This window comes from Terriglobus sp. ADX1 (assembly GCF_036877645.1).
GTDB lineage: Bacteria > Acidobacteriota > Terriglobia > Terriglobales > Acidobacteriaceae > Terriglobus.
The window spans coordinates 173015-215527 of record NZ_JAEDXV010000004.1; the positions used below are offsets into that span (position 1 = coordinate 173015).

A 42513-nucleotide genomic window follows, 5' to 3' on the forward strand; every position below is an offset into this window, starting at 1 on the left:
ATCCACGCAACCCAATGCAGCCATCACGCGTGTACGTTCATTCTGGCCAACGATAGGACGCGTGGGCCCCTTCAACTCGCTCACGGAACGATCCGTGTTCATGGCGACCACGAGCTTCGAACCATAACGGCGGCAATCTTCAAGCAGGGTGACGTGACCGATGTGCAGAAGGTCAAAGCAGCCGTTGGTGAATACAACCGTCTCGCCCGATTCCTGCCATTCAGCAATGCGTGCTGCGGCGCGCTCCATATCCAGCACTTTTTCAGCGGAGGTAACTCCGCCGGAAACGGTCAACTCTGCGACGATCTCGTGCGCCGTTACAGGCACCGTTCCCAGCTTGGCAACGACGATGCCTGCCGCGATGTTCGCCAAGTCTACTGCCGTACCGACCTGCAGACCACCGGCCAGGCCCGCCGCAAGCGTTGCGATGACGGTATCGCCCGCACCCGACACGTCGAATACTTCGCGTGCACGCGCTGGAGAATGAATCTCTTCTCCCTTGCCATCCGCATGGAGCACGCGAATGCCTTTCTCACTCATGGTGACGGTGAGGTAATCCATGTGTAAGGAGCGCAGCAGATCACGTCCTGCCTGCAACAGAGCATCTGTCTGATGCGCAGGAACACCGGTAGCCATGCTAAGTTCATTCAGGTTGGGGCTGATCGTGGTGGCGCCGCTATACTTCGACAGATCGCGCGTTTTGGGATCCACCAGAACAGGTACACCCTTCGAACGTGCTGCGTCGATCACGGCATGGCAAAGCGCATCCGTCAATGCACCTTTCGCGTAATCCGAAAGGATGACTGCCTGCACAGACGCAACTGCCTTTGTGGCGAAATCGCAAAGTGCCTGACAATCGGTGTCATCGTGATTGTCGCGGCTTTCCACGTCAATGCGCATCAACTGCTGCGTGCGGCTAACGACACGCGTCTTTGCGATGGTGGGAAGTCCGCAGTCAACCAATCCTGAAGCGTCTACACCGGAGTCTGCCAGCAGCGCACGTAGTTCCCTTCCGGCAGTGTCATCTCCTACAAATCCTGTAAGTGTTGCCTTCAGGCCCAATCCAGCAAGGTTCATCGCAACGTTTGCTGCGCCACCCGGGCGGGAATATTCACGAACCTGCCGCAGTACAGGAACAGGGGCTTCCGGCGAGATGCGTTCCACATCGCCCACAATGTAGCGGTCAATCATGACATCGCCAACTACCAACACACTGAGTCGGCCGAAGCCATCCTCCAGCAGGTCAAGTACCTTGTGCAACTCGGGAAGCATGCCTCTCCTTCAAGACGTCTTTGTGACGGACATCTTCATGGTAGCGGTAAGCGCAGCCAATACTTCATCAACAGTGATAGAAAGCAGACATTTGCGCTTTTGTTCAATGCAGGTCTCTAAAGCGCATCCCCAACAGTCAACATGGTGGTAAATCACGCGATGATGTTTTCCGAATGGAAACCACATCCGCGGTTTGTTACGCGCTGCAAAGATAGCAACGCAGGGCGTTTGCACTGATGCGGCAAGATGCATGGGGCCACTGTCATGGCCCAGAAACACACGGCACCTGCTGAAGGCAACCGCACTCTCACGCGGCGATAGTTTGCCGCAAAGATTGACAACAGGACCGGCCCCCTCAACGGAACGCCAGCCATCTGCTGCGAACTCGCTCGCCTCTGATTCTTCAGGAGCACCTGCAAGCACCAGGCCGTGGTTTGGGTACAGTTCTGCAACGCGCGATAGCAGTGCACGCCAGTTATCGCGCCCCCAATCTTTCGCCTGCACCTTGGTTCCTACGCTGACCGCGATGCATGGCAGATGTGCCACGGGTTCCAACAAACGATCGGCTGCGACAGTCTCATCTTCGGTGAGTCGCATGTCCCAGCTTGCGGGCTCGTTCAGGTAAGCCTCGCCCAGAGCGCCGATGTTGCGAGCTAATCGTGATGCCTCAGGCTCCAACATACCTTCCGCGTCCACGCGGCAGCGCTGCATGTCCTCAGTAACCGGAATGCCGACGACGTTACGTATGCCGCAGATCGTGCGGAAGAAACGCAGATCACGCTGCGCAGTGACAGTGCCGCGTGCGGCCATTAGATACACCAGGGTGTTTGGCCGGAAGCGGCGAATGCGGAACGCGAGTTTTAACAACTCCCAGGGGCTGCGCGTGCCCACCGTGTAGCGCTCGTAGCCGTGGATGAGGCCGGACTCGCCGAGGACGGCCGCTGCTGCTGGAGCCTTGCCGGAAACGGGAAAATTTGTCAGCAGTTTGCGCTCTGCCATAGGGAACGCGCGTTCCACCAAATGAAGCGATGGAAGTGCTATCAAAGTGTCGCCCAAACTACCCAGGCGATAGACTAATACCCTACGTGCTTTGCGGCTGATAGCGGCGCTCCTTACTGTACCCGTTACACTCATTCTCACCTGCATGCTACACGCCGACACCGCTTTCGACCCCACGCCAGAACTGACACATCTGCTTGATGCGCAGGCTGAAGCGCAACGTTTTGCGGAATATACCGCGAGTTGGCATGTTTCCAACTCTGACCCATATGAGAATGATTTATTGCAGCGTTTACACCGCAGCAACTTTGATTTGTGGCATCTGGAAGATCGCGCGCGCGACACCGACGCTACCGATGCGGTGATCGCGGAAGTAAAGCGCGCCATTGATCAAACCAACCAACGGCGCAATGACCTGGTAGAGCAGGTAGATAACACGTTGATGTCAGCCCTGACGGCGGCGGGACTCCCCAATCCCAACTCGCCGTTGCATTCGGAGACACCGGGCATGATCCTGGATCGTCTTTCAATCCTCTGCTTGAAGATCTTTCATACAGAAGAAGAAATGCAGCGACAGGACGCATCCGAGGAACATCGGGAACGCAACCGCCAGCGACTCACTATCTTGCGCGAACAGAGCTCTGCCTTGACCGGCTGCCTGGCGGATTTATGGCAACAGGTAGTGCGTGGCGAGCGGCGTTTTCAGCTCTACCGACAGATGAAGATGTATAACGATCCCACCCTCAACCCGGTGCTGTACGCTGCTGCGGAACGCAACCGGATGTCTCGCCCTTGACCGCGTCGCGACACTCCCGTATAACGCATAGCGAACACCCGTTGCCAACTTCATCCGTCCCCCAAAGCAAATAAGGCATACGGAAAACCTTCAGGACACTCATGCCAGCCGCAAAATCTGCAACTTCCAAGACCTCTGCAAAGCCCGGCAAGACCGCTACTGCCGGAAAGCCCTCACGCACCATCGCAGGCACCGTGGCACCTCCGCAGGACGAGCTACGGCAGGAGATTCTGCGGCAGTACGAAGAAGCCGTGCGCGCCATGCAGCAGGGCAACTATGCCGCAGCACATCCGTCGCTGGAAAAGCTGCTGGCAATTGCTCCGTCAGAATTCATTGATCGCATTCGTATGTACCTTGCCGCTTGCGTTGCCCAGGCAAATCGCAAGACGACGAGCTTCTCTTCCGCCGAAGAGAAGTATGACTACGCGATCTCTCTGCTGAACGATGGACAGTTTGAAGACGCGCGCGACCATCTGAACGAGATTCTGGATGGCAACTCCGAAGCTGACTATGCATTCTACGGCCTGGCGGTGCTTGCCTCCGTCACCGGCGACTCGCACAACTGCCTGGAGAAGCTGACAGAGGCGATCCGCCTGAATAGCCAGAACCGCATCCTGGCCCGCTCCGACTCTGACTTTCAGGACATGGCAGACGATCCCCGCTTCACCGAACTGCTGTACCCGGAAGCGTAGGAAACCAAACGAATCATCGAACCGCAGGCTGGCATCTTGTCGGCCTGCGGTTTTTCGTGCGATTCGGCAACGGCTAACATGGAATCCATGAAGCCTATCCTTGCCGTGGCACGCCACTTCACACCTGAAGTGGATGCACGCATTAACCATGATTTTGAGCCTCGCTGGAACCCCAACGAACAGCCGTGGACGCAGGACGAACTGCTGCAGGCCGCCGATGGCGCCGATGCCATCCTCGTCTCGCCCGTGAACAAGCTGGATGCGCGCTTCTTCTCGCTGCTTTCAAAGTCCGTAAAAGTGATCGCCACGTTTTCCGTGGGATACGACCATGTGGATCTGGCCGCGGCGCGCGAGAGAGGCATTCCCGTCTCGCACACGCCGGGCGTACTGACGGACGCGACCGCGGATGTGGCCATGCTGCTACTGCTGGGTGCCTCGCGCCGCGCCTACGAGGCTCAGCAGCGGCTTCGCAGCGGCCTGTGGGTGTCTTCCAAGGGCGATCTGCTGGGAAGGTCGCCTCAGGGCAAGATATTAGGCATCTACGGCATGGGGCGCATCGGTCAGGCGCTGGCGCATCGTGCGCGTGCTTTTGGCATGCACGTGCACTACAGCAATCGTCGTCGGCTATCGCCAGAAGAGGAACAAGGTGCCGTCTTCCATGAAAATGCGGCTTCGCTGCTGCGTGTGAGCCAATTCCTTTCCATCAATGCACCTGCGTCAGACGAGACGCGACACTTCCTTCGCAAAGAAAACATCGACCTGCTTCCTGCTGGCGCAATCGTCATCAACACAGCACGCGGCGCACTGGTAAAGGACGACGACCTGATTGCCGCGCTGAAGTCTGGACGAATTGCCGCAGCTGGCCTAGATGTTTTCGAAGGCGAACCGAATCTGAACCCTGGCTATCTCGATCTACCCAACACGTTTCTGTTGCCACACATTGGCAGCGCTACGGTGGAGACACGTACGGCCATGGGCATGCTGGCATTGGACAACATTGAGGCTGTGCTGAACGGAACGCCCGCGCCCACGCTGCTGCGGAATTGAAACGTAATCTACGCAACTTCGTGCAAAAGGAACGGGTACACTCCAAGGATGTCAGCTTCGGCAAAGCAACTGCGCGTAGTAGCCATTGGTGGGGGTACAGGCCTCTCCACGCTCCTGCGCGGCCTGAAGCGTTATGTGGATCCCGCGGATGCAGGCGGCAACGAAGCCGACGCGTGTCTCAACCTGCCCTGTCGGATTCGCAAACTTTCGGCACTGGTCACCGTGACAGACGACGGTGGTTCCTCTGGACGCCTGCGCGAAGACCTGCAAATTTTGCCGCCGGGCGATGTGCGCAACTGTGTCGCAGCCCTCAGCGAAGATGAGCGACTACTGACCAAGCTGTTTCAATACCGCTTTCCTGAAAACGGGACAACGCATGCGCTCTCCGGTCATTCGTTTGGCAATCTTTTTCTTGCCGCACTGACGGCCATTCACGGAGGCGATTTCGCCAAGGCTGTGCAGGCCTCGTCGCACATTCTGGCAGCGCGCGGCAACATCTATCCGGCTACGAACTCTCCCGTAACGCTCTCCGCCATCATGGATGACGGTTCCGTCGTTCACGGCGAAACGAACATCACCGCGTCGCAACAGCGCATTGTCGAACTGCGCATGCACCCCTCCGATGCGCCTCCCATGCAGGAAGCGCTGGAAGCCATTGGTGAAGCCGACCTGATCACCATCGGACCGGGATCACTCTTCACTTCCCTCATCACCAACCTTCTGGTGAAGGGCATTCCGGAAGCGATTGCGGCGTCAAAGGCAAAGCGCGTGTACATCGGCAACCTGATGACGCAGGCAAACGAATCGATAGGCCTGACTGCGTCGGAACACATGGAACAGATTCAGTCACACACCGGAGGGCAGCGGTTATTCGACTTCGCATTGCTGAATACCGCGCCAATCTCGCCAGCGCTGTTGCAACACTATGCCAGCAGCGGACAACAGCCGATTGAAAATGACCTTGATCGTATTCGCGACATAGGTGTAACGCCTGTCACAGGCAGCTTCGTTTATGAAGGCATCGTGCTGCGCCACGACTACGACCGCGTGGCCGATGCACTGATGGATCTGGCGGAACGCGAGCCGTCGCGATGAACCACACGCCGCTTCTTGAAGGCTACGGCGTTCGCCTGGAACCGCTATCCACCGAACATATTTCTGCACTAACGCAGATTGCGCTGGATGAATCCATCTGGCGCTACATGAGTGTGCGTCCGACTACGCCCGATGACGTGAAGAAACACGTGGAAGATTCTCTTCTTCAGGCTGAACAGGGGCTGGTGGAAGCATGGGTGACCTTTGTTGGCAATGAAGCAGTGGGCGCAACCCGCTTTCTTGATATCCAAAGAGCGCATCGTGGTGCCGAGATTGGCTTTACGTGGCTGGCAAAACCGTGGCGTTCCAGCGGTGTGAATCCTCGCGTAAAGCTGCTGCAGATGACCTACGGTTTTGAAACGCTTGCTCTGCGCCGCATCGCATTGAAAACACACCACGAAAATCTGCACTCGCAGAACGCCATGCTAAAGCTGGGCGCGCAGTACGAGGGCACCTTCCGCAATCACATGATCATGCCTGACGGATCGACGCGACACACCAAGTGGTACAGCATCACCGCAGAAGACTGGCCTGGCGTGAAAGCGCAACTCTTGGAGCGCATTGCAGGCGAACCGATACATCGTCAGGCCTAGCCTCCGGCGTATCGCTACAATGGAAGGATGGTCGAAACCACTCCCTTTGCGGAGAATGCCGCAGCCGCCACCGCCTCCAACGAACGCAACATCCGCCGCACCACACTGCCGAACGGCATGCTGGTGCTGACCGAACGCATGCCTCATGTGCGCTCCGTCAGTCTGGGCGTCTGGATCGGTACCGGTTCGCGTGATGAACAGGCGGAAGAAAACGGCCTGTCGCACTTTGTAGAACACATGGTGTTCAAGGGCACCACGACGCGCTCCGCACGCGATATTGCCCGCGAGACAGACGCCATCGGTGGCAACCTGGATGCGTTCACGGGTAAGGAAACCGTCTGCTTCAACATCAAAGTACTGGATTCGAATGTCCCCACCGCGATGAACATTCTCGCGGACCTAGTCCTGAATCCGACGTTCACACCGGACGACATCGCGCGCGAACAGTCTGTGGTGCTTGAAGAAATCAAGATGGACGAGGACAATCCCGACTACCTCATCCACGAGATTCATACGGCTAACTTCTGGAAGAACGATCCGCTGGCACGCTCCATCCTGGGCACGGCAAAGACCGTCTCCAGCTTTGATGAAGCAGCAGTGCGCCGTTTTCATTCCGAACGTTTCGTTCCTTCCAACATGGTCTTCTCTGCTGCGGGACATCTCGAACACGAGGAGATGATCGCGGAAGTCACACGCTACTTTGGTGCCTTGGCCGCAACATCTGACACACGGACGCGCTTTCCCGAACCTGCCCCGACGCCGCACATCACACTGCGCAACAAGAAGTCGCTGGAGCAGGTACAGATCTGCCTCGGCGTCCCCGCTCCGCGCGTGGATCATCCCGATCGTTACGCGCTGTACCTTCTCAGCAGCATCCTTGGCGGCGGCATGAGTTCGCGGCTGTTCCAGTCTGTACGTGAAGAAGCTGGATTGGCATATTCAATTTACTCAGAGCTGTCGCCCTTCCGCGATACCGGCGCGCTGAGTATCTATGCGGGAACTTCGATTGAGAAGACGCAGGAGATGCTGCGTCTCATCCTGGAAGAGTTCCGCCGTATTAAGGCGGAGTCCGTCAGCGAAGATGAACTCGAACGCGCGAAGAATCAGAGCAAAGGCAACATCGTGCTCGGACTGGAAAGCTCTTCATCGCGCATGAGCAATCTTGCTCGTCAGCAGATGTACTATGGCCGCTTCAACACAGTGGATGACATCATCGCCGATGTGGATCGCGTCACCGCCGCAGACGTGCAGAGGCTTGCCGTGGAACTGTTGCAGCCGGGAAAAATTTCATTGACGCTGCTAGGGAATCTTGGCGATTTGAAAGTTACTCGCGCTGATTTGTCGTGCTAACCTTCTCGCACATTCTTCCCACGGGTAAGCAAAATGGCTGAGATGGAGAGCGCATCGCTCGTTCGCATTGGCGCGCTGGAATTGAACTTCCTGGTAGACGAGCCACAGGGACGCGACATGGTGGTGTTTGAGTTTCTCGTGCCACCCAACGCAGGTGTCCCCGAACCTCACTTCCATCGTGAGGTGGATGAATTCATCTACGGACTCGAAGGGGTACTCACTTCTACTGTAGATGGCGGTCTGCAGGAAGTGCGTTCCGGCGACTCTCTCTTCATTGAGCGAGGAAAGGTGCATCACCACACCAACCTCGGCGACACTCCTGCAAAGGTTCTGGTCACGTTGCAACCAGCTTCAATTGGCAAGCGCTACTTTGAAGAGATTGGCGAGATTGTGAACGGGCCGGGCAAGCCCGACGCGGAAAAGGTAAAAGCCCTCATGGAACGTTACGGGCTTATTCCTGCCTAAGCATTACGGTACCCAGATGCGATAGAGCAGCAGGCACACTGCGGTTGCAATCGCGGCCAGCAAAAGCCCGCTGGTGCGCCGTTTGTAGATGAAGAAGATCAGCACAAGCCCTGTAAGCGAAACCAGCGTCAGCAGGATTGCCGAGCCGTCAATCACCCACGACCACACCTTGCCGCTGTCGCGTCCTTTGTGGAGGTCGTTGATGACAGCAACGAAACCTGCCTTTGTCTCCACCACCTGATACTTTCCTGTGGCTCTATCCACTGTCGTATCTGCGCTGTAACCAGGCCCACGAAAACTGAAGGTGATCTGGTCGTCATCCACGCGCAGATCTTCCGTGTTCACCGCACCATGCACGTGGTCCGTGTTGCGGATGTGCTCCACAATGGCCAGCGTGTCCGGGTGATCCTTCGGTCCCATCTCCTTCGCAGAAAGCGAACCGTTAAGGTTCTTAACGACCTCTCCATGCGAGAAATATTCCGCATGGTTCAGTGTGAGTCCAGTCACCGCAAAGAAAAGCACCACGGCGAACGACGCCATGGAGAGATAGATATGCAGCCAGCGGGAAATAATCGCAGTCTGCTTACGCAGACGCACCCGGAGAGGCTGTTTCGCCTTTCCGGGTGTGCTGTGATGGCTCTCGGGCTTAGTGGAACTACTGCTTGCGGTAGTCAAGCTGCACCGCTCCCAGTTCTTCGCTTGCCGGCAACGTCTTCGCTGTAGGCGTGCCGTTGAAATTGATCTCCTGGCGCAGCAGCGAGTGTCCGCCGTGCTCACGCGCAGCTTCAATCACCACGGTATATGTGCCAGCCTTCACCAGCTTGCCATTGTTGTCCTTGCCGTCCCACTTCAGCGTGTACGAACCGGGAACGCGTGTCGCACTGGAAACTGTTCCAGAGATATCCGTGCCCTCGCTCAGGTTGCGCAACTGGTCATCGCGATACCACTGCTTCAACTCGTTCAGCCAACGTGGATTCTTGAACCACAGTGCAATGGTGCGAACCGGATATTTATCCTTGTCCTCAATCCACACGGCGACATACGGACGACGGTAGCGCGGGTTGTCCATGCGCGGCAGTTCCAGCTTGATCTGCAGTTCCATGGACTGATTCCAGTTGCTGCCAGCCTGCGGCGCAGCAGCACCCGCCTTCACGATGTACGCTGCACGTTCCAGCTTGGGCTCGGCGTAGTTCGTCCACCCGTTGCTCCGAATCTCCTCACCCGACGCAGTCACAATGAGGTACTGCGCATCCGGGTGACGCTGCATCAGCGCCTGCGATTCGCGCGGCGACAGAATCGACAACGCAGTGGCCAATGCACCTGCTGTAGTTGCATCCTGAGCGATAACACTGGAGGACAGCACCTGCGCTGCAGGCGTAGCCGTACGCGGGTCGATGATGTGCGACATGCGCTCACCTGCCACATCGAAGCCACGGCGATAGCTGCCGCTGGTGGCAATCGCACGATCACGCAACACGACCGTGTCGATCGCTGCATCGTTCTCAGCATGCGTCTGCGGATTGGCAACATCCACACGTTGCGTAAGTGCACCGCGCGTGACGATGTCGCCTCCCACATTCAGCATGACGCCCGTTGCGCCCGCGTGCAGAGCGGCCTCCGCAGCCTTCTCCGTGATCCAGCTCTTGGTGAAGCTAGCCAGTACAAGCGGTGCACTACCCAGACGCGTCGCTGTGCCATGCACACGATCCAGCGACCAGTGCGGCTGCTTCATCGCCTGCACCGCAGCGGCAAGCTGTTCCGTGGATGGCGCTACGCCCTTTGCTGCCGCGCTACGCCATACCTTTGCCGCGGTCTCACTGGAAGCGTTCAGAACGCCACCTGTCTCACCCTGCCATGCATCGAAGTGCGCCAGCACTTCCATCAGTTCCGGCGATACCTTCACCGCCACGCCACGAGTCTTCTGCCAACGCGAAAATTCGCTGTCAGCATTCCACGCGCTGAGCTTCGCTGACAGACGATCAAACTCAGCAAGAGCCGCCTTCTCCGCTACTCGCGCATCGCGCTGCGAGGGCGCACTGATGGCCGCATCCAACGATGTTCCCAGCACATTCTCATGTGAGAAACCCCACGTGCCCGCAGCATCCTTTGCCGGAGTCACCGTGAGTTCCGCAGCATTTGCGGCCACAAAACCGGGCAGCAGACCTAACGCAACCGCAGCCAGAGAGGTAACACTACCCCTCGCAATCGAAACAGTCTTCTTCATAAAACACATCTCCCGGAATGAAATCCGTATAAGGGGAAAACCTTGCTGCTGATTGATATCGACGTTGCGACGCCGGAATTTGTTGCGACCTACTGACGAGGTTGGCCTTCACCCTGAGGACGCTGACCGCCTCCGGGACCACCGGGGCCACGTCCCTGCGGCATCTTCTCCATGTAGGCAGTCGCCTCATCCATGTCGACCTTGCCGTCGTGGTTCGTATCAATCACTTCAAACTGCGCCTGCATGCGATCCGGCATCTCTTCCTTGGTCAGAGCGCCGTCCTTGTTGGTGTCCCACTCGTCGAAGAGGTGCTCAGCGCGCTGACGCGGTGTTTGCTGACGCATGCGAAGTTCCGCTGCTGACAACGTGCCATCGCCATCCTTGTCCAGCGTCTTCAACGCAGCAGAAGCATTCGCAATTTCCGTTGCGGAGAGGATGCCGTCCTTGTCGACATCCAGCGCAATCATGACAGGATCCACGCTGCTGAAGTTGCCACGCCCAACGGGGCGTCCCTGCGGATCAGCCTGCTTGCCTGACATGGCGACAATCTCTTCCCTGGTCAGCTTGCCATCGTGGTTTGTGTCGCCGCGTTCGAAGAGGGGCTTCATGCGCTCAGGTACCTCGTCTGCCGTCAGAACACCGTCGCCATTCTTGTCCAGCAGCATCAGGCGCTGCTCCAGATCGCTGACGGCAGTCTTGTCTTCCAGACGCTGGCTGTATTCCGCAGAAGTGATCTGCCCGTCGCCATTCTTGTCCAGCTTCAGCAACGACTGCGATGCTGCCGCAATTTCCGCAGCGGAAAGCTGGCCGTCGCCGTCAGTGTCCAGCGCCTCCAGAACAATGCGCTTCGGCGGTCCACCGGGGCCCTGTGCAACAGCAGCCGTTGAAAGAAGAATGGGCAGGGCGAACAACAAGTGCGAGGGCTTCATCGGGAAACGATCCTGAAGAGAATGCGGACTGAATACGTCCTTATTCTTTGTAGGACATATTTAGTCCTAGATCAAGAACAAAATTCCTCTGCCTCAAGATGCATGATGCGATAAACGCCTGTTTTGAGAGGAAGATGGCTACGCCGGAGGCAGACCGTCCACTACCGTCACCCCTGCCGGCGCCGTGAAACGGAAATCTGCATCGGAAGCAGCTACATTCTCCTTCATGTCGCGGAAGGCAAACTCCGTTATCGTTCCGTCGATTTCTTCGATGCGCAGGCCCGTAATGACACCCGTCGCAGCGACGACGGTCACGGCGATACGTTGCACGCGCTGATCACCGGGCGACATCGCGTAATGCGGCGTTCCACTCAGCGTGACTTCCCCGCTGCCTGCTGGCACTACCGTCAGGTTGTCCAGTTCCTTTTCCAGCTTCGTATGGCCGAGCAGAAAGCGAAGCGGCGAACGCATGTCGTCAAGCTGCTTTGCTGGTACACGCTGCGCTTGGGGATCGCCCGGTGTGTAGCTGATGGCGTATTTGCCATCCAGCACGAAGAGTTTGCCGTTGCTGTACTGCCAGCGCATGCGGCCCGGCTTCTTCAGCAACAGCGTGCCTGTCTCCGTGCGCTGCTGGCCCATGCCGCTGTAGTGTTCGGTGTACGTCGCATGCAGCGTGGTCAGGTGGTTGTAGTGGTCGTCGACCTTCGATGCAATGGCATGAACGTCCTGCGCATGCGTGGAGACCGTCAACACAGCAACCGCGGCGAATCCTGTAAGAAACTTCATCGTTTTGCTAAGACGCACAAACTCTCCCTGTAGTCATCCCATACACAGACGAAAGGCGCAGCCGAAGCTGCGCCTTTCCAACATGAAACCCGTTTACTGAATGGGCTGCGTGCAGGCGGTACCGCCCTTGGGGTCGTACTTGATCTGCTGCGAGTCATCCGAGCAGAAGCCACGATCGCCGGTGTTGCCCACCTTCTGCGGAACAGCGGTAATTTCGTAGGACGTGTACTGATCCTGGTTGTTAATCGTCACCTTATTGCAGTTGACGATGGCGAAGGTATAACCCGCCTTGTTGCCACCTGCGAGATCTGTAGGCAGCAGACCAGCAGCAGCCGGCGTCGGTGAAGCTCCCTTGTCACCGCCCAAAGCTGCCAGCGAGCAGGCATAGCCGTTCGCCGGATAGGTTTGCTGATACTGCAACTGCGCCGCCACAATAGCGCGGATGGACTGGATGGCCGAAGTCTCGTTGCCCTGCCGCTTGATGCGCGTGATGTTGGGGATCGCGAAGGTGGCAATGATGATAATGATCGACATCACGATCAGCAATTCGATGAGTGTGAAGCCCTCATCCTGGCGCGATGCACGGTAGCGGTTCGGGAAAGTCATGCGGATCCTTAGGAGTTCGTCAGCCCTGCTTTGAGAGACGGAGCGGGAAGCGAATCGACAACACAAACTGTAGCAAAAAGCGGCCCGGTTTGTTGTGTATAGGCCAACGTCAAGGGTTATTCCGCAGGCAATGTGTACGTAAAGTCGTAACTATGGCCGGATTTATCCATGGTGATCTGCAGGGAGCCTTCGATGCCTTTTAGCTCGCCCGTACCGGTATTCGGCAGCACGCTGATGTCCATGACACCGGTCTTGGGGTCAGTCGAATCCATGGTCGCCTTGTGCGAGAAAACGAACGTACCGGACTTGCCGTTAACCTTCACCGTCATGGTTTCCAGAGCGACATAAGCCATCGTGGTTCCCACGGCGGTGGTGGTCATTTCGCCTTTGCTCGTGCCCTCAATACCACCGCTCCATACTTTGTCGATGGTCATGCGGCCAAGCCCGGCAGCTTTGCCAATTTCGCTGGCTTCTGTCGGCTTTACGCTTACTTGAAATGTTCCTGCTGCATGCATCTGCGCGGTCCTTTCAGAGCCTGGTTTCGTTGCTCCGCTTACGGCTTTCGCGCTCTGCGAAAAAGCGCAATTCGGGAGCGCCAGCATAAGGAACAGCACCGTACGAAACAGGAAGATGCGATTCATCCGCACAGCTTAGCAAATCATTGCCACTGTCTTGAAGATTTGATTGCGCCGGAGAAAGCAGTAGCAAAACCACTTCCACCCAAAGCCACGCAACGCACACCAGCATCAGGATGCCGAAGACACTCCAAAGCGAAGACAGCAGCGTCTCAGGACGGGCTGCATTGAGGTTCTCGTAATTCGTTTTGAGAAAAAGAAGCACAGAGAGAACAGTGGCCGCACAAGCCAAAATCAATCGCTTCAGGTTTACTTGCGCCATCTTCTTCGTTGGATGCAAAGCGCCGAAGAAAGTCGTGCCTCGATGCTCCGAAACTGATATCACAGGCCGTTTTTTAGTCGAAACGTCTTCACCACTTCTGCGGGATCCTTGTGTTCGCCTTCCACTGCGTGGTTCATGGTCTGCATCTGCGCTTCCGTGATCTTTCCCGTCAGCATCTGCAACGCCTTCAGTGCCGCAGGATGCGCACGCAGCATGTCCTCGCGCACCAACGGAACAGCCTGATACGGCGGAAAGTAATGACGATCGTCCGCAAGCACTCGAAATCCCAGCGCAGTGATCGCGCCGTCTGTGGAGTTGCCGCTGACGATATCCACCTGACGATTCTGCAATGCTCGATACAACAGCCCAAGATCCATCACGCGCGGCGAATCTGCAAAGTGGAGACCATAGGCAGCTTCCAGTCCACTAAGACCGTCAGGCCGTTCCTCAAACTCATATCCCACGCCAAGTTTCAGCGCTGCAGACGCCGCTGCAAGTTCACTCAGCCGTGTGAGATGAAGTCGCTCCGCATCTTCCCCGCGCATCACCATGGCGAACGTATTTTCAAAGCCCAGAGATGGCATCACACGCACGCCGTATCGTTCGCGATAAATGCGAGCAACCGTATCGAAAACTCGCTGCGGATCATGATCCAGCGGCTGTTTCAGGATGGAGGTAAGCGCTGTTCCGGTGTACTCCACATAAGCATCAATGCGTCCGGAGACAAGCGCCTGATGCGCGATGTAACTCCCCGCAAGATAGAAGCGCCGATCGACCGATTCGCCCTGTGCTTCCATCTCCTGAGCCAGTAGTTCGCCCAGCAGAACCTGCTCCGTGAAGTTCTTCGCACCAATGACAATGCGTGAACCATGCGGCGGATTACACGCAGTCAACAGAAACAGAATCAGCGGCAGCACGCATGCTGCCTTGAGATTCACGCCTGCCTCCGCACTTCCACACGATGTTCTATCCATCCGAGAAACGCATCTGCAAAAAGAGCAAGAAGCGCAGAGGGAACGGCTCCGAGCAGAACAAAACGATTATCGACGGATGCTACGCCGCGGAAGATAAATTCACCCAAACCACCTGCACCAATCGCCGCCGCAATCGTTGCAACACCGACGCATGTGACAGTCGCTGTGCGCAATCCGGCTAATAAAACACTTGCAGAAAGCGGCAATTCCACCTTGGTCAACCGCTGCCAACCCGTCATGCCGAGCGCGTGGCTCACATCAATCAAAGCCGGGTCAATGCCCTGTATCCCCACGTAGGTATTGCGAAGGATCGGCAACAACGCGTAGCCGGTAAGCGCAAGAATAGCCAACCTCGCCGCGTTTTCTCCAAGCCATGGCACCGGCAGCAGTAAGCCGAAGAGTGCGAGGCTGGGCACGGTCTGCACCACGTTCGCAAATCCGATTACAGGCTTCGCCCAACGTTCATGCCGCGTAAGCCAGATGCCTGCAGGAATCGCGATAAGCGACGCGAACAACATGGCGGACACAGTGAGCCACAGGTGCTCAAAAGTCAGTTGCAGAAGCTCATGTAGATGCACGCGAAGGAAAGTCATAACACCTCCGCAAAGCGTTGCACTGCCGCGACGTATTCCTTCACAGCAGGAATCTGCGAATGCAGAACATCATGCGAAGGCAGGTCTGCAACGATACTTCCCTTGTCCACCAGCAGGATTCGATCTGCAAGAAAGACCGCTTCCTGAAGATCGTGCGTCACGATGACCGCAGTCCTCTGCAGCTTCTTCAGCAGATCGCGCAGCATGGTTTGCATCTCGGCACGCGTCAGCGGATCAAGAGCACCAAAGGGTTCGTCCAGCAGCAGAATGGCAGGGTCAACAGCCAATGCTCGCGCTACTCCTGCACGCTGGCGTTGACCACCGGAAAGCTGCCACGGCATACGCTCCGCAAACTTCGCGGGATCAAGCCCGGTCACCGCAAGCAGTTCGCGGGCACGCGATTGCCGCTCCTGCAAAGGCTTTCCCGCAAGCTCCAGAGGCATCGCGACGTTGCGCTCGATGGTCAGGTGAGGATAGAGGCCAATCTCCTGGATCACGTAGCCAATGCGTCGTCGCAACGCCAGCACATCGCCCTGTCCGACGACCTCGCCATCGACCAACACAGTTCCAGACGTGGGTAATACAAGCCCATTGATGGTCCGCAGCAACGTCGTTTTCCCGCTGCCGGAGCGGCCCAGCAGAGCCGTAGTGCTTCCAGCCTCCAGCCGCAGAGAAATGCCATTCAAAATAGCAACGCCCTCGCCGGAATTTCGCCGGGAGGGCGCTGCGTTAACCACGACGTCGCGGAACTCAATGGCCGCGCCGTTCATTTGTTCTTACTCAGCCTGCTGCTCGTCCGGCTCAACACCTTCCGGTCCGTCCAGCTCCGGCACATCCACATCCGCGGGCACAGGAGCATTGAAGGCATCATCGCTGACCGCAGCCACCGGAGCGGCAGTGCCCTGCCCCTTCACGCGGACCACCGTGATCTTGGTAAAGCCTTCCTTGAACGATGGCGGACGCAGGCGCTCTGCCATCTTCTGCATCACGTCATCAGCCACGCGGCGCTCGCGCTTGCTGTTGCGATCCACGCAGACTGCCAGCGGCACGTCAAAGTACACGGCCTGCACCTCGTAACCGAACGAGCGAGCCATCTTGATCCACTGGCGGCGTTCGTGCGCGCTAAGGTTGGTGGCGTCCACGTAATTCCACGGCATCTTGGCAATCAGGCGAGCACGCAGCAATGACCGCAGCGTGCTGAACACCAGACCGCTGTAACGCTGGTCGGTAATGTCGTCGAAGAGGATGTTTCGCAGCATATCGCTGCTAAGGGGAGTCACACCACGGCGCTTGAACCATGTGGTCTTTCCGCTTCCGGGAAGACCAATGGTCAGAACGACATAGCCACGCGGAGCCGACTTGTCACCTGCGGGAACTGAGGGAGGTTCCACCGGCGCTGCCAACGACTCAGGCTGCGTTTCCACTTCAATCTTGCCGGGAGCAACTGACTCAGCCTCGACCGCTTCCGGTTCGGCTTCCGCAGCTATTTCCGTCGTTTTTGCGGCCGACTCGGGGTAACTCGGCTGCAGTGCTGCAGGCTGATCCTGTGGGATCTCCTGCCCAATCTTTCCAGTGGCCTCGCTGTTGTTGGGGCCACGCTTACCACGTCTTTTCATCTTGTTGCGGATCCAGTCCCGCATAGCCGGTTTGTAACACACCACGCGGCTCCAGCCAAACCCTACGAGGAATCTGGGACGGCTCCCTAAGGTTTCACACAGCCGAATTGCGCCACCCCACGGGGCACCCGCTACACTGGTTGCGACGGACGAAACGGCGTTCGCCGCAACCCTGAGAGGAAGCTAAAGACACGTCATGGCAGTAAAGGTAGGCATTAACGGATTTGGCCGCATCGGCCGCAACGTCTTCCGCACCGCAATCGATAACCCTGAAATCGAATTTGTGGCCGTCAACGATCTGACCAGCCCTGCAACGCTGGCGCACCTGTTGAAGTACGACTCCATCCTCGGCAACCTGAAGCACGAGATTGAAGCCGGCGATGACTACATCAGCGTGAACGGCAAGAAGATCAAGGTCTTCGCCGAGCGCGATCCCGCCAAGCTGCCCTGGGCAGAGGTTGGCGCCCAGATCGTGGTGGAATCCACTGGCCACTTCACCGACGCCACCAAGGCGAAGGCCCATCTGGGCGAAACCGTGAAGAAGGTCATCATCTCCGCCCCGGCAACGAATGAAGATGTAACGCTGGTGCTAGGTGTAAACAGCGACAAGTACGACGCATCGAAGCACCACGTCATTTCGAACGCAAGCTGCACTACCAACGGCCTTGCGCCCGTGGTGAAGGTGCTGCACGAGAAGTTCGGCATCACCAGCGGCATCATGACCACGATCCACAGCTACACCAACGATCAGGTCATCCTGGACTTCCCGCACAAGGACCTGCGCCGCGCACGCGCTGCAGCCATCAACATGATCCCGTCGACCACTGGCGCTGCCAAGGCCCTGAAGCTCGTCATCCCCGAAATGGACGGCAAGCTGGACGGCTTCTCCATGCGCGTACCCACTCCGAACGTCTCCGTGATCGATCTCACCTTCAACACGGAAAAGCCGATGACCATCGCCAGCATCAATGAAGCGATCAAGTCGGCCAGCGAAGGCGCTCTGAAGGGCATCCTGGGCTACACGGACGAGGAACTGGTCAGCAGCGACTTCAAGGGCGACAGCCGCTCGTCCATCTTCGATTCGAAGTTGACCAAGGTCATCGGCGAAAAGACGGGCAAGGTCATCTCCTGGTACGACAACGAATGGGGCTACAGCTCGCGAGTGAAGGACCTGATCCTGTTCCTGGTAAGCAAGGGTCTGTAATTCCCTTCCGATTTAAAAGCAAAACGGGTGCGGCTCAGGCTGCACCCGTTTTGCTTTTAAATGAATGCGGATTAACCCACCTTTTCATCCGCGCTGGGGCCATATGTAGCTGGCACCTTATCGCCCAGCAGCCGCAGGTACACCGTCAACTGCCCACGGTGATGCGCCATGTGGGTAAAGTTCTCCGCTACCTGCTGCAGCCGCGTGGCGCTGCTCACAGCATTGCCCGCGATTTTCAGCGTCCATGGTTGCCCCCACTGCTCCTCCTTCACCGAGGAAAGAGCTGAGTTTGCCTTTCCTAAGGCGATGTCTGCGTAAGCAAGCAACGCTTCATTGGAATCCTGTGCCACTGGGCGAAAGTCCTGTCCCGCATGAGGATCGGTCAACTCAAGCTCGTCCGTGGTAAGTACCAGTGCAATCCACGCGGGCATCTGCGCTACAAGAGCGGCAAGGTAACCAAGCTCCATCGACTTTTCATGCGGCTTCCAGGTGTTTTTGCCTTCCGGCACCTGTGCCAACATCTTCTTGTTTAACGCATGTTCCCGCTCCAGTTGGTCCACAAAAAACGGCACCGCATCCATCGCCATTACCTCACGTGAAAACGATACGCCGGGTGTGCAGGTTCGCGAAAAGCACGGCCCCGCTGGCTGGCTGACTTGCTGACTCGCTGACTCGCTGTTTTCATAGAGCTATGGACCTTTCCACTGCTCTGACCGCCGACCGCGCCAAACTTCTCAGCCTGATTGCAAAGCTCAGCTTTCGTCTGGGCGACTTCACCCTGGCCTCCGGCGCCAAGAGCGATTACTACATCGACTGCCGCACCACCACGCTGGATGCCGAGGGCGGTCGCCTTAGCGGACTCGTCTTTGCTGAACTGATTCGCCAACATGCACCGCAGGCAGTTGCTGTGGGCGGTCTGACGATGGGTGCCGATCCGCTGGTGAGCAACACAGCGTCTGCAACAGCTTGGTATGCGCTGGAACACGCAGATGCGAAGCCGGTCCATGGCTTCCTCGTCCGCAAGGCCCTCAAGCAGCACGGCACCGGCCGGCAGATTGAGGGCTATGTTCGCGAAGGAGTGTCGGTAGTTGTTGTGGATGACGTCTGCACTACCGGCGGCAGCACCATCACCGCTATTGAAGCCGTAAAGGCCGCAGGCATGACCGTCGCAGCCGTGCTCTGCCTGGTGGATCGCGAACAGGGTGGCCGTGCCAACATCGAAGCCGCAATCGGCAACACGCCGTTCCTCAGCGTCTTCACGGCAAGCGATGTGCGCGCAGAAAAACTGAAGCAGAACTAAGCTGTGTCGCCCGCTTCGCTTACCGTGACACCTTCTTTGGTGAACATCACCTTGCACTCACCGCACTTGGGGCAGGCTCTGCCTTTGCGATGGAGCACTTGTGATGTAAGAAATACCTTGCCGCAGTGGAAACATGTCACTGCGGCAGTATTGCCATACCAGTCCTCGCCCTGGGCGAGGCTCTCTTTGTTCAAAAAACGCATACATCCATCGTATGCCGTGTGCGAGCTTCAACAGAACGCTGCCAAATCCTTAGCCAGTTGCCGCCATCCCGCTGCGATGCCTTCTGCTTCTTGAGCTGGATCAGGGCCGCTGGACAAGCAGACGCGACGATAGGCCTTGCCAAGCTGCAACAGCGTCCACGCCTCGTATGCTCCGACCCAGGCGCACGCAGCGCTGAGGCGTTGGAAGTCCAGGTAGCGTGGTGCTTCCTTCAATCGCGCAGGGTCTTGCCAGTCTTGAGTAAATCGCACCAGCCGAGGCTCAAAGGCAAAACGATTCAGGAAGACACCTTCTTCCTGATCTCCAAAGTAGAGACCGGAACCCCACAGGCGAACGATGCTGCCATCCTCTAAGCCAAGCGTGTACTGCGTGGAGCGTTTGCCTTCCGGGTCGGCTTGTCGAGCGAAGCCATACGCCCGCAACAGATTGCCTTCAGAGCGCCGAATATCGCAGCCCCAAAGCCAACACTGCTGATGCAATAGAGCCGTGCCGCGACGGAGAATCTGCGGCAGTTGCCGACGCATCCTGCGCCCATCGCGGCCAGTTTTGTTGGAGAAAAAAGACGCGGACAACACTCAGGCAGCACGCTGTCCGCGTTCGGGAAACATCATGGCAAATGGGCAGTCGTACCTGGCCCACACCCTGGGTCCCGCAGCAAATTCTTCATCGGTAAGCAATGCATCATTCAGGAGAAGTTCCAGCGCTTCGCGATCCATTCCCTGCCCGATAAAAACAATCTCCTGGCGACGATCGCCATAGGGCTGCTGCCAAACGCTCTGGTAGTAGTCGAGGGTTTCTGGATCGTCGATATCGACGGTCTCCATCGCAGCCATCCAACGCGCCTGCGGCTCCATCGCCATATTCCTTCCCGCAATGGAGAACAGGATCAGATCATCCTGCGCACTAGAGAGCCACAGAAACCCCTTGGCGCGCAGCACGTTCGGCAAATGATCATTCGTCAACTCCTCCAACCGCCGCGGATGAAACGGACGACGCGCTCGATACACGAAGCTAGAGATGCCATACTCTTCCGTCTCCGGCGTATGAACGTTGTTCAGTTCCTGTATCCATCCAGCAGAGTTCTCCGCCTCTTCCATATCGAACAGGCCAGTGTTGAGGATGGTTTTCAACGGCACCGCACCCCGCTCCGCATACACAATGCGCGCCTTTGGATTCAGGTGATGCAACACGCCTTCCACACGTGCGAGGTCTTCGATGGAGACAAGGTCTGTCTTGTTTAGCACCAGCACATTCGCAAACTCCACCTGATCAATCAACAGATCAGACAGTGTGCGCTCGTCTTCTTCTCCGAGAGACTCGCCACGATCACGCAGATCATCTGCCGTATCCAGATCCTTCAGAAAACTGGAGGCATCTACAACCGTCACCATCGTGTCCAGCTTTGCGGTGTTGGATAAAGAACGCCCTGTTTCGTCCATGAAGGTGAACGTTGCAGCCACTGGCAACGGCTCCGAAATACCTGTGGATTCGATCAGCAGATAGTCGAAGCGGCCCTCATGTGCAAGGCGCGACACTTCCTGCAACAGGTCTTCCCGCAGCGTGCAGCAGATGCAGCCATTCGTCATCTCCACCAGCTTTTCTTCCGTGCGGCTCAGCCCCGCTCCCTGCGCCACCAGTTGCGAATCGATATTGATCTCACTCATATCGTTCACAATCACCGCCACACGCAGGCCCTCGCGATTGGCCAGCACATGATTCAGCAGCGTGGTCTTCCCCGCGCCAAGAAATCCTGACAACACGGTCACAGGCAGTTGCATTTCCATATCCCTCACCTTCAGTTATTGCGAACTGATTCCCATTTATAAAGGAGAGACTATCGCTATTGCAAATACGTTTGCATTTACAAGTTAAATTTTTTTGGAATCTATAGAAATCGCATGTTTACTGGCAGTCGGGACACACGCCGAACAGCGTGAACTCATGCCCGGTGATGCGGAATCCGCGTGGCAGGCGAGGTTTCACCTGCATGGCACAGCCTGCAACCTCATACACCTTGCCGCAGGTATTGCAATGAAAATGGTGATGATGTTCCTTGCCTGCGCGCTCATACCGCGTGGGAATCCCCGGAATCTCCACTGCTTGCAGCCAGTCTTCTTCCAGCAACGCGCTCAGGTTGCGATAGACCGTTGCCAGGCTCAGCCCCTTCACGTCGCCGCGAGCGCTTTGCAATATCTCCTCCGGCGAAAGAGGGCGATCGGTCTTGTCAAAGGCGCTGCGGATTGCCTGCTTCTGGCGTGTATTGCGTTGGGTCGTCATCGGGCTCTCAGCGAAGTCTATCGCTGTAACGGCATCATCGCCCATCTTCGCCGTTTCATCGCCTACAATTAGGACATGGCTACGCGAACTCAATCGCCGGAAATGTTGGTGCGGACAGCGACGAATCTTCGCAGTGAGATCAGCGCGCGCAACGTTGCTCATGCCCACGAGACAACTTACGGCACCATCCCTTCGGTCCTGTTTTGTGAAGATGAGAGCGGCCAACACGGCAACTTCCATCCTGCGAGCTACAAACGCATCCTGGCCAATCCTGAATGGGCGGAGCGACTGGCGAAGACGTATACCGCGTCCAGACGCATCGCACATAGCAACGAGCGAAGTCGTGGCGAATTGGACTGCGCTGTAAGTTCCGATGCGTTGTTGATGAACATCTTCTGCCATCCGCAAACGCTGCGATCAAAACGTCTGCAAACTCTGCTGAACATCGAATCCGGAGCAACGCCTGCATTTGGCTTCCGCGTACGCACACCACTGCGCGACGGGCATGACGACCGGACAGAGATGGATATGCAGCTCGACGATCTGCTAGTGGAAGCAAAGCTGAGCGAGTCCGATTTTCAGACAGCGCGGCCTGACCTGCTGGAACGTTATGAAGCGTTTGAAGAAGCCTTTGAAATCGATCGCCTCCCTCGCTCGCGCACCTTGTTTCGTAGCTATCAGCTTCTTCGTGGTGTACTGGCGGCGCACCACAGCGATTCCCGTTTCGCCGTGCTCATGGACGAGCGCCGGCCCGACCTGCAGCGACAATATTTCGCTGTACTCGCCGCTATCCGCTACAGCCACCTGCGCAGCCGCATCCTGATGCTCACATGGCAGGAGGTTGCCGCAACACTTCCCGGCTCCCTACAGGTGTTTCTGGAAGCAAAATACGGCATTATGGCCACACCGAAAACCCGTTGAAGAGTGATGTCGGTCACACCCTCACGTTTACAAAAGCGTAAACTTAAAGGTGATGATTCCTACTCTCGAATGGACCGACCAGGGCGTTCGCTTCCTCGATCAGACGAAGCTTCCGCTTGAAGAAACATACGTACTTGCCACCAGCTACCAGGATGTTGCCACTGTCATCCGCGACATGATTGTTCGCGGCGCTCCCGCCATCGGCGTTTCCGCCGCTATGGGCATGGCATTGGGCATCCAGAACTCGCCCGCCACCACCGTTGCCGCACTGAGCAAGGATGTGGACGAGATGGCCAAGGTACTCGCTGCCACTCGCCCCACCGCAGTGAATCTCTTCTGGGCAATCGAACGCATCCGCGTGCTCTATTACCAGCTTGTCGACAAGCAACCCGCGAATCTGTCGGAAGCCGAAAAGATCGAGCGCATCCGCGAAGAAGTTCGTGCTGAAGCGTTGCGCATGTACGACGAGGACATTGAAGCCTGCAAGACCATGGGCCGCTTCGGCGCAGAACTGTTGCCGAAGGAAGGCACCGTGCTGACGCACTGCAACGCCGGCGCGCTGGCCACATGCGGCTACGGTACGGCACTGGGCGTCATCCGCGCTGCAGTAGAAGCGGGACACAAGATCAACGTGCTGGCGGACGAGACTCGCCCCTACCTGCAGGGCGCTCGCCTGACGGCGTGGGAGTTGCTGCACGATGGCATCCAGACCTCCGTCCTGTGCGACAACATGAGCGGCGCGCTGATGCGCAAAGGCCGCATTCAGGCCGTGATCGTTGGCTCAGACCGCATTGCGGCGAACGGCGACGTGGCCAACAAGATCGGCACCTACTCCGTCAGCGTTCTGGCAAAGGAACATGGCATTCCGTTCTACGTGGCTGCCCCCTGGTCCACCGTGGACATGGCAACAAAGCACGGCGATGACATTCCCATTGAAGAACGCAGCGCCTACGAAGTAACGCACTCCAACGGCAAGCAGATGACGCCGGACGGATGCGGCATTGAGAACCCTGCCTTCGACGTAACCCCGGCAAAGTACGTGACCGCCATCATCACGGAGCGAGGCGTTCTGTATCCGCCGTACGACGAGAGCATGCGCGCCATGGAGGCCGCAGTTAAAGCAGAAGCAAATGGCGTACCTGCATAATCACCACCGAATTGCATTTGTAGATTGGCGCCAGCGTTCTCTGTTGCGCGCCAATCTGCTGGTGCTGTTGAGCCTTCTGGTTTCGTTCTGGCTGTCAAACTTCCCGTACAACAGGCCCAACCCGTGGCTTGTGATTCCGCTATTACTTTCCCTGATTGGCACAGCGGACACGCTACGCTGCATGCGCACACGCTGGAACTGGTATCACGGCGGCGTGGTGCTCTGCGCGTACATGGACCTGATGTGTGTCTGCGTGATCCTGTTCTTCCTGGTCTATCCGTTCTGGCTATAGCACTGCGCAATTTTCCATCACACCAAAGCTTCCCTCTGCCATAAATCCGCCGCTGCATGTATGCTGTCCCCAAAGTAAGGGGGGCAATAGTCCACATGCTGAAGGGCTTTCGCGATTTCATCCTGCGCGGCAACGTTGTTGATCTGGCGGTCGCGGTCATCATCGGTGCAGCATTTGCGGCCATCACCGCATCGGTAACGGCAGACATCATCACCCCGTTCATCGCTGCGATTGTTGGTGCGCCGGACTTCTCCAACCTGGTCGTTCACGTTCCGACGCTGCGGCACGTCGTACCGCCGAGCCCTTTACCTGCGGGTTACATTCCGCCGGGCGAACTTCACGTTGGCAAATTCCTCAATGCCATCATCAACTTTCTCATCAACGCCGCGGCCATCTACTTCCTGATCGTGATGCCCATGAAGTACGTGATGGAGAGGTTTAATAAGCCTGCTGAAGCTGCACCCACCACCAAGACCTGCCCGCAGTGCATCTCTGAGATCCCTCTGGAAGCCACGCGCTGCAAGTTCTGCACGCAGCCGGTGTAAGACCACCGAACTCAGTCTGAAAGCGAAACAGAGGGGCCGCAGATGCGGCCCTCCTGCCTTGAGCGCCTGACCGCGCTATGATCGTATGCATGAAGCGCGTAATTGCTCTTGTTGCCGTTGCCGTCCTTACCGTAGCCGCCTGTGCTCAGTGGTCGAATCCTTCGAAGGACATTCCGGCCTACAACGCCTCCGCGCCCACCAAGGCTCTGCCGCCAATCCTGCATGACGCGCAACTGACGGGCGTGTACTTCTCGCACCCGTACCAGGTGACGGCATACAAGATGGCTGCAAAGGTTTCGCCGGTGCTGCACCAGATGCCCTGCTACTGCCGTTGCGACCTGGGCATGGGCCACAACAGCCTGCATTCCTGCTTTGAGGGCCTGCACGGAGCCGAATGCTCCACCTGCATGAAGGAAGCCGCCTTCACCTACCAGCAGACCAAGCTGCACAAGACACCCGCACAGATTCGCGCCGCCATTGAAAAGGGCGACTGGATGAATCTGGATCTGGAACATATCAGCCTGTAATTCCCGTTGAAACGCAAAAGCGAAAGGCCGCGATCTCGCATCGCGGCCTTTCCTTGTTTTGCTGAGCAGTGAACTACTCCTGCGGCCAAAGCCACGCAGCACCACGCACACCGCTGGCATCACCGTGCACAGCTTTCCGCAAAGGTGTTTCAAATCCCTTGCCAAAGGTGTATTGCGCAATAAGCGGCGGCACATTCACGTACAGCCGATCCAACTGAGACAAGCCACCGCCGAAGACAATGGCATCCGGGTCCAGAAGGTTGCAGACATTCGAGAGGCCACGTGCAAGACGGTCTTCCAGACGCTGCAATGCCGCTTCAGCCTCAGGATCGCCGCTTTCGCTCAGCTTCACGATTTCCGGTCCACGCAATGCCTTGCCCGTTACGGCAAGAAAGTCGCGCTCAAGCCCTGATCCGGCAACCCATGTCTCCATGCATCCGCGTTGACCGCAGTAGCATTCAGGACCGGGCCATTCGCCTTCACGCTGCATGGGCAACGAGTTGTGTCCCCACTCGCCACCAATGCCGTTCGGACCGTTGTGTACCCTGCCAGCGATAGCGACACCACCACCACATCCAGTGCCGAGGATCACGCCGAAGACAACGTTGTATCCAGCACCCGCTCCATCCACTGCTTCTGAAACAGCGAGGCAGTTGGCGTCGTTGGCGCAGCGAACTTCGCGGCCCCATGCCTTGGAAAGGTCCTTCTCCAGCGGACGACCATTCAGCCAGGTGGAGTTCGCATTTTTCACCAGGCCGGTGGACTTCACCACCGACCCAGGGATGCCAACGCCCAGCGTGCCCTGCTGGCCCAGACGTGTCTCCAGCGACCGCGCTACTTCAATGATGGTTGCAACGGTGCCGTCGTAATCTTCGCGAGGTGTGGGAACACGCAGGCGATCCAGTTCCTGTCCGTTGTTATCAAATGCGCGGCCTTCAATCTTCGTGCCGCCAAGGTCAACTCCAATACGCATGCTCATCGCCCGTTCCGCTTAGGTTAGCGGCTGCTCTCCTGCCTCTGCGGCAGCATGAAGACGAAGCTCCACCAGCTCGCAGATAGTGTGCAGCAGCAGCTTATGTGCTTCCTGAATGCGCGCCGTCACATTGTGGCGCACAATCAGTTCTACATCTGCAATGCCTGCGCATGCTCCACCATCGCGTCCAAGAAAGGCAACCGTGGCAACACCATACTGCCGCGCCGTATTCAATGCACGCAGCACATTCTCACTATTGCCGCTGGTAGTGTAGGCAAATAGAACGTCGCCGTTCAAGCCGAAGGCGCGCACCTGCCGCGAAAACACATCGTCGAAGCTGTAATCGTTGCCGCAGGCCGTCAGATCGCCACCGTTTGCAGTGAGGCTGATCGCGGGATACGGACGGCGCTCCTTGTGAAAGCGCACCACAAACTCCGTAGTGAGATGCGATGCATCCGCAGCCGATCCACCGTTGCCGCACGCCAGCAGCTTGTTGCCGCGCAGCAGCGCGTCGGCCAGCACTCGTGCTGCTTCTTCCACCTGGGGCTCAAGCTCCAGGATCGTGTCCAGCACAACGCGTGCGTCGGCTACGTTGCTTTGAAAGACGCTCAATTCCTTCATCCCTTCAACCTCTCTGCACGCGGCTGTAGATAGGTCTTCACATAGTCGTGAATGCCATCTTCCAGCGTCGTAAATGGTTTCGTATAGCCTGCAGCGCGCAGTTTGTCCGGCTTGGCTTCGGTGTAGTACTGGTACTTCTCGCGCAGGGTCTCCGGCATGTCGACGTATTCAATGTTCGGCTGCTTTCCGCTTGCCGCATACACCGCCGTAACCAGGTCATTCCACGTACGAGAAATGCCGGTGCCACAGTTGAAAACACCGCCAATCTGCGGGTTTTCCAGCAGCCACAACGTCACATCCACAGCGTCCTTCACATACACGAAGTCACGCATCTGTTCGCCGTCCTTGTACTCCGGACGATGGCTCTTGAACAGCTTTACCTTGCCGTCACCCTCGCCAATCTGACCGAAGCTCTTGTGCACAACGGAACGCATATCGTCCTTGTGGTCTTCATAAGGGCCGTACACGTTGAAGTACTTCACACCGGCAATGGGATGACCGTTGGCGAAGAAACCATTCTTCAAAGCCCACAGATCAAACATGTGCTTGGAGTAGCCGTACATGTTCAACGGCTCAAGCTTCGGCGTGACGGAATCATCGTCGTCATAGCCAAGCGAGCCATCGCCGTAGGTGGCAGCGGAGGAGGCATAGACGAAACGCGCGCCATGCTCTTGCGCCCACTGGCACAGCGTGCGCGTGTAACCGTAGTTGTTCGTCAGCAGGTAGTCCGCATCCTTTTCCGTGGTGGCGGAACATGCGCCCAGATGCACGATGCCGTCAATCTCCGGCAGCTCCTCCTGGCCCACGCCGTGGATGCGATCCAGGAACTCATCGACGGGGATCAGGTCTTCGTATCGCAGGCCGTTCAGGTTCTGCCACTTTTCACCTGTCCCCAGGTCATCCACCAGCAATAAATCGGTCTTGCCGCGCCGGTTTAGCTCTGCCACTGTGTTGCGTCCGATGAATCCGGCTGCGCCGGTAACTACGGTCATCTTTCCCATGAGGATGATTGTAGACGCGCTGGCACCATACACAGTGTCCGCGAAGTACACGTAATATCTGCTTTTATCGAATTCTCACGCGACATACGAAAGCGTTGCGATCATGCCATTTCAAAAGGCACTGATAAACTGACCGTTAGCGCGATGCCCAACAAGTTCTATCTCACGACTCCGATTTATTACGTCAACGCCCGGCCACACATCGGCCATGCGTATACAACCATTGCCGCTGACACGCTGGCGCGCCGTAAGCGCCTCGAAGGCGCCGACACCTATTTCCTGACCGGAACCGACGAACACGGTCAGAAGATTGGCCGTAGCGCAGCCTCCGCAGGTGTTCCGCCGCAGCAGTTTACGGATGAAGTCTCCGCGACCTTCCGCACGCTGTGGCAGCGCATGGGCATCAGCTACGACCAGTACATTCGCACCACCGACGAGAAGCACAAGCTCGGCGTGCAGAAGCTGTTCCGCGTGCTGTATGAGAAGGGCGCGATCTACCTTGATCGTTACACCGGCGCATACTGCGTCTCCGATGAAGCCTTTGTCGATGTGCCCGTTGGCGATCACTGCCCTGAGTGCGGTCGCGTAACAGAAGAAGTAACGGAAGAGAACTTCTTCTTCCGTCTGTCGGCATATCAGAAGCCGCTGATTGATCTCATCGAATCGAATCAGCTCACCATCACGCCCGAAGCTCGCAAGAACGAAGTTCTGAGCTTCCTGCGCGGCCCCGTGAATAGCGGCGCAGAGACGCTGCTGAGCGATACCGGCATCCCCTACGTACCCGGCGCCGTGAAAGACCTTTCCGTATCGCGCACCAGCTTTGACTGGGGTATTCCTGTTCCCTCGCCCGCTGCGGAAACGACTCAGCAGAAGCATGTGATCTACGTGTGGTTGGATGCACTGGCCAACTACATGACTGCAGTTGGCTATGGCGACGAGAGCGAAGAGGGCGCGGAGATGTTTGCGCGCTACTGGCCTGCCGATCTGCACTTTGTCGGCAAGGAGATTGTCCGCTTCCACTGCGTTTACTGGCCCGCCTTCCTGCTGGCCGCGCAACTGCCACTACCAAAGAAGATCGTTGCGCACGGATGGCTCCTGTTTGAAGAAAGCAAGATGAGCAAGAGCCGCGGCAACATTGTGCGCTCCGAAACAATTCTTGACGCCTTCGGCTCCCTGAAGCCGGAACTGGACAAGAAAGAACAGGACCTGTTCGGTGCGGATGTGTTGCGCTACTTCCTGCTGCGCGAAATTTCGTTCGGACAGGATGGCTCGTTCTCATTCGATGCTCTCGTCGCGCGTTACAACAGCGATCTTGCCAACGGTTACGGCAATCTGGTCAGCCGCACGCTGAGCATGATCGTGCAGAACTTCGATGGCGTGATCCCGGATGCCGCTCTTACAACGGAACTCACATCGGACATCACCACTGCGATTGAAGCCGTGGGACGTGGCCTGGAAGCGCAGGACTTTACCGCAGCCGTACAAGCCACATCTGCCTTGATTGCCGCGACAGATGGCTACCTGACCGCAAACGCACCTTGGAAACTGGCAAAGGATCCGGAACAGCGCGAACGCCTCGCCACAGTACTGCGCACTGCCGCGAAGAGCATCCGCATGGTGACCGCGCTACTGCATCCCGTACTGCCGTATGTCACGGCACGTGTGTGGGAGCAGCTTGGACTTGGCTCCATCGAACGCGCCGCCGAAACGGGCGAACTGCGCGACCTGACACAGGGCGGATTCGCCGCAAACACAAAGCTTGGAACACTCGCGCCCATATTCCCGCGCGCGGAGAAGGAACTAATTACTCGCATGAACGACGCAGAACAGAAGCCCGCAACCACCGACGCCAACGCACCGCAGAACCTGGCTGAAGGCGAACAAAAGCTGACACCGGTCAGCGATGCAACGGCCGCAGCAGAACCAGCAGCCACCGCACCTGCAAAGCCAGACACCGCAGAGATCACCATTGATGACTTTGCGAAAGTCGACCTCCGCGTGGCGCAGATCCTCGTTGCCGAGCGTGTCCCCAAGGCCGACAAGCTACTTCGCCTTGAAGTAGACCTGGGCTATGAGAAGCGCCAGATCCTCGCAGGCATCGCGCAGTATTACGAACCGGAAAAGCTGATCGGCCGCAAGGTCGTTATCGTGGCCAACCTCGCTCCGCGCAAGCTGCGTGGCTTCGAATCGCAGGGCATGGTCGTCGCTGCATCCATCGGCGACGGCACACCGGCACTCGCCAGCTTCATCGAAGACATCGAAATCGGAGCGCGCCTGCGTTGACAGTTACTGGGAGATGGCAAACGTGAAAAGGAATTTCCTAAGAATATGTTCCGCTCTCGCCTTGCTCGGCTGTCTCTTTGCTTACGGCTATACGGCGCTAGCTCTCATCAACCCGGCTGAAGAAACTTCACCAAGTCGTGTTGTTTGTGTCGTCATCTGTGCGTTCTTGACGACGATACTGGCATGCTGCCTCTGGCAGCTGAAACGGACAGTCAAGCGTGAACTTGCTGGGTTGTAACCCGGATCTTCAGTCGACGAAGCGATTGAAGGCCGCATCGATTGAAACATGGATACAAGAACGTGCACATCGTAGATAGCCACGCACATCTCGACTTCAACAGCTACGCCGACGACCTCGACGCGGTACTCGCGCGTTCGCTCGAAGCCGACGTGCGCACCATCCTCTCCGTCGGCATCGGCGATGGCCCGGAGACGATGCATCGTGCACGCGACCTGGCCGTGAAATACAAAGGCAATCCCGCCGTGCCGCGCATCGTTGCGTCAGCGGGTATTCATCCTCAGGAAGCGCAACATGCCAACGATGACGCGTTAAACAAGCTGCGTGCGTTGGCCGCCGATGAAAACGTTGTTGCCATCGGTGAAATCGGTTTGGACTACTACCACATCGAGAACCCTGACATCGACGTCCAGCAGCAGGCGTTTCTTGCGCAGATGGAGATTGCACTCGCGGCAAACAAGCCTATCCTGATCCACTGCCGCACCAGCGAACTCGCCACGCCGCAGGCAAAGGAACGCTTCGGCCCAGCCGATGCGCAGGACGACTTGCTTCGCTTGATTGCAGAAAACTTCGCGAACAAGGGCGGCATGGGCGTAATGCACTGCTTCTCTGGAACGGCGGATGAAGCGCGTCGCGCACTCGATCTTGGCTTCTATCTATCCTTCGCGGGCAACGTGACGTATGCGCGCTTCCCTTCCATCCGTGAAGCGGCAGAGCTTGTGCCCGCCGATCGCTACCTGGTGGAAACCGACGCGCCGTTCCTGGCCCCCATCCCCTATCGCGGTGAACGCAACGAACCCGGACGCACGCGCGTAACGGCGGAGTTTGTCGCCGACTTGCGCAAGATCCCGCTGGAACAGCTTGCAGAAGAGACAACCGCAAACTTCCGTCGCCTCTTCCGCGTAGAATAGCCCGGCAAACGCGCGGCATCTTTCTGCCGCTCTAAATCATCAGCATCTGTAGGATTGCAGCACTGCAAGGAGAACGAACAATGGCAGCCGATAACAGCTTTGACGTCGTCAGCAAAGTGGAAGTACAGGAAGTGAAGAACGCGCTTGACCAGGCCACCAAGGAAGTCAACGCTCGCTTCGACCTGAAGAACTCGAAGTCCACCATGACGCTGGAAGGTAATGACGCCATCCAGCTCGCATCGCAGGACGAGTACACGCTGAAGGCCGTCACAGACATCCTGCAGCAGAAGCTGGTCAAGCGTGGCGTCTCGCTCAAGAACCTGGAGTACGAAAAGATTGAGCCTGCCTCAAACTCCTCCGTCCGCCAGAAGATCAAGCTGAAGCAAGGCATCACGGGCGATGCGGCCAAGAAGATCACCGCAGCCGTGAAGGACAGCAAGCTGAAGGCGCAGGCCTCCATCCAGGGTGACACCGTTCGCGTCACCAGCAAGGACCGCGATGTGTTGCAGCAGATCATCGCCCTGCTGCGCGGCAAGGACTTCGGCGTGGAGCTCCAGTTCACCAACTACCGCTCGAACTAAGCCTTCATACAAGCCATGCCCCGTTCATGACGCAAGTTGTGGACGGGGTTTATCTTTCCTGCGTCCCACTGCACTGCTTTCGCGTCAAAGAACTGTTACAGTTTGAAAAGCGTGAGTCTTCTTCCCAGTGCGACTGCTAAACAGGTCTTTGACCTCGTACGTGACGATCTTGCCGCTGTAGAGCGCGAGTTCAGCCGCCAGTCGCAGTCCGAAGTCGCTGTCATTCAAGACATTGCGGAATATCTGCTGGCAGGCGGCGGCAAACGCATCCGTCCGCTGCTGCTGTTGCTCGCGGCAAAAGCGCTTGGCTTCCAGGGCGAAAGCCGCATCCGTATGGGTGCCGTCGTCGAGATGCTGCACACCGCCACGCTCGTCCACGACGACATCATTGACGAAGCGAAGACTCGCCGCGGTAAAGCCAGCACCAACACCGTGTGGGGCGAAAGCAAGTGCGTCCTCGCAGGCGACTGGCTTTACATGCAGTCCTTCCAGACCGCGCTGGACGAACGCAACTTCCATGTGTTGGACCTGCTCATCGGGCTAACGCAGCAGATGGTGGAAGGCGAACTTCTGCAGATTCAGAAGCTGGGCCACCTCATCAACGAAGAAGAATACTTCGACCTGATCTTCCGCAAGACCGCGATGCTGTTCAAGGTGAGCATGCAGCTTGGCGCTGCTCTCTCCGGAGCCAGCGACGAAGTAGAACAGCAGCTCGGTGAATACGGCCGCAACCTCGGCCTGGCCTTCCAGATCGTGGATGACGTACTCGACATCACCGGTGAAGAAGCCACCATCGGCAAACCCGCCGCCAGCGACCTGCGCGAAGGCAAGGCGACACTCGCCGTCATTCACGCGCTGGAACGTGGCACAGGCGCAGAGCGCGAAGCCATCCGTACCGTACTGGCCGACCGTAACTTCAGCCGTGTGAAGCACGCCACCATTCTGGAAATCCTGAAGCACCACGGATCGCTGGAATACGCCATGGACGCAGCCCGCGCCTATGCTGAAGCAGCTCGCCAGTCCATCGCCGACCTACCCGCCGCCAACTCGGAAGCCGCAAAGGCGCTACGCGCCCTGCAGTGGGTTCCCGGCTACGTCACCGACCGCGATCGCTAAGCTGTCTCTTCCCGCAGAAACTCAGCCCACTTAGGCAATGGCTCAAAGAGCTCAGTTGCCCCGTTTGTCTTCACAGCCACAAGCGCATATCCGGGCGTATCTGAGTTGTCGTACAAACTCGCATCATCCGCCAGTTCAAATGCTGTTTGCATGTGGCGCATACTGCGCTCGAACCGTCGGCGTTGATCTTCTTCTGGTACATCGTGGCCGCCCTTGATTACACGGTTACGAACACGCACCAGATTGATCTCAACACTTTGCGTTCCGACAAAAAGAAATACCATGTGATATCCAGCAGCCTTTGCACGCTGCATCATGCGGATATAAGTGTTGCCTGAAAGTGTCGTTTCTACAACAAAACTGCGACCTTCCGTCAACAGTTGATCCGCCAGCGTAAGAACGGCACGCCCTGCATCAATAGCGGAACCGGCACTTCCCGACGCGTTCAAAGACTTTGCAACAGCATCTGGATCAAGAACCGGGAACGTCTGAAATGTCTCACGATTCCATTTCGTCAGCGTACTTTTACCGCTGCCATTCGGACCAGCAACCACTGTAAGAGTAGGCACTAGCTCGCCTTTGCGCGCGCGGCAGAAGGCTTGCTCTCCTCATGACGCAGCTTCCGTTCGGCCTGTTTCCATTCGAGGATTTTCTCCTCAATGACAACACCCGCACGAGCGTGCTCGGCCAATCCCTCGGCGTATTTGCGGAAATTACTTTCCATGAACACAAGTCTACTCCTGGATGCGATTACGCAGAATATTTACAGCACCTTGCCGCTGGCGTCTGCGAACACCGCATCCTTTGCTGCTCTGCTCCATCCCACACGCACATCCTTCGCATGACGGAAGTCAAACGCACTCGGCGAAGTGGGTGCGGTAATGGCGAAGAAATCTGCCCTGTCCACGTCCTCCAACACGAAGGACGGACGCGCGTCTGCCTTCACAGGCGCAATCTCCACATGGCTCAGCTCCACGTTGCGCACGTGGCGCAGGAAGAAGCCCTGCGCAGGCATGGGGCCAAACATCTCCGGATCGGGATACTTCGCAATCTCCTCTGGAGGCACCAGCTTCGCCTTATCGGCCGTAGCACCGCCCTGATGCTGCATATAGAAGTTGCTGATCTTCACATCGCGAATAGGAAAGTCAGGAATCCCCGAGAGGATGTTGCACAGGTTCGAAGTCGAGTTGTAACTGGTAATGTTGTTCACCACAATGCGCTGCAACGTTCCCGGCTTGGTCTCCGGCTTCGGCCCGCGCAGACGTGCTCCCAGGCGGAAGAAAATTGGCCCGGCAAACAGATCGCGCATGGTGATGTTGGAGATGGCAATGTCCTCGCACAATGCGCCATCCTCGCTCTCAAGACAAAGGCTATGGCAGCCGTCAAACACGCAGTTAGTGATGGTGATGTTTTTGAACCCACCGTTGGATTCCGTCCCGCACTTGATGCGTCCCGTCCGATAGGTCTGCGGCGCATCTGCCGCGAAGTGTTTGTACGTGCCATCCAGCACCGTTCCCAGCATGTAGTCGCCCGTCACCGTGCAGCCGGTAATGGTGACGTTCTCCGTCGCACGCGCATATCCCAGTGCATAACTCGACTTGGGACAGATGCCGTCATCCCACGGCGAATTCACGGTGCAGTTCGAGACGTGCACGTTCTTGCAGCAGTCAATGTCGATGCCATCGCGATCCGTGTCGATCAGCAAACCATCAATCACGAGATTGTCGACACCCGTAAGCAGGAATCCGAAGTGGCCGCCCTTCAACAAACGAAACTCGCGAAAGGTCACATTGCGGCAGTTCTTCATCGCAATCGCCTTGTTACCTACGCCGGCCTGCTCCGCCTTGTACATGGGATAGTCGCCACGAGGAGCGCGATTAGCCCCGAAGGATAGGCCTTTGCCATAAATCAAGCCAGGCCCGGTAATGGAGACATTCTCGATGCCCTCGCCCCAGATCAGCGAGTTGTGCCAATGGTTGTGGCCGAAATCTTGAAACGGTTCAATCGCAGGATTCTGTGGTTCTGCAGCGTCATACACGCCACCCATCTGCCCAGTAGTTTCGCCGGGCTTGGGCGACTCCGCCGCCAGAATCACCGCTCCCTGCGACAGGTAGAGATGAACATTGCTCTTCAGCCGAATGGAGAACGTAAGATACGTTCCCGCCGGGAAGACCACCGTACCGCCGCCTGCCTTGTTCGCCGCTTCAATCGCTGCGTTAATGCCGTTGGTATCCAACTGCTTTCCAGTTCCCGAGGCCCCATACTGGCGCACATCGAAAAAGGCAGGCGTTGACGGCGTGGATGCTCCCGTCACCTGCGCCGAAGTAACGGACGGCACAAATGCAGCAAGAGCAAGCGGCGAGAATTTCAGGAGATCGCGACGGGCAGGATTCATGGCGAATGAATCCTATCAAAACGCTTCGCTACTCTTCATCATTTCGCAAACGCACACAAAGAAAACGGGTGCCTGTGATCACAGGCACCCGTTTCAGCGTTCTTGATCACTACTGCTTCGAAGGTTCCGGAGCTTCGGTGTTGATGCCAACCTCTGCGAATGCCTTCTTCGCATCCTTGGCCTTCAACGCGCCATCACGCACCAACTTGGAGATGGTTGCGGCGACAATCGCCTTCGCATCCACTTCAAAGAACTCGCGCAGATGTTCGCGGTTATCGCTGCGTCCAAAGCCATCCGTGCCCAGCGTGACCAGCCGCTTGCCCAACCACGGCGACAGCGCATCTGGCATCACCTTCATCCAATCGCTGGCTGCAACGATCGGTCCCTGCGCATCACCAAGAGCGGTGACCAGGTACGGAGTCTTCTCCGCTTCAAACGGATGCAGACGGTTCCAGCGCTCAACGGCAAGTGCGTCGCGGCGCAGTTCGGTATAGCTCGGCACGCTCCACACATCCGCTTCAATGCCAAACTTGCTGGAGAGAATCTCCTGCGCCTTCAACACTTCATTCAGGATGGTGCCCGAACCAAAGAGCTGCACCGTCGCCTTGCCCTTCAGAGCAGACTTGAAGCGATACAGTCCCTTCAGAATGCCTTCGCGAACGTTGTCGCCCTGCGGCATTTCCGGGTGAACATAATCCTCGTTGTACATGGTGACGTAGTAGAAGATCTGCTCGTCGTCCACGTACATGCGCTTCATGCCGTCCTGCAGAATCACAGCCATTTCGTAGGCAAACGCCGGATCATAGCTGATGCAGGTGGGAATGGTGCTGCTGATCACGTGCGAGTGGCCATCCTGATGCTGCAGACCTTCGCCCAGCATCGTCGTACGTCCCGCCGTGCCGCCCATCAGGAAGCCCTTGCCTCGCGAATCCGCAAACGCCCACGCCATGTCGCCAATGCGCTGGAAGCCGAACATGGAGTAGTACATGTAGAACGGGATCGACGGCACACCGTAGTTGGCATAGGCCGTTCCGGCAGCGGTGAAGCTGGCCATGGAGCCTGCTTCCGTAATGCCCTCTTCCAGAATCTGTCCGTCCTTCTCTTCGCGATACGAGAGAAGCATGTCGCTATCGTGCGGTGTGTACTTCTGGCCTTCGCTGGCGTAGATACCCACCTGCTTCACAGCCGATTCCATACCGAAGGTACGGCCCTCATCCGGAACGATGGGGACAACCAGACGGCCGATGTTCTTGTCCTTCATCAGCGCGCGCAGGATGGCAACGAAAACCATCGTGGTGGAAACAGCGCGTCCCTTCGATCCGCCGAGCCATTCCTTGTAGAAGTCGATCTCAGGATTCGTGAAGCTGAACGGCTTCCATCCGCGTGTGGGCACATAGCCGCCCAGACTCGCACGACGCTCCTGCAGATACTTCAACTCCGGCGCGTCGTCCGACGGCTTCCACGGTTTACCCGCAGCAGCCTGTTCATCTGGCACGGGGATATCGAAGCGCTGCTTGAATGCGATCACGCCTTCGTCGGTCAGCTTCTTCTCATTGTGCGCAGCGTTGCGGCCTTCCGTGCTGGCAAAACCGTAGCCCTTCACTGTCTTGGCGAGAATGACCGTCGGTCCGCCCTTATGCTCCACTGCGCGCTTGTAGGCGTTATAGACCTTCTGCGTATCGTGACCGCCGCGGTGCAGCTTGGAAAGCTGCTCGTCCGTGTAGTCCTTCACCAGCTCCAGAAGCTGCGGATACTTGCCGAAGAAGTGCTCGCGGAGATACGCGCCGCCCTTCGCCTTGTACGCCTGGAAGTCGCCATCCACGCACTCTTCCATGCGCTTCAGCAACAGGCCCGTGTGGTCACGCTCAAACAGCGCATCCCAATCCGTGCCCCACACTACCTTGATCACGTTCCAACCACAACCGCGGAAGTGACCTTCCAGCTCGTCAATGATGCGCTTGTTACCACGCACCGGACCATCAAGACGCTGCAGGTTGCAGTTGACCACAAAGATCAGGTTGTCCAGATTCTCACGCGTTGCCAGAGTAATCGCACCAAGCGTATCGACTTCATCCGACTCGCCATCGCCCACAAACGCCCAGACCTTGCGGTCGGTATGCGGAATCAGGTTGCGGTTCTCCAGATACTTCATGAAACGCGCCTGATAGATCGCGTTTAGAGGACCAATGCCCATGGAGACCGTCGGGAACTGCCAGAAATCCTTCATCAGCCACGGATGCGGATAGCTCGACAGGCCGGGATGATCGCGCAGTTCGTGACGGAAGTTGAGCAGATGCTCTTCCTTCAAACGGCCTTCGAGAAACGCACGAGCGTAGACACCAGGCGAAGCGTGGCCCTGGAAATAAACGAAGTCGCCGGGCTGTTCCGTGCCGTCTGCGGCAGTGTACTTCGCATGGAAGAAGTGGTTGAAACCCACTTCAAACAGCGTGGCTACCGACGAATATGTAGAGATGTGACCACCGATGCCTGCGTCCTTCTTGTTCTGGCCGTGAACCATGGCCATGGCATTCCAGCGGATCAGCGATTCCACGCGGCGTTCCATATCGCGGTCGCCGGGATACGGAATCTCATCATGCTTGGGGATGGTGTTCTTATACGGCGTGGTCAGCTCAATGCCCGCCGTAACGCCCGCCTCGCGTGCTCGCTGACGCAAAGCCGTCATCAGCTCCGCACCCTGCTCTGCGCCTTCGGCGACGATCATCTCGTCAAACGCTTCAATCCACTCTGCAATTTCCTGCTGCCGATCGTTCAAGGCGCTTGCCGGGGGCACTGCTACATTGGTCGCCATCGCTGCTCCAGATTTGTGTCGATACGTGACAGAAACGAACGTGCTGAAACGACTCAGCACGCACATTTCAAACCTCAGCCATTATAAGTGCGGAGAAGAAAAGATATAAGCAAAACGAATCGGTCGACTAGGTCGAATAATCCGCGTTGATATGCACGTACTCCACCGTAAGGTCGCACGTCAGAAAACGAGAACGCCCCGGCCCACCGCCAACGCTCACGGCAATGGTGTACTCGCGCTGCTTCATCTTTTCGTGGACGGCAGCTTCGTCATATCCCGCAGCACGCACACCACGATCGAAAACTTTAACGCCACCAATCGTCACCGTCGTCTCTTCTGGCGAGAACGGCACACCGGCGTAGCCTGCGGCGGCAATGATGCGTCCCCAGTTCGGGTCGGCGCTGGACCACGCTGTCTTACATAGAGGCGAATGCGCGATGGACTTTGCGATGGTTTTCGCGTCCGCATCGTTCGCGGTACCGCTGATTTCCAGCGTAACGACGTGGGTCACACCTTCGCCGTCATCAATGATGGCGTGTGCCAGTTCGTTGCAAACCTGCTGCAGCGCGTCACAGAAATCGTCCTGGAAACTACGCGGCACATCGCTCCACTTCACACCGCTGGCACCGCTGGCCAGCAGCAGCACCGTGTCGTTGGTCGACGTATCGCCGTCCACGCTGATCGAGTTAAAGCTGGCTTCTACACGTCCCTGCAGCAGTTCACGCAGGATGGCAGGCTCTGCAGCGATGTCGGTAAACAGGTAAACCAACATGGTCGCGTGCGGCGGCCCAAGTTGCGGCCCGATCATGCCCGCGCCTTTGCAGCATCCGAAGATGCGCACAGAGGTCTCCGCCGCTTCCACTGTCGCCTGCGACACCTTCATCTTGGTATCGGTCGTCATGATGGCGGTGGCAAAATCTTCTGCTGCCTTGTTGCTGTTTGAGAGGCGTTCCGCCGCATGTGGCAATGCACTCGTCAGCTTTTCAACCGGCAAAGGCACCCCGATAATGCCAGTCGAAGACGGGATAACCTCTTCGGCTGTGCAACCGAACAGTTCGGCAGCCCTGCGGCAGGTTTCTTCCGCAACGGCAATGCCAGGAGCACCCGTTGCGCAGTTGGCATTCCCCGCATTCACAATCACGGCCTTCACCCGGCCCTGCGTCGCGGCCATGTGTTTCCGGCCCACCGTTACCGGTGCGGCGACGACCTGATTGTCCGTAAACATCACCGCGGCAGACGCCATACGATCTGCCACAGCCACTGCCACATCGGTCCGACCGCTGGCCTTAATACCCGCCTTCACAGCCGCCCAGCGGAATCCGCGCGGCAATTCTTTTCTTAATGATGCCAACTACTTACACCCCATTCCTGAAACAAATACTTTTGATTTACCAGCCGGTGTGGTCCACGCGAACAGTAGCTCCAACGCGGGCACTCTCATATGCCAGATCGATCATGCGAGCCGTCCGGACAGCGCAACGTGCCGTCACTTCCGGTGCCGCCAAACCCAGCAGCGAATCCGCTACATTCTGATAGAAACCGCGATAGTCACCGGGCAAGGTGGGGATCGTTTCCCACTCCAACTCGTTCGGTTTCTGCGTGTTCGGGCAGTAGGTCAGAACTCCGTAGCGATCCTCCGGCTCCTGCAACCAGACTTCCTCGGCTCCCTGCCGAGGAGGCAGATGACCAGACAGGATCGTCGGCTCCTGGGGATCCAGGCCGTTTTTCACGTAGGTGCCACCCGTGCCGTTCAGCCGGTAACGCGGCGCCGGATCCGCAGCCAATACAGTTGTGCCTAACTTCACGGTGATCTTGCGGTCTTCCCTACCCGTATCGAAGACCAGCGTCAGATCAAAACCATCGGGAACCTTCCCCACATTGCGGTCGGTGCGGATATTCGCCGTCAGAGTGGACGGACGCCCGAAAAGCGTCAGCGCCTGGTCAATCAGGTGCGGCCCAATGTCATAAAGCTGTCCGCCGCCCGCATTCTCTTCCTCGCGCCAAGCGTTCGGTTTCGGCTCAGGACGATAGCGATCAAACCGCGATTCCAGCATCACAACGCGGCCCACGCGACCATCGCGAATGATGCCCTGCAATGTCTGGAAATCACCATCCCAGCGGCGATTGTGGAACGGAAACAGCAGCAGCCCCTTCTGATGGGCAATCTTCTCCAGTTCCTCAGCCTGCGCCGTCGTCGTGGTCATGGGCTTATCGCAAACCACGTTTTTGCCCGCCAACAGCGCTTGTTTCGTCATCGGATAGTGGCTAATGGTTGGAGTCCCCAGCACCACCAACTCCACATCGCTCTGCAGAAGCTCTTCAAAGCTGCGAAGCTGTTCTGCCTGCGGAAAGGCACGCTTTGCCTCGTCGCCGGAACGCTGGACAATATAAGCCAGTTCCAGTTCAGGAATAGCGTCTACAAAGGGCGCGTGAAAGACGCGTCCTGCCAATCCAAACCCCACAACTCCCGTGCGAATGCGGCGCAATTCTCCAGTTCCCCCTGTTCGCAGCCTGTTCCAGTGCGCGAATCAACAGGATAGAACCAAGTGGTAAATTGCGGAGAAAAGAATCTGCACAGAATTTGTTGCAGACAGGCAACATTTTCTGCATCGGAGGATGGGGTTGCCTGCATCTGAAGTAGGAAACCGAAGCATGGCCGACGCCCGGCCACTGACCCGAGAGTCAGTGGAGACGTGGAACCGAGCCGCTTGGGTCGCAATGGAGCGTATGACGCAACACGATCGAGCCTCAGGCTTACACTGCCTCCCGCGGCGCTGGACACTGTCCGCGGCGGCTGTTCTTTCGCTGATGCTGCCGCTCGGTGCCGCTGCCCAGATGGGAGCGAGCACGCAACCGGGCAGCACCGACCACACCGCGACCGGCGTCACCACGGTTGAGGGCGCAGAGCAGGTTTTCAGCTCTGTCCCGCAAGCGGCAGGCAGCACGCAGGTCACACAACAAGATTTCAAGGGTTCCGTCGTCGAGGGCAAAGCCACCGATGGCGTGCTGGAACTGACGTTGGATGATGCAATCCAGCGCGGCTTTCGCACGAACCTGGGCCTCATCCTTCAGGGTGCACAGACGCAGACTGTAAATGGTCAAAAGCTGCAGGCGTTGCAGGCCCTGTTGCCCACGGTTACTGGCTCGGCTTCCTACACGGTGGAGCAGGTGAATCTGGCAGCTTACGGTCTCAGCTTCCCCGGTCTCAACCCCATCATCGGCCCCTTCCAGGTTTTTGATTTCCGCGCGTATCTTTCGCAATCGCTGGTGAATGTCAGCAGCATCCAGAAGTACATTGCTGCGAAGCATAACTTTCAGGGCGCGAAGCTCACCGCGGAAGACGCACGCAACATGGTGGTGCTGACCATCGGCAATGCCTACCTTCTCTGCATTGCAGATCAGGCACGCATTGATGCAGCTATCGCAGAGCGCGCGAACGCAAAGGTATCTCTCGATCAGGCCACCGCAGCACATGAAGCCGGCACCAGCCCCAAGCTGGACGTACTCCGCGCCCGTGTGGACTATCAGAATGCTGACCAGCAGGTGATCCAGACGCAGAACAATCTGGAGAAGGACAAGCTGAACCTGGCTCGTGCCATTGGCCTTCCGCTGGATCAGAAGTTCCACATCGCCGATGCGGCTCCCTTCTCTGCTGCAACGCCCACCACACCCGAACAGGCGTTTGCTGATGCACAGAAGAACCGCAAGGATCTGCAGGCATCAGCAGAACGTATCAAGGGTGCGCAATCGCAGAAGTCCGCGGCAAAGGCAGAGTATTACCCGACTGTTGATTTCAACGGCGACTTCGGCGATCTCGGCACAACACCTGCTCACTCGCACGGCACCTACACCGCAACCGGCCAGGTCTCTGTGCCTATCCTGCAGATTGCACGCACGCAGGGCGACATTCAGGTGGCAGACGCCAACCTGAAGACGGCGCAGGCTCGTTATTCCGATCAGGTGCAGCAGGTAAACGCGGATGTTCGTGATGCCCTGCTGGACATTGAGGCTGCAGAAAAGCTGGTAGAAGCCACCAAGTCCAACGTGGATCTGGCGAACGAAGCACTGAGCGAAGCACAGCAGCGCTTCCGTGCTGGTGTGGCCGATAACCTTGCCGTTTCCGATGCGCAGTCGCAGACCGAACAGGCGAACAACCAGTACATTAGCGCGCTGTATCAGCACAACATTGCAAAGCTTTCATTGGCGCGCGCCGTCG

46 protein-coding genes (1 of these 46 running past the window's edge) are annotated in these 42513 nt (G+C 57.5%); 19 read left to right on the plus strand and 27 right to left on the minus strand.

Features of this window, described 5'->3' with window-relative positions:
* Together hldE and JAO32_RS04535 are read right to left on the minus strand one after the other, a co-directional pair.
* A protein-coding gene (hldE, locus tag JAO32_RS04530; protein WP_334237929.1) for a bifunctional D-glycero-beta-D-manno-heptose-7-phosphate kinase/D-glycero-beta-D-manno-heptose 1-phosphate adenylyltransferase HldE crosses the window boundary here: on the minus strand, positions 1 to 1272 show its 5' portion. The gene continues 213 nt to the left of window position 1, outside the view; 1272 of the gene's 1485 nt are visible here — the first part of the coding sequence; it begins with the start codon at positions 1270 to 1272; its stop codon lies off the left edge, out of view.
* A gap of 9 nt (positions 1273 to 1281) precedes the next feature.
* The gene (locus JAO32_RS04535) at positions 1282 to 2271 is read right to left on the minus strand and encodes a glycosyltransferase family 9 protein (protein WP_334237931.1); all 990 of its coding nucleotides are present in this window, start codon (positions 2269 to 2271) and stop codon (positions 1282 to 1284) included.
* A 145-nt stretch (positions 2272 to 2416) separates the two neighbouring features.
* On the opposite strand from JAO32_RS04535, the gene JAO32_RS04540 reads away from it, so the two are divergent.
* The 7 genes from JAO32_RS04540 to JAO32_RS04570 all read left to right on the plus strand — a co-directional run bounded on the left by JAO32_RS04540 (position 2417) and on the right by JAO32_RS04570 (position 8309).
* A complete protein-coding gene (locus JAO32_RS04540; protein ID WP_334237933.1) occupies positions 2417 to 3067 on the plus strand; it encodes a DUF4254 domain-containing protein in 651 nt (216 codons plus the stop codon).
* 101 nt (positions 3068 to 3168) lie between these two features.
* Entirely contained in the window at positions 3169 to 3759 is a 591-nt protein-coding gene (locus JAO32_RS04545; RefSeq protein WP_334237935.1) for a TPR end-of-group domain-containing protein, read from the plus strand.
* 87 nt (positions 3760 to 3846) lie between these two features.
* Positions 3847 to 4806 carry a 2-hydroxyacid dehydrogenase gene (locus tag JAO32_RS04550; RefSeq protein ID WP_334237936.1) on the plus strand — a complete coding sequence of 320 codons (960 nt, stop codon included), beginning with the start codon at positions 3847 to 3849 and terminating at the stop codon, positions 4804 to 4806.
* Between the two features lie 48 nt (positions 4807 to 4854).
* Complete coding sequence (locus JAO32_RS04555) at positions 4855 to 5901, plus strand: gluconeogenesis factor YvcK family protein (protein ID WP_334237938.1); 1047 nt, start codon at positions 4855 to 4857, stop codon at positions 5899 to 5901.
* Positions 5898 to 6494: a GNAT family N-acetyltransferase gene (locus JAO32_RS04560; protein ID WP_334237940.1), complete on the plus strand. Its 597-nt coding sequence runs from the start codon at positions 5898 to 5900 to the stop codon at positions 6492 to 6494. The genes JAO32_RS04555 and JAO32_RS04560 overlap by 4 nt, the downstream gene beginning before the upstream one ends.
* Positions 6495 to 6521: 27 nt before the next feature.
* Positions 6522 to 7844 carry a M16 family metallopeptidase gene (locus tag JAO32_RS04565; RefSeq protein WP_334237942.1) on the plus strand — a complete coding sequence of 441 codons (1323 nt, stop codon included), beginning with the start codon at positions 6522 to 6524 and terminating at the stop codon, positions 7842 to 7844.
* A gap of 33 nt (positions 7845 to 7877) precedes the next feature.
* On the plus strand, positions 7878 to 8309 hold the full coding sequence (locus JAO32_RS04570) for a cupin domain-containing protein (RefSeq protein WP_334237945.1): 432 nt from the start codon (positions 7878 to 7880) through the stop codon (positions 8307 to 8309).
* Between the two features lie 3 nt (positions 8310 to 8312).
* On the opposite strand, the gene JAO32_RS04575 is transcribed toward JAO32_RS04570, so the two are convergent.
* The 11 genes from JAO32_RS04575 to JAO32_RS04625 form a co-directional block, all read right to left on the minus strand.
* Positions 8313 to 8984: a PepSY-associated TM helix domain-containing protein gene (locus JAO32_RS04575; protein ID WP_334237946.1), complete on the minus strand. Its 672-nt coding sequence runs from the start codon at positions 8982 to 8984 to the stop codon at positions 8313 to 8315.
* The gene (locus JAO32_RS04580) at positions 8965 to 10533 is read right to left on the minus strand and encodes a DUF2271 domain-containing protein (RefSeq protein ID WP_334237950.1); all 1569 of its coding nucleotides are present in this window, start codon (positions 10531 to 10533) and stop codon (positions 8965 to 8967) included. The genes JAO32_RS04575 and JAO32_RS04580 overlap by 20 nt, the downstream gene beginning before the upstream one ends.
* 89 nt (positions 10534 to 10622) lie before the next feature.
* Positions 10623 to 11462 carry an EF-hand domain-containing protein gene (locus tag JAO32_RS04585; RefSeq protein WP_334237952.1) on the minus strand — a complete coding sequence of 280 codons (840 nt, stop codon included), beginning with the start codon at positions 11460 to 11462 and terminating at the stop codon, positions 10623 to 10625.
* A 138-nt stretch (positions 11463 to 11600) separates the two neighbouring features.
* Positions 11601 to 12248: a LolA family protein gene (locus tag JAO32_RS04590; protein WP_334237955.1), complete on the minus strand. Its 648-nt coding sequence runs from the start codon at positions 12246 to 12248 to the stop codon at positions 11601 to 11603.
* Positions 12249 to 12341: 93 nt separating this feature from the next.
* A complete protein-coding gene (locus tag JAO32_RS04595; RefSeq protein ID WP_334237957.1) occupies positions 12342 to 12854 on the minus strand; it encodes a type IV pilin protein in 513 nt (170 codons plus the stop codon).
* A gap of 116 nt (positions 12855 to 12970) precedes the next feature.
* Positions 12971 to 13369: a DUF3224 domain-containing protein gene (locus JAO32_RS04600; RefSeq protein WP_334237960.1), complete on the minus strand. Its 399-nt coding sequence runs from the start codon at positions 13367 to 13369 to the stop codon at positions 12971 to 12973.
* A gap of 13 nt (positions 13370 to 13382) precedes the next feature.
* Entirely contained in the window at positions 13383 to 13751 is a 369-nt protein-coding gene (locus JAO32_RS04605; RefSeq protein ID WP_334237961.1) for a hypothetical protein, read from the minus strand.
* A 59-nt stretch (positions 13752 to 13810) separates the two neighbouring features.
* Positions 13811 to 14689 (minus strand): glycine betaine ABC transporter substrate-binding protein, encoded by an 879-nt coding sequence (locus JAO32_RS04610; protein WP_334237962.1) that lies wholly within the window; start codon positions 14687 to 14689, stop codon positions 13811 to 13813.
* Positions 14686 to 15318: an ABC transporter permease gene (locus JAO32_RS04615; RefSeq protein ID WP_334237965.1), complete on the minus strand. Its 633-nt coding sequence runs from the start codon at positions 15316 to 15318 to the stop codon at positions 14686 to 14688. The genes JAO32_RS04610 and JAO32_RS04615 overlap by 4 nt, the downstream gene beginning before the upstream one ends.
* Positions 15315 to 16088, minus strand: coding sequence for an ATP-binding cassette domain-containing protein (locus JAO32_RS04620; RefSeq protein WP_334237967.1), 774 nt, complete (start codon positions 16086 to 16088; stop codon positions 15315 to 15317). The genes JAO32_RS04615 and JAO32_RS04620 overlap by 4 nt, the downstream gene beginning before the upstream one ends.
* Positions 16089 to 16094: 6 nt before the next feature.
* Positions 16095 to 16934 carry an ATP-binding protein gene (locus tag JAO32_RS04625; RefSeq protein ID WP_334237969.1) on the minus strand — a complete coding sequence of 280 codons (840 nt, stop codon included), beginning with the start codon at positions 16932 to 16934 and terminating at the stop codon, positions 16095 to 16097.
* 196 nt (positions 16935 to 17130) lie between these two features.
* Between JAO32_RS04625 and gap the strand changes: the two genes are divergently transcribed.
* On the plus strand, positions 17131 to 18138 hold the full coding sequence (gene gap / locus JAO32_RS04630) for a type I glyceraldehyde-3-phosphate dehydrogenase (RefSeq protein WP_334237971.1): 1008 nt from the start codon (positions 17131 to 17133) through the stop codon (positions 18136 to 18138).
* 71 nt (positions 18139 to 18209) lie between these two features.
* On the opposite strand, the gene JAO32_RS04635 is transcribed toward gap, so the two are convergent.
* Complete coding sequence (locus JAO32_RS04635; RefSeq protein ID WP_334237973.1) at positions 18210 to 18725, minus strand: DinB family protein; 516 nt, start codon at positions 18723 to 18725, stop codon at positions 18210 to 18212.
* 104 nt (positions 18726 to 18829) lie between these two features.
* On the opposite strand from JAO32_RS04635, the gene pyrE reads away from it, so the two are divergent.
* On the plus strand, positions 18830 to 19438 hold the full coding sequence (pyrE, locus tag JAO32_RS04640; RefSeq protein ID WP_334237974.1) for an orotate phosphoribosyltransferase: 609 nt from the start codon (positions 18830 to 18832) through the stop codon (positions 19436 to 19438).
* On the opposite strand, the gene JAO32_RS04645 is transcribed toward pyrE, so the two are convergent.
* The 4 genes from JAO32_RS04645 to JAO32_RS04660 all read right to left on the minus strand — a co-directional run bounded on the left by JAO32_RS04645 (position 19435) and on the right by JAO32_RS04660 (position 21937).
* Entirely contained in the window at positions 19435 to 19641 is a 207-nt protein-coding gene (locus JAO32_RS04645) for a hypothetical protein (protein ID WP_334237976.1), read from the minus strand. The two genes, pyrE and JAO32_RS04645, sit on opposite strands and share 4 nt — an antisense overlap.
* A gap of 27 nt (positions 19642 to 19668) precedes the next feature.
* Entirely contained in the window at positions 19669 to 20184 is a 516-nt protein-coding gene (locus JAO32_RS04650; RefSeq protein WP_334237978.1) for a hypothetical protein, read from the minus strand.
* Positions 20185 to 20235: 51 nt separating this feature from the next.
* Entirely contained in the window at positions 20236 to 21444 is a 1209-nt protein-coding gene (locus tag JAO32_RS04655; protein WP_334237979.1) for a GTP-binding protein, read from the minus strand.
* A gap of 118 nt (positions 21445 to 21562) precedes the next feature.
* On the minus strand, positions 21563 to 21937 hold the full coding sequence (locus JAO32_RS04660) for a Fur family transcriptional regulator (RefSeq protein ID WP_334237980.1): 375 nt from the start codon (positions 21935 to 21937) through the stop codon (positions 21563 to 21565).
* A gap of 75 nt (positions 21938 to 22012) precedes the next feature.
* Here JAO32_RS04660 and JAO32_RS04665 point away from each other — a divergent pair, with 75 nt between their 5' ends.
* The 5 genes from JAO32_RS04665 to JAO32_RS04685 all read left to right on the plus strand — a co-directional run bounded on the left by JAO32_RS04665 (position 22013) and on the right by JAO32_RS04685 (position 25369).
* Complete coding sequence (locus JAO32_RS04665; protein WP_334237982.1) at positions 22013 to 22858, plus strand: PGN_0703 family putative restriction endonuclease; 846 nt, start codon at positions 22013 to 22015, stop codon at positions 22856 to 22858.
* Positions 22859 to 22910: 52 nt separating this feature from the next.
* Entirely contained in the window at positions 22911 to 24005 is a 1095-nt protein-coding gene (gene mtnA, locus JAO32_RS04670) for an S-methyl-5-thioribose-1-phosphate isomerase (RefSeq protein WP_334237984.1), read from the plus strand.
* Positions 23989 to 24297, plus strand: a complete 309-nt coding sequence (locus JAO32_RS04675) for a permease (RefSeq protein WP_334237985.1) — start codon at positions 23989 to 23991, stop codon at positions 24295 to 24297. Before mtnA ends, JAO32_RS04675 begins: the two co-directional genes overlap by 17 nt.
* A 95-nt stretch (positions 24298 to 24392) precedes the next feature.
* Positions 24393 to 24842, plus strand: coding sequence for a large conductance mechanosensitive channel protein MscL (gene mscL, locus JAO32_RS04680; RefSeq protein WP_334237986.1), 450 nt, complete (start codon positions 24393 to 24395; stop codon positions 24840 to 24842).
* 89 nt (positions 24843 to 24931) lie between these two features.
* Positions 24932 to 25369: a CYCXC family (seleno)protein gene (locus tag JAO32_RS04685; protein ID WP_334237988.1), complete on the plus strand. Its 438-nt coding sequence runs from the start codon at positions 24932 to 24934 to the stop codon at positions 25367 to 25369.
* Positions 25370 to 25442: 73 nt separating this feature from the next.
* Here JAO32_RS04685 and JAO32_RS04690 read toward each other — a convergent pair whose 3' ends face one another.
* The 3 genes from JAO32_RS04690 to rfaD are packed head-to-tail and all read right to left on the minus strand — an operon-like array spanning position 25443 to position 28015.
* Positions 25443 to 26348, minus strand: a complete 906-nt coding sequence (locus tag JAO32_RS04690; RefSeq protein ID WP_334237990.1) for an ROK family protein — start codon at positions 26346 to 26348, stop codon at positions 25443 to 25445.
* A gap of 12 nt (positions 26349 to 26360) precedes the next feature.
* Complete coding sequence (locus tag JAO32_RS04695) at positions 26361 to 26963, minus strand: D-sedoheptulose-7-phosphate isomerase (RefSeq protein WP_334237994.1); 603 nt, start codon at positions 26961 to 26963, stop codon at positions 26361 to 26363.
* Positions 26960 to 28015 (minus strand): ADP-glyceromanno-heptose 6-epimerase, encoded by a 1056-nt coding sequence (rfaD, locus tag JAO32_RS04700; RefSeq protein ID WP_334237996.1) that lies wholly within the window; start codon positions 28013 to 28015, stop codon positions 26960 to 26962. The genes JAO32_RS04695 and rfaD overlap by 4 nt, the downstream gene beginning before the upstream one ends.
* Positions 28016 to 28108: 93 nt before the next feature.
* On the opposite strand from rfaD, the gene metG reads away from it, so the two are divergent.
* From metG to JAO32_RS04720, 4 genes are all read left to right on the plus strand, one after another.
* Positions 28109 to 30247 carry a methionine--tRNA ligase gene (metG, locus tag JAO32_RS04705; RefSeq protein ID WP_334237998.1) on the plus strand — a complete coding sequence of 713 codons (2139 nt, stop codon included), beginning with the start codon at positions 28109 to 28111 and terminating at the stop codon, positions 30245 to 30247.
* A 300-nt stretch (positions 30248 to 30547) separates the two neighbouring features.
* The gene (locus tag JAO32_RS04710; RefSeq protein WP_334238000.1) at positions 30548 to 31396 is read left to right on the plus strand and encodes a TatD family hydrolase; all 849 of its coding nucleotides are present in this window, start codon (positions 30548 to 30550) and stop codon (positions 31394 to 31396) included.
* A gap of 80 nt (positions 31397 to 31476) precedes the next feature.
* On the plus strand, positions 31477 to 31977 hold the full coding sequence (locus JAO32_RS04715; protein WP_334238002.1) for a YajQ family cyclic di-GMP-binding protein: 501 nt from the start codon (positions 31477 to 31479) through the stop codon (positions 31975 to 31977).
* Between the two features lie 111 nt (positions 31978 to 32088).
* Complete coding sequence (locus JAO32_RS04720) at positions 32089 to 33093, plus strand: polyprenyl synthetase family protein (protein WP_334238004.1); 1005 nt, start codon at positions 32089 to 32091, stop codon at positions 33091 to 33093.
* Here the strand turns inward: JAO32_RS04720 and JAO32_RS04725 are convergent.
* From JAO32_RS04725 to JAO32_RS04750, 6 genes are all read right to left on the minus strand, one after another.
* A complete protein-coding gene (locus JAO32_RS04725) occupies positions 33090 to 33662 on the minus strand; it encodes a zeta toxin family protein (protein ID WP_334238006.1) in 573 nt (190 codons plus the stop codon). The genes JAO32_RS04720 and JAO32_RS04725 overlap by 4 nt on opposite strands.
* Positions 33662 to 33817, minus strand: a complete 156-nt coding sequence (locus tag JAO32_RS04730) for a hypothetical protein (protein ID WP_334238008.1) — start codon at positions 33815 to 33817, stop codon at positions 33662 to 33664. The genes JAO32_RS04725 and JAO32_RS04730 overlap by 1 nt, the downstream gene beginning before the upstream one ends.
* A gap of 39 nt (positions 33818 to 33856) precedes the next feature.
* Complete coding sequence (locus JAO32_RS04735; RefSeq protein WP_334238010.1) at positions 33857 to 35488, minus strand: rhamnogalacturonidase; 1632 nt, start codon at positions 35486 to 35488, stop codon at positions 33857 to 33859.
* Between the two features lie 109 nt (positions 35489 to 35597).
* Positions 35598 to 38297, minus strand: a complete 2700-nt coding sequence (gene aceE, locus JAO32_RS04740) for a pyruvate dehydrogenase (acetyl-transferring), homodimeric type (RefSeq protein ID WP_334238012.1) — start codon at positions 38295 to 38297, stop codon at positions 35598 to 35600.
* 127 nt (positions 38298 to 38424) lie between these two features.
* On the minus strand, positions 38425 to 39648 hold the full coding sequence (gene argJ / locus JAO32_RS04745; protein ID WP_334238014.1) for a bifunctional glutamate N-acetyltransferase/amino-acid acetyltransferase ArgJ: 1224 nt from the start codon (positions 39646 to 39648) through the stop codon (positions 38425 to 38427).
* Between the two features lie 37 nt (positions 39649 to 39685).
* A complete protein-coding gene (locus tag JAO32_RS04750) occupies positions 39686 to 40783 on the minus strand; it encodes a Gfo/Idh/MocA family oxidoreductase (protein WP_334238016.1) in 1098 nt (365 codons plus the stop codon).
* 166 nt (positions 40784 to 40949) lie between these two features.
* Here JAO32_RS04750 and JAO32_RS04755 point away from each other — a divergent pair.
* On the plus strand, positions 40950 to 42513 hold a 1564-nt coding region (locus JAO32_RS04755; protein ID WP_334238018.1), incomplete at its 3' end, for a TolC family protein.

Excerpts from the sequence above, each read along its gene's own strand:
- JAO32_RS04535 (WP_334237931.1), bottom strand. The coding sequence starts at position 2,271 with ATGGCAGAGCGCAAACTGCTGACAAATTTTCCCGTTTCCGGCAAGGCT.
- JAO32_RS04540 (WP_334237933.1), top strand. The coding sequence starts at position 2,417 with ATGCTACACGCCGACACCGCTTTCGACCCCACGCCAGAACTGACACAT.
- JAO32_RS04545 (WP_334237935.1), top strand. The coding sequence starts at position 3,169 with ATGCCAGCCGCAAAATCTGCAACTTCCAAGACCTCTGCAAAGCCCGGC.
- JAO32_RS04550 (WP_334237936.1), top strand. The coding sequence starts at position 3,847 with ATGAAGCCTATCCTTGCCGTGGCACGCCACTTCACACCTGAAGTGGAT.
- JAO32_RS04555 (WP_334237938.1), top strand. The coding sequence starts at position 4,855 with ATGTCAGCTTCGGCAAAGCAACTGCGCGTAGTAGCCATTGGTGGGGGT.
- JAO32_RS04560 (WP_334237940.1), top strand. The coding sequence starts at position 5,898 with ATGAACCACACGCCGCTTCTTGAAGGCTACGGCGTTCGCCTGGAACCG.
- JAO32_RS04565 (WP_334237942.1), top strand. The coding sequence starts at position 6,522 with ATGGTCGAAACCACTCCCTTTGCGGAGAATGCCGCAGCCGCCACCGCC.
- JAO32_RS04570 (WP_334237945.1), top strand. The coding sequence starts at position 7,878 with ATGGCTGAGATGGAGAGCGCATCGCTCGTTCGCATTGGCGCGCTGGAA.
- JAO32_RS04580 (WP_334237950.1), bottom strand. The coding sequence starts at position 10,533 with ATGAAGAAGACTGTTTCGATTGCGAGGGGTAGTGTTACCTCTCTGGCT.
- JAO32_RS04585 (WP_334237952.1), bottom strand. The coding sequence starts at position 11,462 with ATGAAGCCCTCGCACTTGTTGTTCGCCCTGCCCATTCTTCTTTCAACG.
- JAO32_RS04590 (WP_334237955.1), bottom strand. The coding sequence starts at position 12,248 with ATGAAGTTTCTTACAGGATTCGCCGCGGTTGCTGTGTTGACGGTCTCC.
- JAO32_RS04595 (WP_334237957.1), bottom strand. The coding sequence starts at position 12,854 with ATGACTTTCCCGAACCGCTACCGTGCATCGCGCCAGGATGAGGGCTTC.
- JAO32_RS04600 (WP_334237960.1), bottom strand. The coding sequence starts at position 13,369 with ATGCATGCAGCAGGAACATTTCAAGTAAGCGTAAAGCCGACAGAAGCC.
- JAO32_RS04605 (WP_334237961.1), bottom strand. The coding sequence starts at position 13,751 with ATGGCGCAAGTAAACCTGAAGCGATTGATTTTGGCTTGTGCGGCCACT.
- JAO32_RS04615 (WP_334237965.1), bottom strand. The coding sequence starts at position 15,318 with ATGACTTTCCTTCGCGTGCATCTACATGAGCTTCTGCAACTGACTTTT.
- JAO32_RS04620 (WP_334237967.1), bottom strand. The coding sequence starts at position 16,088 with ATGAACGGCGCGGCCATTGAGTTCCGCGACGTCGTGGTTAACGCAGCG.
- JAO32_RS04625 (WP_334237969.1), bottom strand. The coding sequence starts at position 16,934 with ATGAAAAGACGTGGTAAGCGTGGCCCCAACAACAGCGAGGCCACTGGA.
- gap (WP_334237971.1), top strand. The coding sequence starts at position 17,131 with ATGGCAGTAAAGGTAGGCATTAACGGATTTGGCCGCATCGGCCGCAAC.
- JAO32_RS04635 (WP_334237973.1), bottom strand. The coding sequence starts at position 18,725 with ATGGCGATGGATGCGGTGCCGTTTTTTGTGGACCAACTGGAGCGGGAA.
- pyrE (WP_334237974.1), top strand. The coding sequence starts at position 18,830 with ATGGACCTTTCCACTGCTCTGACCGCCGACCGCGCCAAACTTCTCAGC.
- JAO32_RS04645 (WP_334237976.1), bottom strand. The coding sequence starts at position 19,641 with ATGCGTTTTTTGAACAAAGAGAGCCTCGCCCAGGGCGAGGACTGGTAT.
- JAO32_RS04650 (WP_334237978.1), bottom strand. The coding sequence starts at position 20,184 with ATGCGTCGGCAACTGCCGCAGATTCTCCGTCGCGGCACGGCTCTATTG.
- JAO32_RS04655 (WP_334237979.1), bottom strand. The coding sequence starts at position 21,444 with ATGGAAATGCAACTGCCTGTGACCGTGTTGTCAGGATTTCTTGGCGCG.
- JAO32_RS04660 (WP_334237980.1), bottom strand. The coding sequence starts at position 21,937 with ATGACGACCCAACGCAATACACGCCAGAAGCAGGCAATCCGCAGCGCC.
- JAO32_RS04665 (WP_334237982.1), top strand. The coding sequence starts at position 22,013 with ATGGCTACGCGAACTCAATCGCCGGAAATGTTGGTGCGGACAGCGACG.
- mtnA (WP_334237984.1), top strand. The coding sequence starts at position 22,911 with ATGATTCCTACTCTCGAATGGACCGACCAGGGCGTTCGCTTCCTCGAT.
- JAO32_RS04675 (WP_334237985.1), top strand. The coding sequence starts at position 23,989 with ATGGCGTACCTGCATAATCACCACCGAATTGCATTTGTAGATTGGCGC.
- mscL (WP_334237986.1), top strand. The coding sequence starts at position 24,393 with ATGCTGAAGGGCTTTCGCGATTTCATCCTGCGCGGCAACGTTGTTGAT.
- JAO32_RS04685 (WP_334237988.1), top strand. The coding sequence starts at position 24,932 with ATGAAGCGCGTAATTGCTCTTGTTGCCGTTGCCGTCCTTACCGTAGCC.
- JAO32_RS04690 (WP_334237990.1), bottom strand. The coding sequence starts at position 26,348 with ATGAGCATGCGTATTGGAGTTGACCTTGGCGGCACGAAGATTGAAGGC.
- JAO32_RS04695 (WP_334237994.1), bottom strand. The coding sequence starts at position 26,963 with ATGAAGGAATTGAGCGTCTTTCAAAGCAACGTAGCCGACGCACGCGTT.
- metG (WP_334237998.1), top strand. The coding sequence starts at position 28,109 with ATGCCCAACAAGTTCTATCTCACGACTCCGATTTATTACGTCAACGCC.
- JAO32_RS04715 (WP_334238002.1), top strand. The coding sequence starts at position 31,477 with ATGGCAGCCGATAACAGCTTTGACGTCGTCAGCAAAGTGGAAGTACAG.
- JAO32_RS04730 (WP_334238008.1), bottom strand. The coding sequence starts at position 33,817 with ATGGAAAGTAATTTCCGCAAATACGCCGAGGGATTGGCCGAGCACGCT.
- JAO32_RS04735 (WP_334238010.1), bottom strand. The coding sequence starts at position 35,488 with ATGAATCCTGCCCGTCGCGATCTCCTGAAATTCTCGCCGCTTGCTCTT.
- aceE (WP_334238012.1), bottom strand. The coding sequence starts at position 38,297 with ATGGCGACCAATGTAGCAGTGCCCCCGGCAAGCGCCTTGAACGATCGG.